49 protein-coding genes and 1 tRNA gene (1 of these 50 running past the window's edge) are annotated in these 56,867 nt (G+C 72.1%); 27 read left to right on the top strand and 23 right to left on the bottom strand.

The genetic code is table 11. The features are described 5' to 3' along the window. The 4 genes from ACWD0Y_RS01145 to ACWD0Y_RS01130 form a co-directional block, all read left to right on the top strand. On the top strand, positions 1-269 hold the 3' portion of the coding sequence (locus tag ACWD0Y_RS01145) for a sugar phosphate isomerase/epimerase family protein (RefSeq protein ID WP_450258484.1). The gene continues 562 nt to the left of window position 1, outside the view; 269 of the gene's 831 nt are visible here — the last part of the coding sequence; the start codon falls outside the window, past its left edge; the stop codon is at positions 267-269. A 294-nt stretch (positions 270-563) separates the two neighbouring features. Next, the gene (locus tag ACWD0Y_RS01140) at positions 564-1,742 is read left to right on the top strand and encodes a helix-turn-helix domain-containing protein (RefSeq protein WP_450258383.1); all 1,179 of its coding nucleotides are present in this window, start codon (positions 564-566) and stop codon (positions 1,740-1,742) included. Between the two features lie 186 nt (positions 1,743-1,928). Next, positions 1,929-2,261: a hypothetical protein gene (locus ACWD0Y_RS01135; RefSeq protein ID WP_450258382.1), complete on the top strand. Its 333-nt coding sequence runs from the start codon at positions 1,929-1,931 to the stop codon at positions 2,259-2,261. Beyond that, a complete protein-coding gene (locus tag ACWD0Y_RS01130; RefSeq protein WP_450258381.1) occupies positions 2,258-2,578 on the top strand; it encodes a hypothetical protein in 321 nt (106 codons plus the stop codon). Before ACWD0Y_RS01135 ends, ACWD0Y_RS01130 begins: the two co-directional genes overlap by 4 nt. 140 nt (positions 2,579-2,718) lie before the next feature. Here the strand turns inward: ACWD0Y_RS01130 and ACWD0Y_RS01125 are convergent, their stop codons facing one another. Beyond that, positions 2,719-2,940, bottom strand: coding sequence for a helix-turn-helix domain-containing protein (locus tag ACWD0Y_RS01125; RefSeq protein WP_093800775.1), 222 nt, complete (start codon positions 2,938-2,940; stop codon positions 2,719-2,721). Continuing rightward, positions 2,940-3,437 carry a DUF2975 domain-containing protein gene (locus tag ACWD0Y_RS01120; RefSeq protein WP_450258380.1) on the bottom strand — a complete coding sequence of 166 codons (498 nt, stop codon included), beginning with the start codon at positions 3,435-3,437 and terminating at the stop codon, positions 2,940-2,942. The genes ACWD0Y_RS01125 and ACWD0Y_RS01120 overlap by 1 nt, the downstream gene beginning before the upstream one ends. A 142-nt stretch (positions 3,438-3,579) precedes the next feature. On the opposite strand from ACWD0Y_RS01120, the gene recD2 reads away from it, so the two are divergent. After that, positions 3,580-5,829 carry an SF1B family DNA helicase RecD2 gene (gene recD2, locus ACWD0Y_RS01115; RefSeq protein WP_450258379.1) on the top strand — a complete coding sequence of 750 codons (2,250 nt, stop codon included), beginning with the start codon at positions 3,580-3,582 and terminating at the stop codon, positions 5,827-5,829. 208 nt (positions 5,830-6,037) lie between these two features. Further along, positions 6,038-7,327, top strand: coding sequence for a citrate synthase (locus ACWD0Y_RS01110; protein ID WP_093800778.1), 1,290 nt, complete (start codon positions 6,038-6,040; stop codon positions 7,325-7,327). Between the two features lie 336 nt (positions 7,328-7,663). Here the strand turns inward: ACWD0Y_RS01110 and ACWD0Y_RS01105 are convergent, their stop codons facing one another. The 4 genes from ACWD0Y_RS01105 to ACWD0Y_RS01090 all read right to left on the bottom strand — a co-directional run bounded on the left by ACWD0Y_RS01105 (position 7,664) and on the right by ACWD0Y_RS01090 (position 11,943). Then, a complete protein-coding gene (locus ACWD0Y_RS01105) occupies positions 7,664-9,994 on the bottom strand; it encodes a heavy metal translocating P-type ATPase (protein WP_450258378.1) in 2,331 nt (776 codons plus the stop codon). A gap of 88 nt (positions 9,995-10,082) precedes the next feature. Beyond that, on the bottom strand, positions 10,083-10,397 hold the full coding sequence (locus ACWD0Y_RS01100) for a heavy-metal-associated domain-containing protein (RefSeq protein WP_450258377.1): 315 nt from the start codon (positions 10,395-10,397) through the stop codon (positions 10,083-10,085). Positions 10,398-10,605: 208 nt separating this feature from the next. Continuing rightward, a complete protein-coding gene (locus ACWD0Y_RS01095; RefSeq protein ID WP_450258376.1) occupies positions 10,606-10,803 on the bottom strand; it encodes a MerR family DNA-binding transcriptional regulator in 198 nt (65 codons plus the stop codon). 228 nt (positions 10,804-11,031) lie between these two features. Further along, a complete protein-coding gene (locus tag ACWD0Y_RS01090; protein WP_450258375.1) occupies positions 11,032-11,943 on the bottom strand; it encodes a sugar phosphate isomerase/epimerase family protein in 912 nt (303 codons plus the stop codon). A 126-nt stretch (positions 11,944-12,069) separates the two neighbouring features. Between ACWD0Y_RS01090 and iolC the strand changes: the two genes are divergently transcribed. The 6 genes from iolC to ACWD0Y_RS01060 all read left to right on the top strand — a co-directional run bounded on the left by iolC (position 12,070) and on the right by ACWD0Y_RS01060 (position 18,992). Continuing rightward, complete coding sequence (gene iolC / locus ACWD0Y_RS01085; protein ID WP_450258374.1) at positions 12,070-13,071, top strand: 5-dehydro-2-deoxygluconokinase; 1,002 nt, start codon at positions 12,070-12,072, stop codon at positions 13,069-13,071. Between the two features lie 14 nt (positions 13,072-13,085). Then, entirely contained in the window at positions 13,086-13,952 is an 867-nt protein-coding gene (locus ACWD0Y_RS01080; RefSeq protein WP_450258483.1) for a Cgl0159 family (beta/alpha)8-fold protein, read from the top strand. A gap of 28 nt (positions 13,953-13,980) precedes the next feature. Continuing rightward, positions 13,981-14,865 (top strand): 5-deoxy-glucuronate isomerase, encoded by an 885-nt coding sequence (gene iolB, locus ACWD0Y_RS01075; RefSeq protein WP_450258373.1) that lies wholly within the window; start codon positions 13,981-13,983, stop codon positions 14,863-14,865. After that, the gene (gene iolD / locus ACWD0Y_RS01070; protein ID WP_450258372.1) at positions 14,862-16,739 is read left to right on the top strand and encodes a 3D-(3,5/4)-trihydroxycyclohexane-1,2-dione acylhydrolase (decyclizing); all 1,878 of its coding nucleotides are present in this window, start codon (positions 14,862-14,864) and stop codon (positions 16,737-16,739) included. The genes iolB and iolD overlap by 4 nt, the downstream gene beginning before the upstream one ends. Positions 16,740-16,771: 32 nt before the next feature. Beyond that, positions 16,772-18,271 (top strand): CoA-acylating methylmalonate-semialdehyde dehydrogenase, encoded by a 1,500-nt coding sequence (locus tag ACWD0Y_RS01065; RefSeq protein WP_450258371.1) that lies wholly within the window; start codon positions 16,772-16,774, stop codon positions 18,269-18,271. 118 nt (positions 18,272-18,389) lie between these two features. After that, positions 18,390-18,992 carry a DUF4291 domain-containing protein gene (locus ACWD0Y_RS01060; protein WP_450258370.1) on the top strand — a complete coding sequence of 201 codons (603 nt, stop codon included), beginning with the start codon at positions 18,390-18,392 and terminating at the stop codon, positions 18,990-18,992. A 132-nt stretch (positions 18,993-19,124) separates the two neighbouring features. Here the strand turns inward: ACWD0Y_RS01060 and ACWD0Y_RS01055 are convergent, their stop codons facing one another. Together ACWD0Y_RS01055 and ACWD0Y_RS01050 are read right to left on the bottom strand one after the other, a co-directional pair. After that, positions 19,125-19,421: a hypothetical protein gene (locus ACWD0Y_RS01055; protein ID WP_450258369.1), complete on the bottom strand. Its 297-nt coding sequence runs from the start codon at positions 19,419-19,421 to the stop codon at positions 19,125-19,127. After that, the gene (locus ACWD0Y_RS01050) at positions 19,408-20,094 is read right to left on the bottom strand and encodes an ATP-binding protein (protein WP_450258368.1); all 687 of its coding nucleotides are present in this window, start codon (positions 20,092-20,094) and stop codon (positions 19,408-19,410) included. Before ACWD0Y_RS01050 ends, ACWD0Y_RS01055 begins: the two co-directional genes overlap by 14 nt. Positions 20,095-20,620: 526 nt before the next feature. Between ACWD0Y_RS01050 and ACWD0Y_RS01045 the strand changes: the two genes are divergently transcribed. Both ACWD0Y_RS01045 and ACWD0Y_RS01040 read left to right on the top strand, forming a co-directional pair. Then, on the top strand, positions 20,621-21,919 hold the full coding sequence (locus ACWD0Y_RS01045) for a hypothetical protein (protein ID WP_450258367.1): 1,299 nt from the start codon (positions 20,621-20,623) through the stop codon (positions 21,917-21,919). A gap of 32 nt (positions 21,920-21,951) precedes the next feature. Then, a complete protein-coding gene (locus ACWD0Y_RS01040; protein WP_450258366.1) occupies positions 21,952-22,665 on the top strand; it encodes a creatininase family protein in 714 nt (237 codons plus the stop codon). A gap of 328 nt (positions 22,666-22,993) precedes the next feature. On the opposite strand, the gene ACWD0Y_RS01035 is transcribed toward ACWD0Y_RS01040, so the two are convergent. From ACWD0Y_RS01035 to ACWD0Y_RS01025, 3 genes are all read right to left on the bottom strand, one after another. Next, on the bottom strand, positions 22,994-24,172 hold the full coding sequence (locus ACWD0Y_RS01035; protein ID WP_450258365.1) for a S8 family peptidase: 1,179 nt from the start codon (positions 24,170-24,172) through the stop codon (positions 22,994-22,996). Positions 24,173-24,303: 131 nt separating this feature from the next. After that, complete coding sequence (locus ACWD0Y_RS01030; protein WP_450258364.1) at positions 24,304-25,545, bottom strand: threonine synthase; 1,242 nt, start codon at positions 25,543-25,545, stop codon at positions 24,304-24,306. A gap of 14 nt (positions 25,546-25,559) precedes the next feature. Then, positions 25,560-25,982: a GNAT family N-acetyltransferase gene (locus tag ACWD0Y_RS01025; protein ID WP_450258363.1), complete on the bottom strand. Its 423-nt coding sequence runs from the start codon at positions 25,980-25,982 to the stop codon at positions 25,560-25,562. 120 nt (positions 25,983-26,102) lie between these two features. On the opposite strand from ACWD0Y_RS01025, the gene ACWD0Y_RS01020 reads away from it, so the two are divergent. The 4 genes from ACWD0Y_RS01020 (at position 26,103) to ACWD0Y_RS01005 (ending at position 30,410) form a co-directional block, all read left to right on the top strand. Then, a complete protein-coding gene (locus tag ACWD0Y_RS01020; protein ID WP_450258362.1) occupies positions 26,103-28,757 on the top strand; it encodes an alpha/beta fold hydrolase in 2,655 nt (884 codons plus the stop codon). After that, the gene (locus ACWD0Y_RS01015) at positions 28,754-29,671 is read left to right on the top strand and encodes an ABC transporter permease (protein ID WP_450258361.1); all 918 of its coding nucleotides are present in this window, start codon (positions 28,754-28,756) and stop codon (positions 29,669-29,671) included. The genes ACWD0Y_RS01020 and ACWD0Y_RS01015 overlap by 4 nt, the downstream gene beginning before the upstream one ends. A gap of 23 nt (positions 29,672-29,694) precedes the next feature. Next, a complete protein-coding gene (locus ACWD0Y_RS01010; protein WP_450258360.1) occupies positions 29,695-30,165 on the top strand; it encodes an anthrone oxygenase family protein in 471 nt (156 codons plus the stop codon). 122 nt (positions 30,166-30,287) lie between these two features. After that, positions 30,288-30,410 carry a hypothetical protein gene (locus ACWD0Y_RS01005; protein WP_450258359.1) on the top strand — a complete coding sequence of 41 codons (123 nt, stop codon included), beginning with the start codon at positions 30,288-30,290 and terminating at the stop codon, positions 30,408-30,410. 282 nt (positions 30,411-30,692) lie between these two features. Here ACWD0Y_RS01005 and ACWD0Y_RS01000 read toward each other — a convergent pair whose 3' ends face one another. Together ACWD0Y_RS01000 and ACWD0Y_RS00995 are read right to left on the bottom strand one after the other, a co-directional pair. Further along, positions 30,693-30,947: a hypothetical protein gene (locus ACWD0Y_RS01000; RefSeq protein ID WP_450258358.1), complete on the bottom strand. Its 255-nt coding sequence runs from the start codon at positions 30,945-30,947 to the stop codon at positions 30,693-30,695. Positions 30,948-31,258: 311 nt separating this feature from the next. Beyond that, on the bottom strand, positions 31,259-31,513 hold the full coding sequence (locus tag ACWD0Y_RS00995; protein WP_450258357.1) for a hypothetical protein: 255 nt from the start codon (positions 31,511-31,513) through the stop codon (positions 31,259-31,261). A gap of 518 nt (positions 31,514-32,031) precedes the next feature. Between ACWD0Y_RS00995 and ACWD0Y_RS00990 the strand changes: the two genes are divergently transcribed. Continuing rightward, positions 32,032-33,444 carry an RtcB family protein gene (locus ACWD0Y_RS00990; protein WP_450258356.1) on the top strand — a complete coding sequence of 471 codons (1,413 nt, stop codon included), beginning with the start codon at positions 32,032-32,034 and terminating at the stop codon, positions 33,442-33,444. Between the two features lie 46 nt (positions 33,445-33,490). Here the strand turns inward: ACWD0Y_RS00990 and ACWD0Y_RS00985 are convergent, their stop codons facing one another. Together ACWD0Y_RS00985 and ACWD0Y_RS00980 are read right to left on the bottom strand one after the other, a co-directional pair. After that, entirely contained in the window at positions 33,491-33,946 is a 456-nt protein-coding gene (locus tag ACWD0Y_RS00985) for an archease (RefSeq protein ID WP_450258355.1), read from the bottom strand. 103 nt (positions 33,947-34,049) lie between these two features. Further along, a tRNA-Arg gene (locus ACWD0Y_RS00980) sits at positions 34,050-34,122 on the bottom strand. A gap of 319 nt (positions 34,123-34,441) precedes the next feature. Here ACWD0Y_RS00980 and ACWD0Y_RS00975 point away from each other — a divergent pair. The 7 genes from ACWD0Y_RS00975 (at position 34,442) to ACWD0Y_RS00945 (ending at position 43,048) form a co-directional block, all read left to right on the top strand. Then, positions 34,442-36,055: a dynamin family protein gene (locus tag ACWD0Y_RS00975; protein ID WP_450258354.1), complete on the top strand. Its 1,614-nt coding sequence runs from the start codon at positions 34,442-34,444 to the stop codon at positions 36,053-36,055. Positions 36,056-36,063: 8 nt separating this feature from the next. Then, a complete protein-coding gene (locus tag ACWD0Y_RS00970) occupies positions 36,064-37,893 on the top strand; it encodes a GTPase (RefSeq protein WP_450258353.1) in 1,830 nt (609 codons plus the stop codon). 87 nt (positions 37,894-37,980) lie between these two features. Continuing rightward, complete coding sequence (locus ACWD0Y_RS00965; RefSeq protein ID WP_450258352.1) at positions 37,981-38,442, top strand: single-stranded DNA-binding protein; 462 nt, start codon at positions 37,981-37,983, stop codon at positions 38,440-38,442. 175 nt (positions 38,443-38,617) lie between these two features. Continuing rightward, entirely contained in the window at positions 38,618-40,054 is a 1,437-nt protein-coding gene (locus ACWD0Y_RS00960) for a Cys-Gln thioester bond-forming surface protein (RefSeq protein WP_450258351.1), read from the top strand. A gap of 161 nt (positions 40,055-40,215) precedes the next feature. Continuing rightward, entirely contained in the window at positions 40,216-41,880 is a 1,665-nt protein-coding gene (gene ettA / locus ACWD0Y_RS00955; RefSeq protein ID WP_450258350.1) for an energy-dependent translational throttle protein EttA, read from the top strand. Between the two features lie 2 nt (positions 41,881-41,882). Beyond that, on the top strand, positions 41,883-42,338 hold the full coding sequence (locus ACWD0Y_RS00950; protein WP_093800801.1) for an acyl-CoA thioesterase: 456 nt from the start codon (positions 41,883-41,885) through the stop codon (positions 42,336-42,338). Next, positions 42,335-43,048 (top strand): hypothetical protein, encoded by a 714-nt coding sequence (locus ACWD0Y_RS00945; protein WP_450258349.1) that lies wholly within the window; start codon positions 42,335-42,337, stop codon positions 43,046-43,048. Before ACWD0Y_RS00950 ends, ACWD0Y_RS00945 begins: the two co-directional genes overlap by 4 nt. Positions 43,049-43,076: 28 nt before the next feature. On the opposite strand, the gene ACWD0Y_RS00940 is transcribed toward ACWD0Y_RS00945, so the two are convergent. From ACWD0Y_RS00940 to ACWD0Y_RS00925, 4 genes are all read right to left on the bottom strand, one after another. Continuing rightward, positions 43,077-44,069, bottom strand: coding sequence for an ABC transporter ATP-binding protein (locus ACWD0Y_RS00940; RefSeq protein ID WP_450258348.1), 993 nt, complete (start codon positions 44,067-44,069; stop codon positions 43,077-43,079). Next, positions 44,066-46,879, bottom strand: a complete 2,814-nt coding sequence (locus ACWD0Y_RS00935; protein WP_450258347.1) for an FtsX-like permease family protein — start codon at positions 46,877-46,879, stop codon at positions 44,066-44,068. Before ACWD0Y_RS00935 ends, ACWD0Y_RS00940 begins: the two co-directional genes overlap by 4 nt. A 1-nt stretch (position 46,880) precedes the next feature. Further along, positions 46,881-50,243, bottom strand: coding sequence for an FtsX-like permease family protein (locus ACWD0Y_RS00930; protein ID WP_450258346.1), 3,363 nt, complete (start codon positions 50,241-50,243; stop codon positions 46,881-46,883). Positions 50,244-50,420: 177 nt separating this feature from the next. Then, entirely contained in the window at positions 50,421-50,825 is a 405-nt protein-coding gene (locus ACWD0Y_RS00925; protein WP_093800806.1) for a globin, read from the bottom strand. Positions 50,826-50,933: 108 nt separating this feature from the next. Between ACWD0Y_RS00925 and ACWD0Y_RS00920 the strand changes: the two genes are divergently transcribed. Continuing rightward, positions 50,934-51,902, top strand: a complete 969-nt coding sequence (locus tag ACWD0Y_RS00920) for a methyltransferase domain-containing protein (RefSeq protein ID WP_450258345.1) — start codon at positions 50,934-50,936, stop codon at positions 51,900-51,902. A 45-nt stretch (positions 51,903-51,947) separates the two neighbouring features. Here ACWD0Y_RS00920 and ACWD0Y_RS00915 read toward each other — a convergent pair whose 3' ends face one another. The 4 genes from ACWD0Y_RS00915 to ACWD0Y_RS00900 form a co-directional block, all read right to left on the bottom strand. Next, on the bottom strand, positions 51,948-53,129 hold the full coding sequence (locus ACWD0Y_RS00915) for an FHA domain-containing protein (protein ID WP_450258344.1): 1,182 nt from the start codon (positions 53,127-53,129) through the stop codon (positions 51,948-51,950). A 66-nt stretch (positions 53,130-53,195) separates the two neighbouring features. Then, positions 53,196-54,554, bottom strand: a complete 1,359-nt coding sequence (locus ACWD0Y_RS00910) for a vWA domain-containing protein (protein WP_450258343.1) — start codon at positions 54,552-54,554, stop codon at positions 53,196-53,198. A 105-nt stretch (positions 54,555-54,659) separates the two neighbouring features. Beyond that, entirely contained in the window at positions 54,660-55,919 is a 1,260-nt protein-coding gene (locus tag ACWD0Y_RS00905) for a PP2C family protein-serine/threonine phosphatase (protein ID WP_450258342.1), read from the bottom strand. A gap of 3 nt (positions 55,920-55,922) precedes the next feature. Continuing rightward, on the bottom strand, positions 55,923-56,867 hold a 945-nt coding region (locus ACWD0Y_RS00900), incomplete at its 5' end, for a tetratricopeptide repeat protein (protein ID WP_450258341.1).

Genomic DNA, 56,867 nt, shown 5'->3' with positions numbered 1-56,867 from the left:
CGGACGGCATCGCCCGCGCGGGCGAGCGCATCGCCGCGTTCCAGCTGGCGGACTGGATCACTCCGCTGCCCGCCGGCGTCCTGCTGGGCCGGGGGCAGCTGGGCGACGGCGCGGTCGACTTCCGCCGCTTCCACGCCCTGGTGGACGCGGTCGGCTACACGGGGCCGGTCGAGGTGGAGATCTTCAACGAGACCCTCTGGGCCCGGGACGGCACGGAAGTCCTGGCAGAGGTGGCCGACCGCTACGTCACGCACGTCCTTCCTTCGTGACCGACGTGATCGAAGCGCTGCGGACGCGATCACTTCGCGGTCGCCTCGTGCCGTAATCAAATTTCTTCCATCCGCCGTGCAACCCTTCCGCCACCTAGCGTGTCGTACGTGGCATCAGGGCTTCCGGGGAGGGATCCGGGGGGATTCGGGGAGGCCTGACACGGAGGGGGATCCGAGGGGCCCGGTCGACGGACCGGGCCTTCTTGGTTTCCCCGCGTCGACGAGCGCGCCCCCGATGGGTGGTTACGGGAACTCCGACTCCCGTGATTCGTCTCCGGGCGTACGCTCAATTTCATGGGTGCCAATGTCGGGGAGCGGCTCCGCGAAGTCCGCAAACGCCGGGGCTTGTCACAGCGCGAGCTCGCGAACGAATCAGGTGTCTCGCTGTCCCTGATCCGCAAGCTGGAGCAGGGGGAGCGGGAGGACACGCGGCTGGAGACCGTGCGGCGGCTGGCGGCGGCGCTGCGGGTGCCGACCACTCAACTCGTGGTTGCTTCCCGTGCCGAGGACGATGTCGTCGATGCGGACGCCCAGTGGAAGCCCTTGCGCCGGGTGCTTCTGTCCTCGTCAGTGGTCGACACCGTGGACGAGCCACCGACCACCGCCGGGGTGCGCCAGGTACTGGACGCCGCGATGCCGTTGTTTTCGGGTGACCGTTTCGTGGAGCTGAGCACGATCCTGCCTTCGCTGTTGCGGGATGCCGAAGCCCTGGTGCGGAGTGATCCCGAGGGGCGTGCCGTCCGTGCGCGGATTTTGCAGCTCACCGGTTGGCTACTGACTCAGATGCGTCAGTTCGACGCGGCGGAAGCAGCACTGGAGCGGTCGATGGACGAGTCGTCCGACCGGCTCCACAGCGCAGCGACAGCCAGCATCATGTGCTGGCTCCTGCTCCGGCGTGGCCGACTGGGCGAAGCGCGTGACCTGGCGTCTCGGCGGGCTGACGAAGTGGAGCCTCGGCTCTCCCGCGCCACGCCCGCTGAGCTGAGCGCCTGGGGGTGGCTGCTGCTGAGGATGTCTGCCGCCGCGGTACGGGACAACCGGCCCGGCGAGGCGGAGGACGCCATCCGGCTGGCACACGCTGCGGCGGTTGCCCTGGGGCGGGAGTACACGCCCGAGGGGAACTTCCTGCAAGCGTTCGGCCCTGTGACCGTAGCGCTCAAGCGGGCTGAGAACGCGATGGTGGTGGACCGTCCCGACCTGGTGCTCAAGCTGGCGGCGAATGTACCGGTGCATGGTCTGCGCCCGACCTCGAACAATCGCAACCGGCACCTCTTGGACGTGGCGAATGCCCATGCCCGTACACGGCAGTACGCGGAGGCCGTCGACATCCTGACCGGCCTCCGGGCCACCGCGCCCCAGTGGTTTCCCAAGCAGCGCTATGCCCAGGACATCGTGAGCGGGATCCTTGCCCGGCGCCGGACGCTCACTCCTGAGATGCGCAGCCTTGCCGATGCCGTGGGCATGCCCGTGTGACGGTGTGTGGCACTTCCGCCTGGCCTCCGGCCGAAGTGCCATTGCTGCTGGTTACGGCTCTCCCTAGCGTTGCTCTCCTGGCGCAGTGCGAGCCCCGGTGACGGGACTCGCCCGCAGTGAGAAGACTCCCGCGACCGCGTTGGGCGCGGTCCGGGAGCGTGGCCGACCTGAGGAAAGCAGGCTGACATGACGGACTTTATCGCTCGCCTCTTCGAACCGCTGCTGCGGTTCCGGCGCCCCGGCAGAGAGAGGCACCGACCGGCGGATTCGCGTGCGTACGAGCGCGCGTACCCGAGCCCGTACTCCTGCGCCTACGTCGGAGGGCCGGCCGCCCACCGCACCGGCGAACGCCCTCCGCGCGAGGAGACCGGCCCGCTGGTCCGCCCGCACCTCGAAGTGCACGAGCGGCAACTGGCCGAAGTGCGGCGGCAGCGGACGCGGCGGCGCGCGCTGTGGCTCGCCGTGCACGGGGTGGGCGCCGGCCCCCGGTCCGTCCACGGGGTGGAGGTCGACGCGTGAACGGCGAGCAGTGCGATCGGCTCACGTTGCGGCTACTGCCCTGGACGGGGGAACAGGGCAAGCCGTGCTACGTCCTGGGTGACGGCACCGGCCATGTGTCACGGGTCGCGGACGGCATCGAGAGCATTCAGCTCGACATGGCGGACGGCCTTCTGGGCCATGCGGCCGACCTGCTCGCGGACCGCCGGGTGACCGGTGGCGAGCTGCACTTCCTCGCCAGCCGGCTGAGCGAGTCGCTGCGGGACGTCAAGCGGGTCGCGGAGAGCCGGGGAGCGCGGCTGGGCACGGCGGGGTCCGCTCCGGGCAAGGAGAAGTGACGTACCGTCAATTCTCCTGACCGGTCCCGTGCTGTCGCCGACACCGAACAAGCACTTCCAGGGAACGTGCGGCAGCGCGGGGCTTCCGCGACGCACCGGCCCCGGCCACCGGCCCCGACCACCGGCCCCGGCGGCCGGTGTCATCCGTCCGCAGGGTCCTCGGCCTCCCAGCGCAGCAGGTCTCCCGGCTGGCATTCGAGCGCTTCGCAGAGCGCGGCGAGCGTCGCGAAGCGCACCGCCTTGGCGCGGCCGTTCTTGAGCACCGCCAGGTTGGCGGGGGTGATCCCGACGCGGTCCGCGAGCTCGCCCACGGACATCTTCCGCCTGGCCAGCATCACGTCGATGTCGACGGCGATCGGCATCAGATCACCTCGTCCAGCTCGGCCCGCATCCGCGCCGCCTCGGCGTCGCGCGCGACGGCCTGGGCGAGCAGCATCCGCAGGACGAGCACGACGAGCGCGACCCCCAGGACCGCCACGACGACCCCGCACAGCAGGAGGACGACGCCCGGGGCGACGGCTTCGCCCGGCGCCAGGACGACCGCGAGCGCGAACACCAGGAGGGCGGCCGCCACGAACGCGCCGATCACGACGTGCACGTACCGGAAGGCGGCGTCGGAGAACACCGTTCCGCGTCGCACCATCGTCACCAGCCGCCACACGCAGGCCAGGACGACCTGGGCCGCCACGATGCCCAGGACCATGATCACGAGAATCGGGACGCGCCGGTCCGCGAGGGACCCGCCGCTCTCCTCCAGGTCGGCGGCCAGCAGCGCCACCATCACCGTCTGCACGAACACCGAGCCGGCGAGCAGTACCACGAGCACGACGCGCAGCGCGAGCACTGTCAGCTTTCCCATCATCTCTCCCTCGATCGAGCAACGATGGGAATCTATCGAAAATCGATAGATGTGGCAAAGGGGCGGACCACGGCCCCCGAGGGCCGCCGATGTTTTCCACAGTCCCTGCGGCGCTGTCGGTGCGGAGCGGTAGCGTCGGATCATGTCCAGTCCAGCAGCGTTCGTCCCGGCGGTCGTCGAAGGGGTCCTCGAGCGGATCACGTACGCCAACGAGGAGAGCGGCTACACGGTCGCCCGCGTCGACACCGGGCGCGGGTCCGACGACCTCCTCACGGTGGTCGGCTCGCTGCTCGGCGCGCAGCCGGGGGAGTCGCTGCGCATGGAGGGCCGCTGGGGCTCGCACCCCCAGTACGGCAGGCAGTTCACCGTCGAGAACTACACGACCGTCCTGCCCGCCACCATCCAGGGCATCCGCCGCTACCTCGGCTCCGGGCTGATCAAGGGCATCGGTCCCGTGATGGCCGACCGGATCACCACGCATTTCGGCGTCGACACCCTGGACGTGATCGAGACCGAGCCGAAGCGGCTGATCGAGGTGCCCGGCCTCGGCCCGAAGCGGACCAGGATGATCGCGGCCGCCTGGGAGGAGCAGAAGGCCATCAAGGAGGTCATGATCTTCCTCCAGGGTGTGGGGGTCTCGACCTCCATCGCGGTGCGCATCTACAAGAAGTACGGCGACGCCTCGATCTCCGTGGTGAAGAACGAGCCCTACCGGCTGGCCGCCGACGTCTGGGGCATCGGCTTCCTCACCGCCGACCGGATCGCCCAGTCCGTCGGCATCCCGCACGACAGTCCCGAGCGCGTGAAGGCCGGCCTCCAGTACGCGCTGTCGCAGTCCACGGACCAGGGCCACTGCTACCTCCCGGAGGAGCGGCTGATCAGCGACGCCGTGAAGCTGCTCCAGGTGGACACGGGCCTGGTCATCGACTGCCTGGCCGAACTGGCGGCGGACGAGGGCGTCGTACGGGAGAAGGTGCCGCCGCCGGAGGGCGGCGAAGGCGACCCCGTCACCGCCGTCTACCTCGTCCCCTTCCACCGGGCCGAGGTGTCCCTCGCCGCGCAGACCCAGCGCCTCCTGCGCACCCCCGAGGACCGGATGCCGGCGTTCCGGGACGTGGCCTGGGACAAGGCGCTGGAGTGGCTGGCGGGGCGTACCGGTGCCGAGCTGGCGCCCGAGCAGCAGGCGGCCGTCAAGCTCGCGCTGACCGAGAAGGTGGCCGTGCTCACCGGCGGTCCCGGCTGCGGCAAGTCCTTCACGGTCCGCTCCATCGTGGAGCTGGCCCGCGCCAAGAAGGCGAAGGTGGTGCTGGCCGCGCCCACCGGCCGGGCGGCCAAGCGGCTGTCCGAGCTCACCGGGGCCGACGCGTCCACCGTGCACCGCCTGCTGGAGCTCAAGCCGGGCGGCGACGCGGCGTACGACAAGGACCGTCCCCTCGACGCCGACCTGGTCGTCGTCGACGAGGCATCCATGCTCGACCTGCTCCTCGCCAACAAACTGGTGAAGGCCGTGGCCCCGGGCGCGCACCTGCTCCTGGTGGGCGACGTGGACCAGCTGCCCTCGGTGGGCGCGGGGGAGGTGCTGCGCGACCTCCTGGCCGACGGCGGACCGGTCCCCTCCGTCCGCCTGACCCGGATCTTCCGCCAGGCCCGGCAGTCGGGCGTGGTGACGAACGCGCACCGCATCAACTCCGGTGTCCAGCCCATCACTCAGGGCCTTCCGGACTTCTTCCTCTTCGTCGAGGACGAGACCGAGGACGCCGGACGGGTCACGGTGGACGTCGCCGCCCGCCGCATCCCCGCCAAGTTCGGTCTCGACCCGAGGCGCGACATCCAGGTACTGGCCCCGATGCACCGCGGCCCGGCCGGCGCGGGAGCGCTCAACGGCCTGCTCCAGCAGGCGATCACGCCCGCCAGGCCCGACCTCCCGGAGAAGAGGTTCGGCGGCAGGGTCTTCCGCGTCGGAGACAAAGTGACCCAGATCCGGAACAATTACGAGAAGGGGCAGAACGGGGTCTTCAACGGCACCGTGGGTGTGGTCACCGCGCTCAACCTCGACGACCAGCGCCTGACGGTGCTGACGGACGAGGACGAGGAGGTTCCGTACGACTTCGACGAGCTGGACGAGCTGGCGCACGCGTACGCCGTGACGATCCACCGCTCGCAGGGCAGCGAATATCCGGCGGTGGTGATTCCGGTCACCACCGGGGCCTGGATGATGCTCCAGCGCAATCTGCTCTACACCGCGGTCACCCGGGCCAAGAAGCTGGTCGTGCTGGTCGGCTCCCGCAAGGCGATCGGCCAGGCCGTCCGTACGGTTTCCGCAGGCCGGCGGTGTACGGCACTGGATCACCGGCTCGCCGGACGGGTGGAGAGGAACCGCGCGGTGGCGTAAAACGCACCATAGGGGGACTGTTCATGGCAAACGTCTCGCCGGACTTCCAGAACTGGGGCGAAGGGGGCAGGATGAGCAGGTTGGCGGCACTGAGTGCCGCGAATGGGCCTAATGGCCGACCCCGAGTGCACTCTGCTGAGCCAAATGGGGGATGGTAGAGACAGTCAGGGCACCTCGAAGAAGAGGCACTACGTCGGTGAGGGATGACGTGAGCGACAACTCTGTAGTACTGCGGTACGGCGATGGCGAGTACACCTACCCGGTGATCGACAGCACCGTCGGCGACAAGGGCTTCGACATCGGGAAGCTCCGGACTCAGACCGGTCTGGTGACTCTCGACAGCGGATACGGCAACACGGCCGCCTATAAATCCGCGATCACCTACCTCGACGGTGAGCAGGGCATTCTGCGCTACCGCGGATACCCCATCGAGCAGCTGGCCGACGGTTCCACCTTCGTCGAGGTGGCGTACCTGCTGATCAACGGTGAGCTCCCCAAGGTCGATGAGCTTTCGGCCTTCAAGAACGAGATCACCCAGCACACGCTGCTGCACGAGGACGTGAAGCGGTTCTTCGACGGCTTCCCGCGTGACGCGCACCCGATGGCCATGCTGTCGTCGGTGGTCAGCGCGCTGTCCACCTTCTACCAGGACAGCCACAACCCGTTCGACGAGAAGCAGCGTCACCTTTCGACGATCCGCCTCCTCGCCAAGCTTCCGACGATCGCGGCGTACGCGTACAAGAAGTCGATCGGCCACCCCTTCGTCTACCCGAGCAACGACCTCGGGTACGTCGAGAACTTCCTGCGCATGACCTTCTCGGTCCCGGCGCAGGAGTACGTGCCGGACCCGGTCGTGGTCGCGGCGCTGGAGAAGCTGCTGATCCTGCACGCGGACCACGAGCAGAACTGTTCGACGTCCACCGTGCGCCTGGTCGGCTCCTCGCAGGCGAACATGTTCGCCTCGATCTCCGCCGGCATCAGCGCCCTGTGGGGCCCGCTGCACGGCGGCGCCAACCAGTCCGTCCTGGAGATGCTGGAGGGCATCCAGGCTTCGGGCGGCGACGTCGACAGCTTCATCCGCAAGGTGAAGAACAAGGAAGACGGCGTGAAGCTCATGGGCTTCGGGCACCGCGTCTACAAGAACTTCGACCCCCGGGCGAAGATCATCAAGGCCGCGGCGCACGACGTCCTCTCCGCCCTGGGCAAGGACGACGAGCTGCTCGACATCGCGCTCAAGCTCGAAGAGCACGCGCTGGCCGACGACTACTTCGTGGAGCGCAAGCTCTACCCGAACGTCGACTTCTACACCGGCCTGATCTACCGGGCCATGGGCTTCCCGACCGAGATGTTCACGGTGCTCTTCGCGCTGGGCCGTCTCCCGGGCTGGATCGCCCAGTGGCACGAGATGATCAAGGAGCCGGGTTCCCGCATCGGCCGCCCGCGCCAGATCTACACCGGCGAGGTCCTGCGCGACTTCGTCCCGGTCGAGGGCCGCTGACGCAACCGGTTCCACCGCGTCACCCGCACCATCCGCTGAAAAGCAGAAAGCGCCCCGCTGCCGATCCCCCCACGGGTCGGCAGGTCGGGGCGCTTCCCTTTTCCCGGAGCGGATTCCCCCCACGGGATCCGGCCGGGTGTCGATGGGCGCACAAACTCCCTGCGCGGGCTGCCGGGACGCGTACGTACGGGAGGGCCGCTCAAAGCTCCCCGGTGCACGTGCCCCGGCCAACGCTTGCCCGGAACGTCCCCCAAGACATTCCGCGAACGTCCCCCAAGACGTTCTCGGCATCGCCTACTTAGACTCGCGGGTCGCCAGAATGGTTACCCTCAAACCTCAGTGACGTGCGTCACTTTGTGTGCGTCCTGTGAAGGTACGCAGCCTGAGGCTGTTTGTCACTACGAATACCGAGGAAAACGCCATCGCGAATCCGGCGATCATGGGGTTGAGCAGCCCGGTGGCCGCCAGGGGCAGGGCGGCGACGTTGTAGCCGAAGGCCCAGAAGAGATTTCCCTTGATGGTCCCCAGCGTCCTGCGGGACAGCAGGATCGCGTCCGCCGCCACCCTCAGGTCCCCCCGGACGAGCGTCAGGTCGCCCGCCTCGATCGCCGCGTCCGTACCCGTGCCCATCGCGAGCCCCAGATCCGCCGTGGCCAGCGCCGCCGCGTCGTTCACCCCGTCGCCGACCATCGCCACGCTGCGCCCCTCGGCCTGGAGCCGCTTCACGACGTCGGCCTTGTCCTGCGGCAGGACCTCGGCGTACACGTCGCCCGCCCCGATCCCGACCGCACGCGCCACCGACTCGGCGACGGCCCGGTTGTCACCGGTCAGCAGGACCGGGGTCAGGCCGAGCTCGCGCAGCCGCGCGACCGCCTCCGCGCTGGTCTCCTTCACGGCGTCCGCGACGGTCAGGACGCCGCGCGCCGACCCGTCCCAGGCCACGGCCACCGCCGTACGCCCCCGAGCCTCCGCCGCGGCCTTGGCGCCGGCCAGCTCGCGCCCCAGCTCCACGCCCGCTTCGGCGAGCAGCGCCTCGCGCCCCACGAGCACCTCGTGCCCGTCGACCAGACCGCGCACCCCGAGCCCCGCGACGTTCTCGAACTTCTCCACCCCCGGCAGCGGCCCGGTCCGGTCGGCGGCGCCGGACGCCACGGCCCGCGCGATCGGGTGCTCCGAGGCGTGCTCCAGCGCGCCGGCCAGGCGCAGCAGCAGGGCCTCGTCGGTGCCGGGCGCCGCGAAGACCTCCCTGAGCTCCATCCGCCCCGTCGTGACCGTCCCCGTCTTGTCGAGTACGACGGTGTCCACGCGCCGGGTCGACTCCAGCACCTCCGGCCCCTTGATCAGGATGCCGAGCTGGGCGCCGCGCCCCGTGCCGACCATGAGCGCGGTCGGCGTGGCCAGCCCCAGCGCGCACGGGCACGCGATGATCAGCACCGCCACGGCCGCCGTGAACGAGGCGGCCGGGTCGTCCGTGAGCAGCAGCCAGGTGACGAGCGTGCCCAGGGCGATGAGCAGGACGACCGGCACGAAGACCGCCGAGACGCGGTCGGCCAGGCGCTGCACCTGCGCCTTGCCGTTCTGGGCGTCCTCGACGAGGCGGGCCATGCGCGCGAGCCGGGTGTCGGCGCCGATCCTGGTCGCCTCGACGACGATCCGGCCCGAGGTGTTCACGGTGGCGCCGGTGACGGCGCTTCCGGCGGCCACGTCCACCGGCACGGACTCGCCGGTCAGCATGGAGGCGTCGACGGCGGAGATGCCTTCGGTGACCGTGCCGTCGGTGGCGATCTTCTCGCCGGGGCGTACGACGAAGCGGTCCCCGACGGCGAGCGTGCCGACCGGGACGCGTACCTCCGTACCGCCCCGGAGCACGGTCACGTCCTTCGAGCCGAGCTCCATCAGCGCGCGCAGCGCCGAGCCTGCCCTCCGCTTGGCCTTCGCCTCCAGGTAGCGGCCCAGGAGGATGAAGGTGACGACTCCGGCGGCGACCTCCAGGTAGACCGTCGAAGCCCCGTCGGTGCGCTGGGACGCCGTCAGCTCGAAACCGTGGCGCATGCCCGGCAGGCCCGCGTGCCCGAAGAACAGGGCCCACAGCGACCAGCCGAACGCGGCGAGCGTGCCGACCGAGACGAGGGTGTCCATGGTGGCGGCGCCGTGCCGGACGTTGGTCCAGGCGGCCCGGTGGAAGGGCAGCCCACCCCAGACGACGACCGGGGCGGCGAGGGTGAGCGAGAGCCACTGCCAGTTGTCGAACTGGAGCCGGGGGATCATCGCGAGCGCGACCACGGGGACGGAGAGGACCAGCGAGACGAGGAAGCGCTGCCGCAGCGGGGCGAGGGCGGGATCGTCCTGCTCGCGCCCGGCCGCCTGCTCCGGCGCGGTGGGGGCGGCCGGGGCGGTGGCGGCCGGGGCGGCGGGCGGCGGGGGCTCCTCGGCGGTGTAGCCGGTCTTCTCGACGGTGGCGATGAGGTCCGCGACGCCCACCCCGTCGGCGTAACTGACCCGCGCCTTCGCCGTCGCGTAGTTGACGGTGGCGTGGACGCCGTCCATGCGGTTGAGCTTCTTCTCGATGCGGGCGGCGCAGGAGGCGCAGGTCATCCCTCCGATGGAGAGCTCGACCCGGGACGTGTCCGCGGTGGTCGCCGGTGCCTCTTGCGCTGTGCTGGTCATGTGTTCTTGCTCCAGGAAAACGGACCGGGCCGTACGGGAGCCAGTATGAACTGGTCCGGTACGGCCCGGCGGGAGAAGGCGGTCCGGGTCAGGCCGGGCCGACGAGCTCGTAACCGGCCTCGTCGACGGCGGCGCGTACGGCTTCCAGGTCCAGCGGGGCGTCGGAGACGACCGTCACCCGGCCGGTGGAGGCGACGGCCTTCACCGAGGTGACGCCGGGGATCTCCGAGATCTCGCCGGCGACCGCGCCCTCGCAGTGCCCGCAGGTCATGCCGCTCACCTGGTACTCGGTGGTGACGGCGCCCAGCTGGACCTCGGCCGAGGCGTCGTGGCAGGAGCCGGACGGCGAGCAGCAGGAGCCGGTCGCGGTGGCCTCGGTCTTCGTCCCGGTCTCGGCGGTCATGTCGTTCTCCCTCTCTCAGGCTTACGCAGGCGTGGTGCCCCAGAAAGCCACGGGGATGCCGTGACTTCCTGACACGGTCCAGACTATACCCCTAGGGGGTATGAATGCGACTGCATCCGGCCGTGATTTCAGCCATGCGGGTGCCGGTGGCCGTGCGGTCGCCGATGACCGGATCCGGGTGGCGGAACGAGACCGCCCCCTTCCCTCCTCACTCCTTGCGGCCCCTGTTGCCCGGCCGGCGCGAGACCCAGAGGCGGATGGTGTCCGCGTACCAGTAGGGCTTGCCGTTCTCCGTGTGGTCGGGCGGGGGGAGCAGTCCGTGCTTGCGGTACGAACGCACGGTGTCCGGCTGGACCTGGATGTGCGCGGCGATCTCCTTGTACGACCAGAGCCTGCGGTCGGTCATCTGTGGCACCTCCCTGCGCGTGCCTCGGCGGTGGCCTGGGGGGCCGTCGGAGGAGCCGGGGCGCGGAACGCTGACGATCACTCAGCCTGTGTCCGTTGAACGACGCTGAGTGATGTACAGGGTGGGGCTGTCGAATACCTGTGACGGAATTTCCGTCCAACCGGGACATGTGTGACAGGAGTTCAACGAATGGGACGCCTGCGGCGGGTGTTCCGCCGCGGCCCCCGGCTAGGCGCCGCAGGAGCGGAGGAAGCGGCGGGTGCGCCGGGCGATCGGCAGGGGCCTGTCCGGCGGACACGGGTACATGTCCTGCTCGACGATCGCGAACAGGTCCACGTCCAGCCGTCCGGCCGCCGCCAGCACGGGTTCCAGCGCCGGCACCCCGGCCGGCGGTTCGCACATCACGCCCCGCCCGACGGCGGGCCCGAACGGCACCTCGCCCGCGACGACTTCGGCGAGGATCTCCGGGTCCACCTGCTTGAGGTGGAGGTAGCCGATCCGCTCCCCGTACGTCTCGATGAGCTCGACGCTGTCCCCGCCGCAGTACGCGTAGTGGCCGGTGTCCAGGCAGAGCGAGACCAGGGCGGAGTCGGTGGCGTCCAGGAAGCGGGCGACGTTCTCCTCGTTGTCGATGTGCGTGTCCGCGTGCGGATGGACGACGATCTTCAGCCCGTACCGCTCGCGCACCTCGCGCCCGAGCCGCTCGGTCTGCCGGGCGAGCGTCCGCCACTGGGCGGCCGTCAGCGTGCGCTCCTCCAGCACTTCCCCGGTCCTGTCGTCCCGCCAGAAGGACGGGATGACGACCAGGTGCTCCGCGCCCATGGCCCTGGTGAGCTCGGCGACGTCCGCGACATGGGCCCACGTGACGTCCCAGACCTCGGGCCCGCGGTGGAGGCCGGTGAAGACCGTGCCCGCCGAGACGGACAGCCCCCGGCGGCGCGTCTCGTCGGTGAGGCGGGCCGGATCGGTCGGGAGGTAGCCGTACGGGCCGAGTTCGATCCAGGGGTAACCGGCCTCCGCGACCTCGTCGAGGAAGCGTTCCCAGGGCACCTGGAGCGGGTCGTCGGGGAACCACACTCCCCAGGAATCGGGGGCGGAACCGACCCTGATGCGGGTCGGCGCGGGTACGGGAGAGGTCATGAGCGCCAGCTTTCCGGCCGTACGAGAAAGGTGTCAACCCTTCGTCCGAATGTAAGGACAAAACGTTGACAGGGTGCCGTGGCGCCCATTAGACCTGGGGACAGCCGCCGGACCGGAGGGACGCGCATGGAGTCCAATGCGTACGAGCCGCACCACCCGTACGACCTGATCGCGATGGGCCGGATCGGAGTGGACCTCTATCCGTTGCAGGCCGGGGTCGGGCTGGCGCAGGTCGAGACGTTCGGCAAGTTCCTCGGCGGCTCGGCCGCGAACGTGGCGGTCGCTGCGGCCAGGCTGGGCCGGCGCACGGCCCTCGTCACCCGCACCGGGACCGACCCCTTCGGCGACTACCTCCACGGGCAACTGCGGGAGTTCGGCGTCGACGACCGCTGGGTGACGGGGGTCGCGGACCTGCCGACCCCCGTGACGTTCTGCGAGATCTTCCCGCCGGACGACTTCCCGCTCTACTTCTACCGGCAGCCGAAGGCGCCCGACCTCGAACTGCGGGCCCGGGAACTGGACCTGGACGCGATCCGTTCGGCGCGGATCTTCTGGATGACGGGCACGGGCCTGTGCGCGGAGCCGAGCCGTTCGGCGACGCTCGCGGCGCTGGAGGCGCGGGACGCGGGGAGCACGACGGTCTTCGACCTGGACTGGCGGCCGATGTTCTGGGGCGACGGCGACCCCGGCCGGGCCCGCCCGTACTACACCGAGGCCCTCCGCCACGCCACCGTCGCCGTCGGCAACCTCGACGAGTGCGAAGTCGCCACCGGTGAGCGCGAACCGTACGCCGCCGCCCGCGCCCTGCTCGCCGCCGGCGTCGGGCTCGCCGTCGTCAAACAGGGGCCGAAGGGCGTGCTCGCCGCGCACCGCGACGGCACGACGGCCGAATGCCCGCCCGTACCCGTCGACGTGCTCAACGGGCTCGGCGCGGGCGACGCCTTCGGCGGGGCCCTCTGCCACGGGCTGCTGGCCGGCTGGGACCTGGAGCACACCATGCGGTACGCCAACGCGGCCGGTGCCATCGTCGCCGCCCGCCTCGCCTGTTCGTCCGCCATGCCCCGCCCGGCAGAGGTGGAACAGGTCCTCGCGGGCGGCCCCGTCCCCGCGCAGGAGCCCACAACGTGACCACCGGCCTGCGCATCCGCGACCTCGTACGGGTACGGACCCGCCACCCCGAAGCGATCGCCGAGGCCGCCGCCCGCCGCCCCCGCAGGCCCCTGATCGGCGCGAGCGGGCGGCTCATGATCATCGCGGCCGACCACCCGGCCCGCGGCGCCCTCGGCGTCGGCGGCCGCGAACTCGCCATGGCCGGCCGCCCCGACCTGCTGGAGCGGCTCTGCCTCGCCCTCTCCCGCCCCGGCGTCGACGGCGTCCTGGCCGCCGCCGACATCCTCGACGACCTGCTCCTCCTCGGCGCTCTCGACGGCAAGGTCGTCGTCGGCTCCATGAACCGCGGCGGCCTGGCCGGCGCCGCCTTCGAACTCGACGACCGCTTCACCGGACCCCGCGCCCAGGACCTGGAGCGCCGCGGCTTCGACGCCGGCAAGCTGCTCCTGCGCATCGACTACGACGACCCCGGATCGCTCGACACCCTCCACGCCGCCGCCCGCACCATCGACGCGATGGCCGAACGCCGCCTCCCGGTCTTCGTCGAGCCGTTCATATCCCGCCGCGTGGACGGGAAGGTCCGCAACGATCTGAGCGCCGATGCCGTCACGCGCTCCATCGCCATCGCCTCGGGCCTCGCCGGGACCTCCGCGTACACCTGGCTGAAGGTCCCCGTCACCGAGGACGCCGACGACATGGCGCGGGTCATGGAGACCTCGACGCTGCCCGCCGTGCTGCTGGGCGGCGAGGTCGGCGCCGACCAGGACGGCGCGTACGAGAAGTGGCGCAAGGCGCTGCGGCTGCCGACCGTCCAGGGCCTGGTCATCGGCCGGTCGCTGCTCTATCCGGCCGACGGGGACGTGGCGGGGGCGGTCGACACCGCCGTCGGACTGCTGTAGCGCACGGCCGACGGGTAGGGAGAGGGACATGACGGACAACGACACGCCGTACGTACTACGGGCGGGGGCCGCCGGACAGGGACCGTACGCCCTGGACATCGACCCGAAGCGGGCCGGCTGGCGCTATGCGGGCCTGCGCGTACTGGAACTGCCGCCCGGCGGCTCCCACACGCTCACGGCCGGCGACAGCGAGTGGATCGTGCTGCCGCTCGGCGGCGGCTGCACGGTGCGCGTGGAGGACGAGACCTTCGAACTGCTGGGCAGGAAGAGCGTGTTCAGCTCGGTCACCGACTTCGCGTACGTGCCCCGCGACGCCCACGCCCGGATCTCCTCCGGCGCGGGAGGCCGCTTCGCCCTGGCAGGAGCGAGGTGCGAGCGACGGCTCCCCGCCCGCTACGGCCCCGCGCCGGAGGTCCCCGTCGAGCTGCGCGGCGCCGGCGACTGCTCGCGCCAGGTCAACAACTTCGCGGCCGCGGACGCCTTCGCGTGCGACCGGCTGATCGCCGTCGAAGTCCTCACCCCCGGCGGCAACTGGTCCTCGTACCCGCCCCACAAACACGACGAGCACCACCCGGGCGTCGAGTCCGAGCTCGAAGAGATCTACTACTTCGAGACCGGCCGCGAAGGCGGTCTCGGCTACCACCGGGTCTCCCCGTCCCGCCCCGGAGGCACGGACCTCCTCGCCGAAGTCCGTACCGGCGACGCCGTCCTGATCCCCGACGGCTGGCACGGCCCGTCCGTCGCGGCGCCCGGCGACACCCTCTACTACCTCAATGTGATGGCGGGTCCGGGGGAGGAGCGGGAGTGGCTGATCCGCGACCACCCCGACCACGGCTGGATCCGCGACACCTGGCCTTCACAGCCGGTCGACCCCCGGCTGCCGCTGTACGGACCCGAGGAGCCGACGCAGTGACCACCCGCCGACTGACCACCGCCCAGGCCCTGGTGGCCTTCCTCGCCCGCCAGTACACCGAACGCGGCGGCATCCGCCACCGCTTCATCACCGGCACCTGGGGCATCTTCGGCCACGGAAACGTCGCCGGCATCGGCCAGGCGCTCCTGGAACCCGGCTCGGACGGCATGCCGTACTACCAGGGCCGCAACGAGCAGGCCATGGTGCACGCCGCCGTCGGCTACGCCCGCCAGTCCAACCGCCTCTCCGCGCACGCCGTCACCACCTCCATCGGCCCCGGCGCCACCAACCTCGTCACCGGCGCCGCCCTCGCCACCATCAATCACCTCCCGGTCCTCCTCCTGCCCGGCGACACCTTCGCGGCCCGCCCCGCCGACCCCGTCCTCCAGCAGCTGGAAGTCCCCTACGCCGGTGACGTGTCCGTCAACGACTGCCTGCGCCCCGTGTCCCGGTACTTCGACCGGATCACCCGCCCCGAGGCCCTGATCCCGGCGGCGCTCCAGGCGATGCGGGTCCTGGCCGACCCCGCCGAGACCGGCGCCGTGACCCTCGCGCTGCCGCAGGACGTGCAGGCGGAGGCGTACGACTGGCCGGAGGAGTTCTTCGCCGAACGCGTCTGGCGGGTACGGGCGCACGAGCCGGACCAGCGCGAACTCTTCGCTGCGGCAGAGGCCGTCCGCGCCGCCCGCCGCCCCCTCCTGATCGCGGGCGGCGGCGTCCACCACAGCGGCGCCGAGACGGCCCTGAAGGTCTTCGCCGAGGCGACCGGCATCCCCGTGGCCTCCACCCAGGCGGGCAAGGGCTCGCTCCCGTACGACCACCCGGCGGACGTCGGCGGCATCGGCCACACCGGCACCGCCACCGCCGACGAACTCGCCCGCACCGCCGACCTGGTGATCGGCGTCGGCACCCGCTACTCCGACTTCACCACGGCCTCCGCGACCCTCTTCCAGAACCCGGACGTCCGCTTCGTCAACCTCAACATCACCGGCTTCGACGCCCACAAGCTGGGCGCGCAGCAGGTGGTCGGCGACGCCCGCGTCGCCCTCCAGGCCCTCCTCCAGGCCCTGCGCGGCCACCGCGTCCCCGACGCCCACGTCACCGGGTACAGCGAGGCGAAGACGCGCTGGGAGGAGCGCGTCACCGCCGCCTACGCCGCCCCCGACGAGGACGCCCGCCCCACCCAGGTCCAGGTCCTCGGCGTACTCGACTCCCTCGTCACCCACCAGGACATCCTCATCAACGCGGCCGGCTCCCTCCCCGGCGACCTCCACAAGCTGTGGCGGGCCCGCTCCCGGGACCAGTACCACGTCGAGTACGGCTACTCCTGCATGGGCTACGAGATCCCGGCCGCCATCGGCGTGCAGCTCGCCGCGCCCGGCCGCCCGGTGTGGGCGCTGGTCGGCGACGGTACGTACCTGATGAATCCCACCGAGATCGTCACCGCCGTGCAGGAGCGCCTCCCGCTCAAGGTCGTCATCCTCCAGAACCACGGCTACGCCTCCATCGGCGGCCTCTCCGAGTCCGTGGGCGCCGAGCGCTTCGGCACGGCGTACCGCTTCCGGGAGCCCGACGGCTCGTACACCGGCGCGCCGCTCCCGGTCGACCTGGCGGCGAACGCCGGCTCCCTCGGTATGCGCGTCATCCGCGCCGATACCGTCCGTGACCTGCGGGAAGCTCTCACCGAGGCGCGTCGGTCCGACGGCCCCACATGTGTCTACGTCGAGACACGAACGCCCGACACAGTGTCGGGCGCGCCCGCCGCCCAGGCGTGGTGGGATGTTCCCGTGGCCGAGACCGCGACCCGCCCGTCGACGGTCAAGGCCCGGGAGGAGTACGACCGTCAAGCCGCTGCGCGACGCCGCCATCTCTGACCGCCCCCGCTGCAACACAAGGAGTTTCTGGGATGAAGACCGTCAACCACTTCATCGGCGGCAAGACCGTCGAGGGCGCGTCGGGCAACTGGGGCCCGGTCACCGACCCGGCCACCGGTGAGGTGACCACGCAGGTCGCGCTCGCCTCCGTCGAGGAGGTCGACGCCGCCGTCGCGTCGGCGAAGGCCGCGTACGCGACCTGGGGCACGTCCTCGCTGGCCGCGCGCACCACGGTCCTCTTCCGCTACCGCGCGCTGCTGGACGCCCACCGCGACGAGATCGCCGCGCTGATCACCGCCGAGCACGGCAAGGTCCACTCGGACGCGCTGGGCGAGGTGGCGCGCGGTCTGGAGATCGTCGAGCTGGCGTGCGGCATCACCACCCAGCTCAAGGGCGAGCTGTCCACGCAGGTGTCGAACCGCGTGGACGTCTCCTCGATCCGCCAGCCGCTCGGCGTCGTGGCCGGCATCACGCCGTTCAACTTCCCCGCCATGGTGCCGATGTGGATGTTCCCGCTGGCCATCGCGTGCGGCAACACGTTCGTGCTGAAGCCGAGCGAGAAGGACCCGTCCGCGTCGGTCCGGCTGGCCGAGCTGGCGTCCGAGGCCGGTCTGCCCGACGGCGTGCTGAACGTCCTGCACGGCGACAAGGTCGCGGTCGACGGCCTCATCACCCACCCGGACGTCGCGGCGGTCTCCTTCGTCGGCTCGACCCCGATCGCCCGCTACATCCACCGGACCGCCTCCGCCAACGGCAAGCGCGTCCAGGCCCTCGGCGGCGCGAAGAACCACATGCTGGTCCTGCCGGACGCCGACCTCGACGCGGCGGCGGACGCCGCTGTTTCCGCCGCCTACGGCTCGGCCGGCGAGCGCTGCATGGCGATCTCCGCGGTGGTCGCGGTCGGCGCGATCGGCGACGAGCTGGTCGACAGGATCCGCGAGCGCGCCGAGAAGATCAAGATCGGCCCCGGCAACGACCCGGCGTCCGAGATGGGCCCGCTGATCACCGCCGCCCACCGCGACAAGGTCGCCTCGTACGTCACGGGCGCGGCCGCGCAGGGCGCGAAGGTCGTCCTGGACGGCACGGGCCACACGGTCGAGGGCTTCGAGAACGGCCACTGGATCGGCCTGTCCCTGCTGGACGAGGTCTCCACGGACTCCGACGCGTACCGCGACGAGATCTTCGGCCCGGTGCTGTGCGTCCTGCGCGTCGACACGTACGAGGAGGGCGTGGCCCTCATGAACGCCTCGCCCTTCGGCAACGGCACCGCGATCTTCACCCGCGACGGCGGCGCGGCGCGCCGCTTCCAGCTGGAGATCGAGGCCGGCATGGTCGGCGTCAACGTGCCGATCCCGGTGCCGGTCGGCTACCACTCCTTCGGTGGCTGGAAGGACTCGCTCTTCGGCGACCACCACATCTACGGCAACGACGGCATCCACTTCTACACCCGCGGCAAGGTCACCACGACCCGCTGGCCGGACCCGGCGGACGCGCCCGCCGGCGTCGACCTGGGCTTCCCGCGCAACCACTGATCCACCGGATGCCTCCAGGGCCCGTACGGAGCAGGTTCCGTACGGGCCCTTCGGCGTGCCACCGCCCCGGCCCTGAAAAGGGCTGGCGGCCCGCGCTTCGGAGCGACATCCTGGCCCGATGCCGCACCACCCCCCGCGCGGGATACGCGCACTGCACACGGACACGACCGTCACCGTCTACCAGGCGTACGCCCCGGCCATCGGCCTCCCGGCCGCCCGCGACGGCCGTTTCCCCGCCGCCTGGAAGCGGGACCGGATGACGTGGATCAAGCCGTCGTTCCTGTGGATGATGTACCGCTGCGGCTGGGGTACGAAGCAGGACCAGGAGACCGTCCTGGCCGTCGAGATCACCCGCGACGGCTTCGACTGGGCGCTGCGCAACGCCTGCCTGTCGCACTACGCACCCGGCGTCCACGCCGACCAGGCCGACTGGAAGCGCCGGCTGAGGCAGGCGCCCGCCCGTGTGCAGTGGGACCCGGAGCGCGACGTACGGCTGAACCCGCTTCCGTACCGCTCGCTCCAGCTGGGGCTGGCGGGGGAGGCGGCGGGGCGGTACGCGGACGAGTGGACGGTGTCCGTCACCGACGTGACCCCGCTCGCCCACGCGATCCACGCGCTGGTGAAGAGCGGGGACGCGGCCGCCGCCGAGCGGCTGCTGCCGCGCGAGCGGGTCTACCCCGCGTCGGCGGAACTGCTCGCTCCGCTGGGCGGCGCGGCGTAACCGCCGCCGCGTCGTCCGGCAGGATCGGGCGGGGTGTCAAGACGTCCTTGAAGCAGGCAACTTGCATGAACCGGTGCTACGCCGTCCCCGCCCCGGCCGTCACCAGCTGACGGCCGGAGCGGAGTTGATGCCCTACGTCGGCCGGGGCCCGTCCCCCTCCCCGCCCGCGTCCTGAGTCAGCCGAGCCACGAGCGACTCCCATTCGGCCTTCTCGTTCTCACGCCGAATGAGCCGGTCCATGGCGTGCCCGGCGGACGAGGAACTCGGCGCAGGGCCGAGATCGCGGAGCGCCCGCTGACGGAACCAGTACCAGCGTTCGTCCAGGTGTCCCACAGCGGGTCGCAGGCTTCCGCGCGCCGAGTCCGCCAACCACCAGCGGCCCGCGTCCACGGCGAGCAGCAGCACGACCCACCACCTACGCGTCGCCATCAGCAGGCCCCGGCAGTGCTTCATGACACGTCACACGGAAGAACGACGTCGTGATGGCCCGGAATCCGGTGTGCCAAGTACGGCCTGCGTGCCGCAGGCACCATTCTTCCAAGACGCTCCGCCCGCTGGGCTTCGGAGCCTCATGGCACGTGGTGCACTCCACCTCGTTGATCGGCTCGCTGCCCGAGACATCCGGGCTCAGCGTCCAGTCCGCGAAGCGCAGCACCGTCCCGACCCGCGCGTGTCCGTCACCGCTCACCGCTTCACCGCCACCTTGTCCGGGCCGCTCGTCGTCCACAGCAGGCGCCGAAATCTCGGCCCACACGGCCTTGCCTAGCCCCGCGCGTTCGCCGACGTCCCATCGGTCGGCAAGCGCGTCGACCAGCCACAGCCCGCGCCCGCTGTCCCGGTCACCGTCGGGGGTGGACAGACTCGGCCGCTTGCAGGTGCCGTCGTGCACCTCGATGCGCAGCCCGCCGGGCATCCGGAGGTAGCGCGTCTCGATGTCCTGACCCGGCACGCGGGCATGACGGCCGGCATTGGTCAGCAGTTCCGACAGGATCACCACCGCCGAGTCCTCGATGGCCGAGAGCCCCCAGCCCGTCAGTACCTGACGCAGTGCGTCCCGCGCCTGCCCGACGCAACGGGGGTCGTCACTCCACCGCAGCACCACCGCGTCACCCGAGTTGAGTTCTTCACCAAGCGGTTCGTCTGCGACCGGCGGCCGTACTCTGCTCACGCTCACCGGAAGACCGCCATCCCGTGGATGACACGCGGTCCGATGTCCACTCCGTGCACGGCCAGCCACAGGGCCCGACGCCGCTGCCGTCGCAACCGCAGTTCCGCACGCTCGCACCGCCTGTGGGAAGCCTCCGAGCATGACCGAACGGGCGTGGTGCGCACTCCAGGGGATGTGGGGGGAGGGGCAGTGGTGAGAGGTGGGGCGGAGTGACGCCCCGTCGGTGGAGGCAAGAGCCGCATCAGCAGCTCGACGAGCCGGACGGTAGTTTGGTTCATGTCAGCGCTCCCAAAAGCGTTGGCCACGCCCCCGGATCGTTTGCGCGGTCGCGGGGGTCTTGGATGCCAACTCTTATGGGGGAAAGGGACGCTGACTTCCCCACACCGGGTATCCCCATCATGGGTAGCCTGAAGCCCAGGCCAACACGGCACACTCAGAAGCAGGCGTGACGGGCCAGCGTATGACCGCGTACAACCCGCCGACAGCGCTGTCGCGCGAGATCCTGGACCGGGCGGACGTGAGAACCGCGATCGCAGCTCACGACTTCGGCACCGTGTTCCGCATCGCGCGCAGCGAGGCCGGAATCAGCTATTCGAAGATCGCGGCTGAATGCGACATCAAGCCGGAGCGCGTCGGTTCGCTGGCGCGCGGCGAGGGCAGCGTCACCACATTCGACAAGATTGTGAAGATTTCCGATGCCTTACGGATTCCGGGGTACATGCTCGGCCTCACACGCCGGGAGTGGGAGGAGGGCAAGGGCTCTCCACGGTCCACCGCGCTGCTGACCGCCACACTGCCCAGCCACGATCCGGTGGCTGATGATCTGTGGGTCACGCCCCCCGGCGGTGATCTCACTGACCCCGAGTTCACCGCAGCCCTCATCGAGAGCCAGTTGCCTCAGCACTACAGAAGTGCGAACTACTTCGGTGCACGGCAGCCGCTCACCACGGTTATCCATCACACAAAGACCATCGGCCACCTGCTGGAGGATGCCAACGGCTCAACCCGGTGCGAATTGCTGCGCATCGGCAACCGAGCCGCGGAATTCCTCGGCTGGCTCTACCAGGATCTCGGGGACTTCCGAGCCGCTGGCTACTGGTCCGACCGTTCGATGGAATGGGCCCAAGAGGCCGCTGACGATCACATGCAGTCGTACGTGCTCTTCCGTAAGAGCCATCAGGCCGCCTCACAGGTGAATGCGGAGCGGACCATCGGCCTTGCTCGCGCCGCACAGCGGGTACCCAACCTCACACCGACGATCAGCGCATTGGCCGCCCAACAGGAGGCAGCTGGTTATGCGTTGCAGCGTAATCCCAAGGCCGCACTCGCAAAGTTCGACGAGGCGCGCGAGCTGGCATCGCAGCCCAGGGCGAACGACCCCGCGAGCACACTCGACACCTCGTACTGCACGCCCGCCTACATCGAGCTCCAGCGAGCGAACTGCTGGATTGATCTCGGTGACCCGCTGCGCGCCGTCCAGCTCTTCGAGGACGAGATCGCCGTGCTGCCTCAGATCTACCGCAACGACCGGGGCGTTTACCTCGCACGGCTGGCCCGTGCCTACAGCAAGGCCGGGGAGCCCGAGCAGGGATCCGAAGCCGCCACGAAGGCTCTTGCGATCGCTGCCCAGACCGGCTCAGCCAGGACACTCGGCGAGTTGGCGGCAGTGAGCCGCGCTGTAGAGTCGCGACGGAGCGTGCCCGCTGTGGCGACGTTTATCGAGCGCTTTCGGATCGTTCGTGATCGGTTTGCTGCCTAGTCGGGCCGGACGCGATGAGGGAGGCTGAGGGCATGGACGATCTGATCACGCAGGCCACGTCCGGAGATGAGCGCCGCAGAGGACCGGCCGTTGCCGTCCTGCCGGTCGGGAGCTTCGAGCAGCACGGTGACCATCTGCCCCTCATCACTGACACCGCGATCGCCTGCCTGATCGCGAAGCGGATTGCAGGCGATCACGGTCTGTTTCTCCTGCCGCCCATCACGGTTTCCTGCTCGCACGAACACGCGCCCATGGCCGGCACCGTCAGCATCAGCGCCGCCACCCTCTATGCCGTGGTCAACGACATATGGCGCTCGCTCCAAGCGTCCGGCATTCCGGGTCTGGTCATTGTCAACGGACACGGTGGCAACTACGTCCTGTCCAATGTCGTCCAAGAGATCAACGTCAACGGTCCGCGCGTCGCTCTTTTCCCGGTGCACGAAGACCGGACCCAGGCCCGAGCGGAGGCCGGGTTGGAGAGCAGCGGAGCCGAGGACATGCACGGCGGAGAGTTCGAGGTATCGCTCCTTCTGCACGGTGCGCCTCACCTTGTCCGTGAGGGCATCGAGCAAGACGATCACTCGGCCCCCAGCCGTCCGCATCTGCTCACCATGGGCATGGCCGAGTACACCACGAACGGGATCATCGGCCGGCCGTCGTTGGCCACTGCAGCCAAGGGCAAGGCCCTCTTGGACAGCTTTTCGGAGTTGGCCCGCGCTCACGTGGCTGTGATCACCAAGGACTGATGGCCGCCGCCCGTTCAATGAATGACCGGCCGCTGCTGAAGTGCTGGAAATGGTCAGTTCCTGACGCGTCAGTCTGCCGAGCCGGGCGCTGTGGTTTTCCCAATCCAACGCAGATGGGCGTCGGACCCGGCGACGATCGGCACGGCCGGGGCCTCAGGGTTCTTCCATGGGTGATGTCGCAGCAAGTGCGTCCGATCTCGGCGTACCGGTCGGCTCGCGCCTTGAACAAGAGCTGCCACTCCTCATAGGGATCGGGCCGCCCGCACCGATGTCTCCCTCCCCCCGGTACGGCGGCGCCCGCCACCCCGGGGGGAGGGAGACCGGGCCGCTAGAACAGGGAGTACAGGAGCCTGTTCGGGGAGCCGGTGCGCGGGTCCTGGACCTTGTTGGGGGTCGCGTTGCCCACCAGGGCGTCGCGGACCTGGGCCGGGGTCGCGGTGGGGTTGGCGGAGACGTAGAGGGCGGCCGCGCCCGCGGTGTGGGGCGCGGCCATCGACGTGCCGGAGATGGTGCTGGTGGCCGTGTCGCTGTCCTTCCAGGCCGAGGTGATGTTCACTCCCGGCGCGAACAGGTCCAGGCAGGTGCCGTAGTTGGAGAACGACGCGCGGCGGTCGCCGCTGTCGGTCGCGCCGACGGTGATGGCCTCGGGGACGCGGGCGGGGGAGTAGTTGCAGGCGTTGGCGGGCCAGCCGAGGAAGTTGCCGTTACCGGCCGCGACGGCGTAGCTGACACCTGACGCGATGGACTTCTTCACCGCGTCGTCGAGGGAGGTGTTCGCGCCGCCGCCCAGGCTCATGTTGGCCACGGCCGGCTTCTGCGCGTTCGCGGTCACCCAGTCGACGCCGGCGATGACGCCCGCCGTCGTGCCGGAGCCCGCGCAGTCCAGGACGCGCACCGCGACCAGCTTGACGGCCTTGGCGACGCCGTACGTCTTCCCGCCGACCGTGCCCGCGACGTGCGTGCCGTGGCCCTGGCAGTCCTGGCCGTTCTGGCCGCCGCCCACCGTGTCGGTGCCGACCGTGGCGCGGCCGCCGAACTCGCTGTGGGAGGTGCGGATTCCGGTGTCGATGATGTACGCCGAGACGTTCGACGCGGTGGTGCCGTAGGTGTACGTCGTGGAGAGCGGGAGGTCCCGCTGGTCCACGCGGTCGATGCCCCAAGTGGCACCGGTCTGCGTCTCGTTGAGCTGTACGCGGGAGTCCTGCTCGACGTACGCGACCTTCGGGTCCGAGGCCAGCCTCGCCGCCCGCGCCTTGGACATCGTGGCGGAGAAGCCCTTGAGGGCGCTGCGGTAGACGTGCTTCGGTGTGACGCCCAGATCGGCCGCGCGCGTCGTGCCGTCCTTCAGGACGACGATCCAGCTGTTCTCGACCGCCGTCGAGGCCGGGGCCGGGCGGAGGTCTCCGGCGGGCGCGCTCTGTGCTGTGGGAGGGCCTGCGAGCTGGAGGCCGGCTGCGAGGGCCATGGCGGGTATCAGGGTCCCTGCGCGGCGGAAAGCGGTTCTCATTGTGTCGTGCACCTGACCTTTCGTTGACCGGATCGCGGGCAATTACGGGCTGCGTGGTGCGCTGTGGCGCGAATGCGCAGCACAGCATCTCGTGCGGCGCACAAGTGCACAAGGTGGTGTTGCGGGCGGGATTACGCCAAAGAGATGCCTGCGGCGCGGAGCCGCCCGGCCACGGCCGTCCAGTCGGGCGGGGAGAGGGGTTCGAGCGGAACCGTGCCTGTGCTCATGTCCTTGAAGCCGCTGGAGGTCGAGACGCAGACCACCACCCCCTCGTCGGACGGCGGCAGTTGGCGCATCCCCGCCAGGGACACGGCCGACGAGAACTCCGCCCACAGCCCGCCGGCCGCCAGCTCCGCCCGTGCCGCCGCCATCTGGGCATCCGTCACCCGCAGCGCCCGGCCGCCGCTCTCCTGTACCGCGACCACGCCCCGGTAGCCGCTCACCGCGCAGTGGATCGCATACGCCGAAGTGGGGCCCACCTGGACCGTGGCCGCCGGAACGCCCCGGTCCAGTGCCGCCGCCAGCGGGGCGCCGGCGGCCGGCTCGCAGGCGTACATCCTGGGTGTACGGGCGGCGAGTCCCAGGCGGACCAGCTCCGCGAAGCCCTTCCAGACGCCGAAGAGCAGCTCGCCGTACCCCGTCGGGACGAACACCGCGGCCGGGACGCCGAGTTCGGCGTGGATCTCGTACGCGACGGTCTTGTAGCCCTCCGGACCGAAGGCGTGGCCGGTGTGCGCGGCGGCGGTGAGATTGCTGACGGGGTGGTAGCCGAGACGGTCGGCGATCTGCCGCAGCAGAGGCCACCGCTCTTTCTGCGGCACGGGCAGGACGACCGCGCCGTACGCGTCGAGGAACGACTGGACGGCGGGCGGAGCGCCGGCCGACGCCAGCACCACGCACCGCAGACCGGCGCGGGCCGCGTACGCGGCGGCCGAAGCACCGTGGTTGCCGGAGGAGGCCACCACGACGCCCTGCGCGCCCGATCCCACCGCCGCGCTCACCGTGCAGCGGTTCAGCCGGTCCTTGTGGCTCCAGGTGGGGTTGCGGGACTCGTCCTTGATCCAGACGCCGTCGGCGAGTTCGACGAGCGGGGTACGGCCCTCACCCAGGCCCGGGGCGTGGAGCGGTGGCAGCAGGGGAGCCCAGCGGTCGATTCCGCCCCTGTCCGGTGCGGGATCGAAGAGGGTGCCCGGTACGCCGTCGTACGCGTAGTCCACCTCGACGGGGTACGCCATGGCGGCAGTGCTGGTGACGGGGCAGCCGGCGGTGAGCGGCGGCCACAGCGGATAGCGGACCCGGGGGTCGCCCAGCGAGCGCTGCCCCTCGGCCAGCGAAAGCCCGGCACTCCCGCTTCCATTTCCACTTCCGCTCACGTTCCCACTCCCGCTCACTCGAAGGTCCAGGTCAGCATCGCGAAATCGCCGTCGTCCCCGGCACCCGCCGAGCGGTACGTCGCCAGCGCCGCGTCGTTGTCGCGCTCCACGCCCACCCACATGCCGTAGCAGCCGCGCTCCTCGGCCACCTCCGCCAGCGCCCGCGTCAGGGCGCGGCCGATGCCGCGCCGCCGGTGCGGCTCGTCGACGGACAGTTCGTACAGGCACATCTCGGTGCCCTTGTCCGGGTGGATCATCTCGATGCCCGAGACCATCCCGGCCGGCTCCCCGCCGACGTACGCGACGAGCATCAGGTGGCCGGGCGCGGCCAGGAACCGTTCGGCCCATTCCGGGCGCGCCGGGCCGTCGTAGAGGTGCTCGGCGGAGGTCAGTTCGGCGACCGTCGTCGCGCGCCGGACGACCGGGCGGATGTCCATGGGGCTCCCTCTGCTACTCCGGCTGCGGTACGGGGCGACGGCACCGTACTCCTTGCGTACCCCGACGAGGTCCACCCGGGGGCCTCATCGGTTGTCGTACCGGGGACCTAGGGTTCAGGTATGAAGCTACGCATTCCCCGCAGCCGGGCGCTCGCCGGTGCGGCCGCCGCGTTCGCCGTCCTCGTCGGGGGCGGTACGTGGACGGCCGTCGCCTCCGACGGCGACGCGCCCGCCGTGCACCGCGAGGAACGGATCATGAACATGGACGGGGTGAGAATCGACACCTCGTTCTTCACGGCGGACGGCGCGGGCGGTGAGCGCCGTCCCGCCGTCCTCCTCGGCCACGGCTTCGGCGGCAGCAAGCGCGACGTGCGGGCGCAGGCCGAGCAGCTGGCCCGGGACGGGTACGCCGTGCTGACCTGGTCCGCGCGCGGCTTCGGGAAGTCCACCGGGAAGATCGGACTGAACGATCCGGACGGCGAGGTCGAGGACGTGTCGCGGCTGATCGACTGGCTGGCCGAGCGCCCCGAGGTGCGGCTCGACGCGGACGGCGATCCGCGCGTGGGCGTCAGCGGTTCCTCGTACGGCGGCGCCGTCTCGCTCCTCGCCGCGGGCCACGACAAGCGCGTCGACGCGGTCGCCCCGCAGATCACCTACTGGAACCTGGCCGACGCACTCTTCCCCCACGGCGTCTTCAAGAAGCTCTGGGCCGGGCTCTTCATCAACACGGGCGGCGGCTGCGACAGGTTCGAGAAGCACCTGTGCGAGATGTACGAACGGGTCGCGGTCGCCGGAGAGCCGGACGCCGCCGCCCGCGACCTGCTGGAGTCGCACAGCCCGTCCGCGGTCGGCGACCGCATCGAGGTGCCCGCGCTCATCGTGCAGGGACAGAACGACTCGCTCTTCCCGCTCGACCACGCCGACACCATGGCGAAGGCGATCGAAGCCAACGGCGCGCCCGTGGCCGTCGACTGGATCGCGGGCGGGCACGACGGCGGGGACCGCGAGACGGCCCGCGTGGAGGGCCGGATCACCGACTGGTTCGACCGCTACCTGAAGGACGAGAAGGGCACGGACACCGGACCGGCCTTCCGCGTCACCCGCACCGGGGGCGTGGACTCCACGAACGGCGGAGCCCAGTTGCGCGGCGCCACCGGCGACCGCTACCCCGGCCTCGAAGCCGGGCAGCGGCGGCTGAAGCTGGTGGCGGGCGAGCGCGAGCAGCGCTTCGCCGGTCCGGCCGGGGCGAACCCGCCCGCCATCTCCTCCGTACCGGGCGTCGCCGGCGTCGGGGCGCTGTCCCAGCTCTCCGGGCTCGGCGTCGGGCTCTCCCTCGACTTCCCCGGCCAGAACGCGCGCTTCGAGACCGCGAAGCTCACCTCGGACCTGCGCGTCACCGGCTCGCCGACCGTCCGGGTCACGGTGAAGTCGGACCGCGAGGACGCCGTCCTGTTCGGCAAGGTGTACGACGTGAGCGCGGACGGACGCCGGCAGGTGCTGCCCTCCCAGCTCGTCTCGCCCGTCCGCGTCACCGGGGCCGGCGCGAAGGACGGCGCCACCGTCGAGCTGCGGCTCCCGGCGATCGACCACGAGGTCAGGGCCGGGCACCGGCTGCGCGTCGTCCTCGCCGCCACCGACCTCGGGTACGCCTCCCCGGCCGACCCGACGGCGTACACCGTGACCCTCGGAGGGGGCGGGGCGCTCACCGTGCCCACCGCGTCCGGTGTGAAGACCCAGGCGGCCCCGCTGCCCTGGTGGGTCTGGGGGCTGCCGGCGGCCGGCGCCGCCCTGGCCGCGGTGCTGCTGCTCACCGCCCGGCGGCGGGCCGCCGCGCCCGCGCCGGACCCGGCGCTCGCCGGGGTGCCGCTGCAGATCACCGGCCTGACGAAGAAGTACGCCAAGTCCGTCGACCGCTACGCGGTACGGGACCTCTCGTTCCGCGTCGAGAAGGGCCAGGTGCTCGGGCTCCTGGGCCCGAACGGCGCGGGCAAGACCACCACCCTGCGCATGCTCATGGGCCTCATCACGCCGGACAGCGGCGAGATCCGGGTCTTCGGGCACGCCATCAGGCCCGGCTCACCCGTCCTGTCGCGCGTCGGTGCGTTCGTCGAGGGCGCCGGCTTCCTGCCGCACCTCACCGGGCGCGCCAACCTCGACCTGTACTGGCAGGCGACCGGCCGGCCCGCCGAGGACTCCCGCATGGAGGAGGCCCTGGAGATCGCGGGGCTCGGCGACGCGCTGGAGCGGGCCGTGCGGACGTACTCGCAGGGCATGCGACAGCGGCTCGCCATCGCCCAGGCCATGCTCGGCATGCCGGACCTGCTCATCCTCGACGAGCCGACGAACGGCCTGGACCCGCCGCAGATCCGTGAGATGCGCGACGTGATGATCCGGTACGCGGCGGCGGGGCGCACCGTCATCGTCTCCAGCCACCTCCTCTCGGAGGTCGAGCAGTCCTGCACGCACCTCGTCGTCATGGACCGGGGCCGGCTCATGCAGGCCGGACCCGTCGCGGAGATCACCGGCGGGACGGACACGCTGCTCGTGACGGTGGAGGGCGAGGTGAGCGAGGCGCTGGCCGAGAAGGTGGGCGCGCTGCCGGGCATCGGGTCCGCCGTACGGACCGACGAAGGCCTGCTGGTACGGCTGGACGGGGCATCGCCCAGCACGCTCATCGGCGAACTGGTCCGCCTGGACGTCCAGCTGACGGGCGTCGGGCCGAACCGCCGCCTGGAGGACGCGTTCCTCACCCTGATCGGAGGCTCCTCCGCATGAGCACCAACACCACCGAGCCGGTCGCCGGGACGGCCACCGGTCCGGCCACCCGGCCGGCCGCTGAACCGGTGGCCGAACCGGCCCCCGGCTACCGTCCCGGCCACACGCTCCCGCTGCGTGTCGAGGCGATGCGGCAGTGGCGCAGGCGGCGCACCATGGTCATGGCCGTGGTGCTGGGCGCCCTGCCGCTCATCCTGATCGCCGCGTTCGCGATCGGCGGCACCCCCGGCAGGGAGGGCGGCCGGGTGACCCTGATGGACACCGCCACCGCCTCCGGCGCCAACTTCGCCGCGACCTGCCTGTTCGTCTCCGCGGGCTTCCTGCTGGTGGTGCCGGTCGCGCTGTTCTGCGGCGACACGGTGGCCTCCGAGGCCAACTGGTCCTCGCTGCGCTACCTGCTCGCGGCGCCGGTGCCACGGGCCCGGCTGCTGTGGAGCAAGCTCGCGGTGGCTCTGGGCTTCAGCCTGGCGGCGATGGTGCTGCTGCCGGTCGTGGCACTGGTGACGGGTTCGATCGCGTACGGCTGGGGCCCGCTGGAGCTGCCGACGGGTGGTTCCCTGCCCGCGGGAGACGCCGTACCGCGCCTCGCGCTCGTCGTGGCCTTCATCTTCGTCTCCCAGCTGGTCACCGCGGCCCTGGCGTTCTGGCTGTCGACGAAGACCGACGCCCCCCTGGGCGCGGTCGGCGGCGCGGTGGGCCTGACGATCGTCGGCAACGTCCTGGACGCGGTGACGGCGCTGGGGACCTGGCGCGAATTCCTGCCCGCGCACTGGCAGTTCGCGTGGGCGGACGCGCTTCAGCCGCAGCTGGAGTGGGGCGGAATGCTCAAGGGGGCGGCGGTGTCGGTGACGTACGCCCTGGTGCTCTTCGCCCTGGCCTTCCGGGGATTCGGCCGGAAGGACATCGTTTCCTGAGCCGGTCGGCCATGATGTGCGCCATGGCCACTCTCCTGATCGCCCTCGCCGTAGTCGCCACGGGGCTGTACGCCGGGTTCATGCTGATCTTCCTGACCGGCATCATGCCCGCCCTGGGGCGGCTGACCGACGAGCAGTTCGTGGCGGCGATGCGGCGCGTCAACGAGGACGTACCGCGCGGGGTGTTCGTGTCGGTCATGCTCGCCTCGGTGGCCTTCCCGGCGGCCGCGCTCGCGGTCCCGGGCGACGACGGCCGGCCGGCCGCGCAGTGGATCCTCCTGGCGGCCGGTCTCGGGCTCGTGGTCCTCAACCACCTGGTCACGATCGCCGGGAACATCCCCCTCAACAACGCCCTCGCCGCATCCGAGCGGACGGGCGCCGCCGACCGGGAGGTCCGTGCGGCCTTCGAGACGCGGTGGAACAGGCTGCACCTGGTGCGCACCCTGCTGGCCACAGCCGGTTTCGTCCTGGTGGTCGGCGGATCCCTGTCGTAACGACGGGACGGCCGGCGTGAGCCGGCCCCAGGGCAATCCTCCGCGGGGTCCGGGTGTCTGGTGAGGCGTGTGCAAGGCCGTCCGCTCCCCACCACAGCCTGTCCCGCACCGAAGGAGTCAGCGTGCCTGTCAAAGCACTCCGCGCCAGCGCTGCCCTGGCCGCCACCGGTTCCTTCACCTTCGGCGCGGGCACACTGGGCACCGTCGCCACCGGAGCCGCCCTCGGCTCCTCGTTCAATCGCTGACTCTCCACGGGAAAGCGGCGCCCCGCCGCAGGGAATGTGCGGCGGGGCGTCGTCAGTAAAAGGATACGTACCACATAACCCATTTGCAGTAATGGCCGTTGGTCGAATAGTCGGAGTGTTTCCCGGCGCCAGGGAGCGGACAGAGAAAAAGGCCCCGGATCTCGTGGAAAAATCATGAGATCCGGGACCCTCGGAGGAAAGCATCGTCGCTGCAGCGCTGGCGGCTCAGCGCTTCAGTTGGCTTTAGGGAACGACGTCGAGGACGCCCGCCACTGGGGCTTCTTAGTTGTTGCCCACGACGGCGGAGTGGTCCTCGGCCTCGTTGCACTGGGTGGAGTTTGCGTCGGCGACTCCGAGGACGCCGAGGACGAGCACCTGGTTGAGCGCGCAGATGTCGTCGATGATCTGGATCTCCTGCGAGAACGACGGGTCGTCGTTGTTGTGGCCCGAGCCGCCGTAGGCCACGGCCGGAGAAGCGGCGAGGCCGGTGGCGGCGAGCGTGAGCAGAGAGCCGGTGAGGACCTTCTTGGCGTTCATGCGATTAGCCTTTCGTGATGGAGGGGGAAGTTTCGGTACCGCGGAGGTGCCGATGCAATACCTAACGCAGAAAACGCGAGAGGGTTGCGGCTGTGATGCGGGAATTCCCTCATTCGCCATTCGTTCTCACGCCGGAGCGGGCCCGTCGGCAAAAGTGGTTCTCCCGGTCGGTCGCGCGCTGCGAGCATGGCGAACGCCGGGCCTCGTGGAAGAGTCCACGAGGCCCGGCGTCATTCCTGATGCCCCAGGAAACAGCGCTGCGGCTGAGCGCCTTGGCTAATGACGTCTAGGATGCCCGCCGCCAGAGCTTCTTAGTTGTTGCCCACGATGGCGGAGTGGTCCTCGGCGTCGTTGCACTGGGTGGAGCTGGAGTCGGCGAGTCCGAGGAGGCCGAGGGTGACCACCTGGTTGAGCAGGCAGACGTCGTCGATGACCTGGATCTCCTGCGAGAACGACGGGTCGTCGTTGTTGTGGCCCGAGCCGCCGTAGGCCACGGCCGGAGAGGCAGCGAGACCGGTGGCGGCGAGCGTGAGCAGAGAGCCGGCGAAGACCTTCTTGGCGTTCATGCGATTAGCCTTTCAAAAGGAGGGGAAGTCCCGGCGCCGCGGAGGCGCCGATGAAATACCTAACGCATTCATCGCGAACTGGTCGCGGTGGGAGGCGAGATTCACTCCCTCGCAGGATTGTTTGCACCCGCCGCTGGCGCGGGGGTATTCCGCCGAAAGAGGGAAGGAGAATTCGCCCATCTGCGGGTAATGCCTGTTCAGGGCGCCGCTGTCGGCACCGCGGGAGGCGGGGAGGGATGTCTGGAGGTGCTCGGCCGTGAATCTCCCGGGTGTCCGAGGATTTCGTCCGTGGCCCTGTGCTGCTGTATGGCCTCATCGCATCCGGGCGGAGTGGAAGCCGGTGGTTCACGATTCTGATCCGCTTGTATGGAAAGTGCCGTTGAAAAGGGCCGTCGAAAAGGACGGGGCGGCGGTGGACGAGCACCGCCTGTGCGGGTGCGCGGGCCGTGCGGTTTCTGCGTGAGTCATCCTGGAAGCAGGGGGAACCCGCCGGATGCCGGCGGACTCAGGAGGCTGCGATGGAACTCGTGGAGGAGTGTCCTTACCGCTTCCGTATCGACCCGCGGCGGGAGATGCGGGTGCCGGGAGTGGTGTTCGCGTCCCGGGAACTGCTGCGGGATGCCGAGAAGTCGCTGGAGCAGGTCGTCAACGTGGCGACGCTGCCGGGCATCGTGGGCGCCTCGTACGCCATGCCGGACGTCCACTGGGGTTACGGCTTCCCCATCGGCGGAGTGGCCGCCACCGACATCGGCGCGGGCGGTGTGGTCTCGCCCGGCGGTGTCGGCTTCGACATCTCCTGCGGGGTGCGGCTGCTGGCCGCCGACTGTGACCGGCGGGCGCTCGATCCGGTGCTGCCCGCGCTCATGGACGGCCTGGGCCGGGTGACCCCGCGCGGCGCCGGACCGGGCGGGGTCTGGCGGCTGAGCGGCCACCGGGAGCTGGAACGGGTCCTGGAGGGCGGTTCCCGGTACGCCGTGGAGCAGGGCCACGGCGACGAGCGCGACCTGCGGCGCTGCGAGGACGGCGGGGCGGTCGCCGGCGCCGACCCCGGCCAGGTGAACGAGCGGGCGCGCGAGCGCGGACTCGGCCAGGTCGGCAGCCTCGGCTCCGGTAACCACTTCCTGGAGGTCCAGCAGGTCGCCGAGGTCTACGACGAACCGGTCGCCGCCGCGTTCGGGCTCGCCGCCGACCAGGTGTGCGTGATGATCCACTGCGGTTCGCGCGGGCTCGGGCACCAGATCTGTTCCGACCACGTACGGGCGATGGACCGGGCCATGGCGCGGTACGGGATCGACGTGCCGGACCGGCAGCTGGCCTGCACCCCGGTCGATTCACCGGAGGGCCGCGCCTACCTCGGGGCGATGGCCGCGGCCGCCAACTACGGCCGCGCGAACCGTCAGCTGCTGGCCGAGGCGGCCCGCCGGGTCTTCCGCCGCGAGACGGGCAGCCGGCTCACGCTGGTGTACGACGTGTCCCACAACCTCGCCAAGACCGAGACCCACCGGGTGGACGGCCAGGCGCGCCGGCTGTGCGTGCACCGCAAGGGCGCCACCCGGGCCTTCCCGCCCGGCCACCCCGATCTGCCCGAGGACCTGCGCGGCGCCGGCCAGCCGGTGCTCATCCCCGGCACCATGGGCACCGCCTCGTACGTCCTCACCGGTGTCCCCGGCGGCGGCGCCTTCCACTCCACCTGCCACGGCGCCGGCCGCGTGATGAGCCGGCACCAGGCCGCGCGCACCGTCGGCGGCAAGGAGCTGCGGGCCCGGCTGGAGGCGGACGGCATCGCGGTGCGTCCGCTGTCCTGGCGGGGCCTGGCCGAGGAGACCCCGGAGGCGTACAAGGACGTCACCGCGGTGGTGGAGGCGAGCGAGGGCGCGGGGCTGTGCCGCAAGGTGGCCCGCCTGGTCCCGCTCGGCGTGGTCAAGGGATGAGCGGCGCCGCGCCGGGCCGTCCGGCTCACGCCGGGCCCTCGCCGCCTCAGACGTCGACCGTCACCGCGCACGACCATCCGCACGGGGCCGGGGCCAGGTGCAGCTCGTTCCAGGACACGGCCTTCGGTACGGCACCGATGATCGGCACCGACCGCACGTCGGTCACCGCCATCCGGACATCCAGCCCGCCGTCGACCGGCTCCGCCTCGACGTCGACCGGCACTTCGCCGTGCACCTCCAGCCGGAACACCACCTCGTCCAGCAGCGAGGCCAGCAGGTCGTCGTCACTGCCTTCGGCCACCCGCACCTGCCGCACGGCGCTCGCCCGCACGCCGGAGAGGTCGGCGAAGCTCTCCACCATCCCCAGCACCGCTTCCACCAGGCACTGCTCGCGGCTCGCCCCCCACGCCTCGACGCGCAGGTCGGCCGTGTGCGGCACCGCCCGGTGTCCGCTCTCTCCCGGGCGCCGGTCCTGCCCGTCCCTGTCCGTGTCACCGGCCATGACGGGTGCGTGCCCGCTCGTGGCGTACCCATGCGTGATGAAGGTGTCCCGAGCACTGGAAAAGCCCTCCGCGAAGGGAGGGCCGGGCACCGCGCGGACTGTGCGCCCCCGGCAGGACTCGAACCTGCGGCCAAGCGCTTAGAAGGCGCCTGCTCTATCCACTGAGCTACGGGGGCCGGATCGTGGCCTGGTCGGCCTGGAGCCCCGGGCTGGGAGAGTCCTGGGCCTTGCCGGGGACAAGGATAGGGCTCCGACCGCCTTGGGCCGGTTGCTTCAGCTGCGTGGCACGATGTGGAGGTTCAGTGAAGCGAACCTGATAATCGCAGGCGAGTGCGAATCGCGCACCGCTTTTGGCGTCTCCCGCCCCGGGTGTTGTGCACTCGTTATGCCTGAGCCTCACTCGTACCGCCTGTCCCTGGCCGCCAATCGGCGCGCAGAGAGGCCTTTAAGCTTCTAAAAGACTCTAAAATTGGGCATTCTTCGCATGTGGTGACCTTGGACGCACGGCCTCAGCTGATCGACGCACTCTCCGCCCTGCGCGACCGTGTCGCTGCCGTGGGCCTTCCGCTCCCCCTGACAGGGGCTCCGCGGGCGCGACAGGCACGGCTCGAGTTGCTGGCACAGCTCGACGACTACTTGCTGCCCCGGCTGAAACAGCCCGAGGCACCCCTGCTCGCCGTCGTCGGCGGCTCCACCGGAGCCGGCAAGTCCACGCTCGTCAACTCACTGGTCGGCAGGCGTGTCAGCGAGGCCGGCGTGCTGCGGCCCACCACCCGGACGCCCGTGCTCGTGTGCCACCCGGACGATCACCACTGGTTCGCGAACCTCCGCGTACTGCCGCAGCTCACGCGCGTATGGCTGCCGCGACAGGAGGAGGAGCAGGAGGAGACGGGGAGAGGGCCGGCGGCGGGGGACCGGGGCGAAGAGGCCGGGGGTTCGCTGCGGGTGGAGACCGTGGGGTCGCTGCCGCGCGGACTCGCGCTGCTCGACGCCCCCGACATCGACTCGCTGGTCGCCGGGAACCGGGTGCTCGCCGCCGAGCTGATCTGCGCGGCGGACGTCTGGGTGATGGTGACGACCGCTTCCCGGTACGCCGACGCGGTGCCGTGGCACCTGCTGCGTACCGCGAAGGAGTACGACGCCACCCTCGTCATCGTCCTCGACCGGGTGCCCCACCAGGTCGTCGGCGAGGTGTCGCACCAGTACGGGGCGCTGCTCACCAAGGCCGGGCTCGGCGACGTGCCCCGGTTCACCATCCCCGAACTGCCCGAATCGGCGGGCGGCGGCACCGGTCTGCTGCCCGACACCGCCGTCGAGCCGCTGCGCGCCTGGCTGGCGCACCGGGTGCACGACCCGGCGGCCCGGCAGCAGGCCATCAGCCGTACCGCGGCCGGCGTCATCGAGTCGCTCAACGCCCGGATGCCCGAACTCGCCGGGGCCGTCGCCGCGCAGTACGCCGCGTCCGTACGGCTGATCACGGATGTCGAGGAGGCGTACGAGAAGGAGGGCGAACGGGTGCGCCGGCAGCTCCGGCGCGGCGCGGTCCTGGCCGGGGACGCCCTCACCCGCTGGCGCGGTTATCCGCTGGACAGTTCGGCGGGTGAACTCCTCGACTCGCTCGTCGAGAGCCTCACCGCGCTGTTGCAGTGCGCGGTCGCCGCCGCCGACGAGCACGTTCACGAGGCATGGCGGCGCGAACCCGCCGCGGGCGAGATGGTGTTCGCCGTCCCGGACCGGGAGGCGGGCGAGCGGATCGGGGTGGCCGCCCGGCGCTGGCGCCGGGTGCTCGAAGAGCTCGCCGAGGAGGAGGTACGGGAACTGGAGAGGCCCCCCGCGCCCGACTCCGAGACCGTCGCCGCCCTGCTCGCCGCCGCGCTGCTGGGCGGGCGCCGGGCGCGCAACGCGGGGGAGCGGCTCGCCGAGCGGATCGGCGCGGTCGCCGCGACCCGGCTGTGCGACAAGGGCGGGGAGCTGCTCACGGCGTACATCGACCACGTACTGAACGCCGAAAGGGACCGGCGGCTCGCGCCGGTCGACGCCCTCGAAGTGACTCCGGAGCCGCAGGCCGCGCTGATCGCCGCACTCTCCGTACTGCAGAAGGAAAAGTGACCGGAAACGTGACTGCTGTGACTGATGACACGGACGACACCACTGAGGGACGCAGGTCCCGCCGCAGCGAGGGGCGGTGGGACGACGGGCTGATCGCCCGGCGCGCCGCCGCCCGCGCGGCGAAGGGCAAGCCGTCCGCGCGGCCCCGGTCCGAAGAGCCACAGGAGCCCCAGGAGCCGCAGGAGCCCGACGAGTACGACGGCCTGCCGCGCGGTGGTGCCTACGACGACGCCTACGGCGGCGGGCTGCGCGGACGCCTCGACGCCCTGCGCGAGCTGGTCGGGCTCTCCCGCACCCGCATCGACGCGGCCACGCTCGCCGAGGCCGGCCGCGTGCTCGACGAGGCCGCCGCCCGCCAGCGGCTCTCCGCCCGGCACACCGTCGTCGCCGTCGCGGGCGCCACCGGCAGCGGCAAATCGATGCTCTTCAACGCCCTCGCGGGCGCCCAGATCTCCGACACGGGACTTCGCAGGCCGACCACGTCCGCGCCCATCGCCTGCAGCTGGACCGACGGCGCCGCCGGGCTGCTGGACCGGATCGGCATCCCCGGGCGGCTGCGCCGCAGGCCGCTGCACGGCGGCCTGCGCGACGAGGCGTTGAGCGGGCTCGTGCTCATCGACCTGCCCGACCACGACTCGGCCGTCACCGCCCACCGGGACCAGGTGGACCGGGTGCTCACGCTCGTCGACGCGGTGATCTGGGTCGTCGACCCGGAGAAGTACGCCGACGCCGTACTGCACGAGCGCTATCTGCGGCCGCTCGCCGGACACGCGGAGGTCACCTTCGTGGTGCTCAACCAGGTGGACCGGCTGCCGGGCGACGCCGCCGACCTGGTCCTCGACGACCTGCGCAGGCTGCTCGACGAGGACGGCATGGCGCTCGGCGAACACGGCGAACCCGGTGCCACGGTGCTGGCCCTGTCCGCCATGACCGGGGAGGGCGTCGGCGAACTGCGCGAGCTGCTGGGCCAGTTCGTGCAGGAGCGAGGCGCCGCCGCGCGCCGGCTGTCCGCCGACGTGGACGGCACCGCGGTCCGGCTGCGTCCGGTCTACGTCGCCGACGGGCGGCGGCCCGAGCTCGACGAGCGGGCCCGGGCCGAGTTCACCGACCGGCTGGCGGAGGCGGTGGGCGCGACGGCGGTGGGCGAGGCGGCGGAGCGCGAGTGGCGCAGGAACGCGGGGAAGGCGTGCGGGAACCCGTGGCTGAGACTGTGGCGCCTGTACGAGGAGAGCCGTACGCCGGGGGCCGGGATCGAGCCGGTGGACAGGCGGACCGAGGACGACGTGGACGAGGGGGAGATCACCGCCAGGCAGCGCGTGGAGCAGGCCGTGCGCACGGTGGCGGACGAGGCCGCCGCAGGGCTGCCCACTCCCTGGGCGCAGGCGGTGCGGGAGGCCGCGGTGCGCGGCGCCGCCAGGCTTCCGGAGGAGCTGGACGTACTGGCGGTACGGGCCGGAGTGCCCCTGGGCAGGCCCCCGAGGCCCGCGTGGTGGCCTGCGGCGGTGCTGGCCCAGGCCTCGATGACACTGCTCCAGGTCTTCGGCGGGCTGTGGCTGGTGGGCCAGATCGTGGGCGTACTGGACCCGGACCTGCTGCCGCCCGTACTGGTGATGCTCACCGGGATCATCGGCGGCCCGCTGGTGGAGTGGGCGTGCTCGGCTGCGGCCAAGGGGCCCGCGCGGCGGTACGGGCAGGACGCCGAACGCCGGCTGCGGGAGGCGGCCGCCGGATGCGGCCGGGCGCGCGTACTGGATCCGGTGTCGGCGGAGCTGCTGCGGTACCGGGAGGTGCGGGAGCAGTACGTGGCGGTGACGGGAGTGTCCACAACCGGCCGGTAGTCCACAGGCCCCGGCGGGCTCGCCGCGCCCGGTCCAGCATGGGACCAGCCGGACGGCCGGACGGCCGGGGGCGGAGGGGGTGCTGGGATGAGCGACACCTGGGTGACGCTGGTGGGCAATGCCGCGACCGGCGTGGACTACCGGGACTCGGCGGCGGGCGGCGTGGCCCGCTTCCGGTTCGCGGTGACGGCGCGGTACTGGGACCGCCAGAAGGAGAGCTGGGCGGACGGGCACTCCAGCTTCTACACGGTATGGGCGCGGAGATCGCTGGCGGCCAACCTGGCGGGTTCGCTCTCCGTCGGCGAACCACTGCTCGTGCACGGGCGGTTGAGGATCCGGGACGAGGAGAAGGGCGGGCAGCGCAGATTTTCCGCGGACATCGAGGCGCTGACGGTGGGACACGACATGACGCGCGGGACATCCGCGTTCAGGCGGGTGGTGAAGGGAGATCCGTCCCTGACGCGGCGTTCGGTGACGGAAGACCACAACTCGGCCGATTCGTACGGTGATTTGTCGACAGCGTCGGTTCAAGGAAGCGAGGAGCGATAACGATTCCGATTCGGAATGACTGTCTGACGGCTTGACAGGGCGCTGTCGTTCCACGCGTATCTAGGATTTCTGGATACTCACGGGGCACTTGAGTCTGCCGGCGAGGCCCTCCCCACACTCGCGTCACGCGAGAGAGCCTCGCCCGAAGGGGAATTCTGTGTTTGCTTCGCTCTCTGTGTTTTCTGCGTTCTCCGCGTATCCCGCGTTCTCCGTACGGAGACGGGGCTCCGCCCGTCTCGTCGCCGCGGCCGTGGCCTCGGGCCTCCTCACCGCGGGGGCGATAGCCGCCGCGGGCCCCGCCGCCGCGGAGGAGGCGCCGCAGCACCAGGGCGGCGCGGCAGCCACGCTCGACGGGCTGAAGACCTATGACAGGGCCGTCATCCACACGGCCAGCGGCGACCAGCGGATCCCCGCCGGCCTGTTCGAGATGACCGTCGACGGCGGCGGCACCCTCAAGACGTACTGCATCGACGTCCACCGCCCGACGCAGGAGCAGGCGAAGTACCTGGAGACCTCCTGGGACCAGACGTCGCTCGGCACGAACGGCGACGCCGGCAGGATCCGCTGGATCCTGGAGCACTCCTACCCCCAGGTCGACGACCTGAGCGCGCTGGCCGAGCGGGCCGGGGTCGACTCGCTCACCGAGCAGACGGCCGCGGCCGGCACGCAGGTCGCGATCTGGCGGTACTCCGACCACGTCAAGGTCGACGCGCTCGACGCGAAGGCGGAGAAGCTCGCCGACTACCTCGAGAAGAACGCGCGCGACGCCGCCGAGCCCAGGCCGTCCCTGACCCTGGAGCCGGGCGCGGTCTCCGGCAGGGCCGGCGAGAAGCTCGGCCCGGTCACCGTCCGCACCAACGCGGACCGCGTCACCGTGGCCCCGCCCGCCGACGCCGCCGCCAGCGGCATCAAGGTCGTCGGCAAGGACGGCGAGCCCGTCACCGCCGCCGCCGACGGCAGCGAGCTGTACTTCGACGTCCCCGCCACCGCGGCCGACGGCTCGTCCGGGCTGACCGTGCAGGCCACCACCTCGGTGCCGGTCGGCCGGGCCTTCGCCGGTGTCACGCAGAGCCAGACCCAGATCCTGGCCGGCTCCAGCGAGTCCACCGTCTCCGCCGGCGCCACCGCCACCTGGGCGAAGGAGGGAGCCGTTCCGGCGCTCTCCGCCAGGAAGAACTGCGCGAAGGGCGGTGTGGACATCACCGCCACCAACAAGGGCGACGAGCCGTTCAGCTTCGAGCTCATGGGCTTGGAGCACACCGTCGCGGCCGGCCGGTCGCAGACCGTCACCGTCCCGGTCCAGGAGGACCAGGCGTACGACTTCACGATCAAGGGCCCCGGCGGCCTGAAGAAGAACTTCAAGGGCATCCTCGACTGCAAGACCTCCGCCGCCACGGGCGTCGGCACCATGGAGGAGCCCCAGAACCAGCCCAGTCCCGCCACCGCCGGTGACGCCCCCGTCGTCCACGACGGCCCGGACCTCGCCGAGACCGGCAGCTCCAACGCCACACCGATGATCCTGGGCATCGCGGCCGTCTTCGTCGTCCTCGGCGGCGCCGCGGTCTTCTTCGTCCGCAAGAAGGAGCCCGCACAGGGCCCGGGCGAGGAGTAAAGACAGAAGCAGACACGGCGACGCCCGGTCGCCGGGCGGTCACTGCGGCCCCGGTACGCGTCGGCGTACCGGGGCCGTCGGCATACCCGTTTCCGTACCGGGGTGGACGTCAGGCAAGATGGGGTGTATCTGCCCACACATCGATTGCCGGACGGTTTCTCTTGGCTGAGTACATCTACACGATGCGCAAGACGCGCAAGGCGCACGGCGACAAGGTGATCCTTGACGACGTCACGCTGAGCTTCCTGCCGGGCGCGAAGATCGGTGTGGTGGGGCCCAACGGTGCCGGTAAGTCCACGGTGCTGAAGATCATGGCGGGCCTGGAGCAGCCCTCCAACGGTGACGCCTTCCTGTCGCCCGGTTTCAGCGTCGGCATCCTCATGCAGGAGCCGAAGCTCGACGAGTCCAAGACCGTCCTGGAGAACGTCCAGGACGGCGCCGCCGAGATCATGGGCAAGCTCAAGCGCTTCAACGAGGTCGCCGAGCTCATGGCCACCGACTACTCCGACGAGCTGCTCGAAGAGATGGGCAAGCTCCAGGAGGACCTCGACCACGCCAACGCCTGGGACCTCGACGCCCAGCTGGAGCAGGCCATGGACGCGCTGGGCTGCCCGCCCGGCGACTGGCCGGTGAACAACCTCTCCGGTGGCGAGAAGCGCCGTGTCGCGCTCTGCAAGCTGCTGATCGAGGCGCCCGACCTGCTCCTCCTCGACGAGCCCACCAACCACCTCGACGCCGAGTCGGTGAACTGGCTGGAGCAGCACCTCTCGAAGTACGCGGGCGCCGTTGTCGCCGTCACCCACGACCGGTACTTCCTGAACAACGTCGCCGAGTGGATCCTCGAGCTCGACCGCGGCCGCGCGATCCCCTACGAGGGCAACTACTCCACGTACCTCGACAAGAAGGCGGCCCGCCTCAAGGTCGAGGGCCGCAAGGACGAGAAGCGCGCCAAGCGGCTCAAGGAAGAGCTGGAGTGGGTCCGCTCCAACGCCAAGGGCCGCCAGACCAAGTCGAAGGCGCGTCTCGCCCGGTACGAGGAGATGGCCGCCGAGGCGGACAAGATGCGGAAGCTGGACTTCGAGGAGATCCAGATCCCGCCGGGCCCGCGTCTGGGCTCGATCGTCGTCGAGGTCGAGAAGCTGTCGAAGGCCTTCGGCGACAAGGTCCTGATCGACGACCTGTCCTTCACGCTGCCGCGCAACGGCATCGTGGGCGTCATCGGTCCGAACGGCGCCGGCAAGACCACGCTGTTCAAGATGATCCAGGGCCTGGAGAAGCCGGACTCCGGCGCGATCCGGGTCGGCGAGACCGTCAAGATCTCGTACGTCGACCAGAACCGCTCCAACATCGACCCGAAGAAGTCGCTGTGGGCGGTCGTGTCGGACGAGCTGGACTACATCAACGTCGGCCAGGTCGAGATGCCCTCGCGGGCGTACGTCTCCGCGTTCGGCTTCAAGGGCCCGGACCAGCAGAAGCCGGCCGGTGTCCTGTCCGGTGGTGAGCGCAACCGCCTCAACCTGGCGCTGACGCTCAAGGAGGGCGGCAACCTGCTGCTCCTCGACGAGCCGACGAACGACCTGGACGTCGAGACCCTGTCCTCGCTGGAGAACGCGCTGCTGGAGTTCCCGGGCGCGGCCGTGGTGATCTCCCACGACCGCTGGTTCCTGGACCGGGTCGCGACGCACATCCTCGCGTACGAGGGCGACTCCAAGTGGTACTGGTTCGAGGGCAACTTCGAGTCGTACGAGAAGAACAAGATCGAGCGCCTCGGCGCGGACGCGGCGCGGCCGCACCGCGCGACGTACAAGAAGCTGACGCGAGGCTGATCTTGTCCCGCCATATTTACCGCTGTCCCCTGCGCTGGTCGGACATGGACGCCTTCGGGCACGTCAACAACGTCGTCTTCCTCCGTTACCTGGAGGAAGCGCGGATCGACTTCATGTTCCGGCTGGCGCCGGGGGACGGCTCGCCGTCGTTCGCCGGCGGGTCCGTCGTGGCCCGGCACGAGATCGACTACAAGCTGCCGCTGGTCCACCGGCACGAGCCGGTGATCATCGAGTCGTGGGTGACGAAGATCGGCGCGGCGTCGCTGACGATCGCGTACGAGGTGAAGGACGCCGAGGGCTCCGAGCGGGTGTACGTCCGGGCCTCGACCGTCGTCGTGCCGTACGACCTCGAAGCGGCGCGGCCGCGGCGGATCTCGGCCGAGGAGAAGGCGTTCCTCCAGGAGTACCTGGACGAGGACCGCGACCGCGGCGGCCAGCGGGGGGCTGTCGCCGCATGACGGCGCTCGGGCGGCTGGCGCTCGCCGACGCGGGGGAGGCGGCGGATCTCGCCGCGTTCCTCGGGCGGCTGATCCGTTACGACCGGGCCGCGGCGGTCCGTCTTCAGGTGGGCGACGGGGCCGTGGCCGTCTTCGGGCGGCCACCGGCGTTCGAGGTGCTGGCCGTGCGGACTTCGCGGCTCGCGGGCGTCGGCGCGGGCCCGGGCCCGGGCGTGAGCGCGGACGAGCTGGACGTCACCGTGTCCGCCGGGGAGCTCCTCGAAGGCATCGAGGAGTCCACGGGGACCGTGGCGGTGCCCGGCGCGGTCACGGGGCCCCCGTGGGCCGGCGTGCTGCCGCCGCGTGGCGGCTGGCGGCAGGTCCCGGGGCTCCCGGAGCCCGAAGCGATGCGTGCGGCGCTCGCGGCGGCGGTCGCGGAGTTCCGGGCGCGGGACGAGGCGCTGGCACCGGCGGAGCGGACGCGGGCCGCGCGGGACCGTATCGGCCGGGAGATCTGGTCGCGGACGCTGGGCGAAACGGAGTTGCCGCTGCGGGCGGTGCACGCGGCGCAGTCGCTGGGGTTCCTGCGGGCCGGGCCGGTGGGCGCGGACGCGGCTTCGGGCGCGGTGGCGCTGCTGGCCGCGGGGGGCTGGCTCCGGCTGCGTACCCCGTACGGGTCGATCGCGGTGCGACGGGCGGGGCTCGGAGTGCTTTCGGTGGCCCCGGTGTAGGTGCGGCCGGGGCGGCCCCCCGGCCGGTTCAGCCGGGGGTGCTGTCGGGGTGGATCTCTATGTGGTCCTGCTCCAGTCCCAGCATGACCCGGTGCTCCATGCCCAGGGCCTGGATGTACTCGGCGGGGAGCTGCAGGCGGCCCGCCCGGTCCAGCATCGCGTACTCCCTCGCCACCACCGACTCCTGGCCCGTCGTCGCGTCGACCTCCGTGCGGCGCAGGACCTCGGACGACGTGCGGCCGTCGCGGATGGCCACCGTGCGGCGGACCTCGCCCGCCACCTGCTGGTCGTGCGTGACGATCACGATGGTCGTGCCGAGTTCCTCGTTCGCCGTGCGGAACGCCTCGAAGATCTGCTCCGCGGTCGAGGAGTCCAGTTCGCCGGTCGGCTCGTCGGCCAGAAGGACCGAGGGGCTGTTGGCGAGGGCCACCGCGATCGCCACGCGCTGCTGCTCGCCGCCGGACATCTGGTGCGGCCGGCGGTCGCGGCAGTGGGCGGCCTTCAGCATCGTGAGGAGCGCGTCGGCGCGTGCCGTACGGTCGCGACCCCGGCCCCGGCCCCGGCCGCGCAGCTGCATCGGCAGCGCCACGTTCTGTGCCGCCGTCAGGTAGGGGAGAAGGTTGCGGGCCGTCTGCTGCCAGACGAACCCCACCACGTCCCGCCGGTAGCGCAGCCGTTCCTTCGCGCCCATCGTCAGCAGGTCGCACCCCGCCACCTTCGCCGCGCCCGCCGTCGGCTCGTCGAGGCCCGCCAGGATGTTCATCAGGGTTGACTTGCCGCTGCCCGACGCGCCCACCAGGGCCATCAGCTCGCCCTCCTCGACCAGGAGGTCCAGACCCTGGAGTGCCTGGACCTCCACCCCGTCCGTCGTGAAGATGCGCACCAGGCGGTCGCAGGAGATCAGCGCTTCGTGACCGTACGCCGGACGGCCGCGGCGGGCCGCCGCCCGCTGTTCGAGCTCTGCCAGGGAGGCCGGAGAGGCCGGGGAAGTGGGGGAAGTGGGGGAGGTCCCGGTCGTCATCGTGCGTCTCCTGCCCTGAGTTCTGTCGTCGTCCTGAGCCGCGTCGTCCACCACGCCTGCGCCACCGCCACCGCGGCCGCGATCGCCACCACGCCCAGCGCGGGCAGCAGCAACGACCACGGATCCGTGCGCAGTGGTACGGCGCCGAGCATGTCCAGCCGGTGCGGCGCCGCCACCGCCAGCTCCGCCAGGCCGATCCCCGGACCCAGCAGCCGGATCGCCGCCCAGCCCACCAGCGCCCCGCCGAACGCCGCCGGCAGCGCCTGCGGCAGGGATTCGAGGACGAGCAGGCGCCTGCCCTGGGCGCGGGTGAGGCCCATGGTGCGCAGCCGGGCGAGGAGCGCCCGGCGTTCGGGGACGGTCTGGAGCAGGGAGAGCAGTACGGCCAGCACCGCGTACCCGGCGCCCGCCACCACGGCCGCCGTGTAGACGCGGCCGGCGCCCGCCTGGACCGGTGAGTCGGCGAGCGCGGCCCGCTCCTCGGAGCGGAACTGGGCCACGACGTCCTTGCCCGCGCCCCGTACCGCCGCCGACACGGCCGCCGTGTCCATGCCGTCGCCCGTGACCAGCAGCGTGTTCGGCTGCGGACGGTCCAGGTCGGCGGCGTTGACGAGCAGGAAGCCCTCGTCGGGCAGCGCGGGTGTGGTGGGGCGCTGGGCCGTGACCCGTACGTCGAACTGTCCGGCCAGGGACGAGAGCCGCGTCGTGCCGGGACCGAGCCGCGCGGCGACGGACGGGGACGCGACGGCCCGGACCGGGCCGGTGGCGGAGGAGCCGGGCCTCTTCAGGATCTCGGCGGGGAAAGCGCCCAGGCCCGTGTGGCGGGCCAGCCGGGCGTACGACTCGGGCTCCACGGCCACCATCGACACCGAGCCTTTGCGGTCGTGCAGGTCCAGGTCGTAGTCGATGAGCACGGGTGTCACCTCGCGCACGCCGTCCACCTCGCGCACCGTGTCCGCCAGCGACGGTGGCAGGGCCTTCAGCCCCGCGATCCGCACGTCCGCGCCGACCGCCAGCGTCGACACCCGCTCCCGCGCGTCCGCGATCCCGGCGAGTACGGAGCCGCCGAAGGCCGCCGTGGTCAGCGCGGTCAGCAGGGCGAGCAGCGGCAGCGCGGCGGTGGCGGGGGAGCGGCCCGCGCGGGCCAGCGACAGGAAGCCGATCGCCCCGCGCCGCCGTGCCAGGGCCCGGACCGCGAGCCGCAGGGGCAGCGGGTAGAGGCGTACGAGCACGAGCGCCGCGATGACCGCGACCAGCACCGGGGCCGCGCTGACCAGTTCGTCGGCCCGGCCCGTGCCCGTGCCCCGGCGGCGCAACGCGGCGACCGCTCCGGCGGCGAGGACCAGCAGGGTGAGTTCGGCGACCGTACGCCGCCTGGAGGGCCTCGCGCGGACCAGGTCGTCGCGTCCGCCGTGCGCCCGGGGCCTGCGGTGGACGTACACGGCGCGCAGCGGCAGCGCGCAGCAGGCGATCAGGGCGACGGCGCCGGAGGCCAGTGCGGCCGGCAGCGGGCGGCCCTCCGGGAGCAGCAGCACGGCCGACGCCCAGCCCGCGGCGGCCGCGGGCACGGTCAGGACGGCGGTCTCGGCGAACAGCCGCCCGCCGATGCCGCGCAGGGAGCCGCCGCGTGAGCGCAGCAGGCCGAGCTCGGCGGCGCGGCGCGCGGCGGCCAGGCCACCGGCCATCAGCAGCACCACGGACGCGACGGTACCGACGCCGGTCGCCGCCACGGCGACGACGGAGCCGATGGCGCCGAGGGTGCCGGAGAAGGAGGCCAGGATGTCGTCGAGCCGGGAGTCGACCCTCACGCCGGGTACGGCCTCGGCGCTCATCCGGGCCAGGTCCGGTCCGTGTTCGAGGGAGGCGATACGTGTTCTGAGCGTGGGCAGCTCACCGGCCGTCAACCCGTCGGCCCGGGGGGCGAAGCGCCAGTACAGTTCGGGTCTCGGGTCGATGCCGAAGACCGCGGGGCCGGCGTCGGGGGCCAGCAGCAGCGCCGCGACCCAGTACCGCTCCGGGTCGCCCCCGCCGGGCTTCACCTTCAGGCCGGGGGTGCGCAGCAGCGGTTCGACGGACCAGTAGCTCAGCTCGGGCAGGCGCGGTTCGACGATCCCGGTGACGGTCACCGCGAGGTCCTCGCTCTGCACGGGCGAGTCGATGTGGACCGTCGAGCCGACCTCGAGCCTCAGCGCCTCGGCGGTCGCGGCGGTGACCGCCGCCTCCACCGCGCGCGTCCGCCAGGTGACCGCGCCGGCCTCGGCCCGGGGCAGCCGCCCCTCGCGCAGCCGGGAGTGCTCGGGCAGCGCCGACTGGGTGCTCAGCGAGAACATGGGCGGCAGGCCGTCCGGGCGGGGCAGCCAGGGGTCGTCCGCGACGAACGGCTCGATGGTGCGCACGCCGTACGCCGACTGCCGGGCATCGGCCCGCAGCCCGTCCGGGAGCAGCGCCGCCGCCCTGCGGTACTGCTCGGCCATGAGCGCGGGCCGGGCGTACGCGTCGCGCCGCGCCGGATCGACCGAGGGGTCCGACAGGTCGCTGGTCAGCTCGACGACGCTCTGGCCGGCCGACGCTTCGGTGACCGCGTGGCGCAGGCCCCGGTCCTCGTACGTGTCGACCGCGCGCGGGAACGCCGCCGCGAGGGCCGAGGTGAGCAGTACGAGCAGCGTGAGCGCGATCGCCGGACCGGGCGCGGCACGCAGCCGGGTGCGGACCCAGGGGGCGGCGGCCTTCTTCCCGGCGCCGCCCGTGCCGCCCACGCCGCCCGTGCCGCCCACGCCGCCCGTGCCGCCCACGTCACCCACACCGCCCATGTCAGTTGCCTCCTCGGGTGCGCGGCGCGGTCGCCGGATCGCCGCGGCGCAGCGCGAGCGCCGCCACGACCAGCAGGGGTACGGCGGCCACGCCGGCCAGCAGCGCCGCCACCTGCCCAGCGGGCAGCTCGACCAGGACGTGCGGGACGGGCTGGGCGGCCTGCTCGGTGAGCACGATGAGCGGGATCACGGCGCGCGTCAGCACGGTGCCCAGGGCCAGACCGACGAGCAGCGCCAGGCCGATCAGCAGGCCCTGTTCGGCGGCGTGCAGGCGCGCGAGCCGGCGCCGGGGCGTGCCCAGGGCGCGCAGTACGGCGAACTCGGCGGAACGTTCCCGCAGCGACCCCGCCACGCTGACCGAGAACCCGACGGCGGCCAGCGCCGCCGCGACGACGGCGGCCGCGAGCAGCGCCGCCTGCGGACCCGCGCCCAGCGGGTCGTCGTGCAGCTCCCGGGCGATCTCCTCGCGCACCTGGACCTGCGCGGGGTCCAGGTCGCGCCGCTCGCGCAGCGCGGACGCCACGTCGCCGGACGCGCCGGGTTCGGTGAACAGCCACCATTCGGTGGGCGGGAGCGAGGCGTCGGGCAGCGCGGCGAGCACCCGGTTGACGGCGCGCAGGTCGAGCAGGACCGCGCCGCCCTCGGTCCTGGGGTCCTTGGCCTGCGCGAGGGTGCGGGTGCTCGGCCCCGTGGTCGGCAGTTCCCGTACGACCGCGGCGATCCTCACCTTCACGGACTCGCCCGCCAGCGGGATCTCCAGGAGGGAACCGGCCTCGGCGCCGCTGGAGTCCAGGAACCGGTCGGTCACGACGGCGGCGGGCAGCGGCGGCTTCGCGGCGCCGGTGCCGGTGCCGGTGGTGATCCGGACGTTGACGGCCGGCGGGCCGGCGAACGGGCCGCCGGGGTTCTTCGGCCTGCCCGTGGTGTACGTGAGGTCCAGCGGTTCGGCCGCGGAGGAGTCCAGCCGTCCGACATTCGGCATGACGTCGACGGCCGCGCGGCTCGTCGAGCCGATGGACGCCTTGGCGTGCCACTCCAGCCCCTCGGGCAGCGGCACCTCACGGGAGGCGCCGTCCGCGCCGAGGGACCGTACGGCGCCGACGGTCAGCCGCTCGCGGGAACCGGTGACGTCCAGCAGCTCCTGGTCGATGTCGACCGCGGTGAGCGCCAGCGGGCCGGCCGGCTTCCCCTCGGGGGCGTCCGCCGCGCCGGCGATGTCCACGCTGTAGGTGTGCGGACGGCCATCGGGCCGCAGCTGTCCCGCCGACAGCTGGTACGGCACGCCGTAGCGGTCCTCCAGCGTGAGCCGCAGGGCCGGCCCCGGGCCGTCGCCGGGGGCCGGCCCCGTCGAGCGGAACGTCGCGTCGAGGGCGAGCCGGGCGGTGTCCCCGGGCAGCAGCAGCCCGTCGCGCGCGGCAGAGCGCTGCCCCGGCTCCCGCAGGGCGCCGATCACGCGGTCCGGGTCCTCGCCGCCGGCCAGGTCCTCGTGCAGCCGCAGCCCCTCGGCGGCGAGCGCGGTGTCCAGGGCGAGGACGGTCGCGGAGCGGCCGTCGGACAGCTCCAGGCCGGTACGGGTGGCGGGCGCCGCCGAGCGCACGCCCGGCATCCCGTCGTACACCCCGCCCTGCCCCAACTGCGCGGTGCGGCTGCCCAGTACGCGTACCGGCGCACCCGCTCGGAAGTCCGCCTGGTCGCCCTGCGAACGGTCCCAGGTCGCCCCCTGGCCGATCGCCAGCATGCCCGTCGCCACGGCCAGCACGAGCAGCAGCACCGGGCCCGCGCCGCGCATCGGACGGCGGCCGAGCTGCCAGCCCGCCAGCGCGACGGACAGGCCCCTGCCCCGGGCGGCGCGGCGCTCGGCGAGGCGGGCGACGGGCGGCAGCAGCCGCAGGGTGAGCAGCGTGCCGGCCAGCAGCGCCAGCGCGGGGGCCGCGACCAGCAGCGGATCGATGCCGAGCCGGCCCTCGCGGTCGCCGCTGAGGGCGCCGCTGCCCGAGGTCTGCCGGTCGAGCTGCCAGTACGCGACACCGGCGATCACCACGAGGCCGAGGTCCGCGCCCGCCCGCAACGGGCCGGGCAGCGCACGGGCACGGCCGCTTTCCCCGCCGCCCGCGCCCAGCGCCGGGGCCACCACGGCCGCGGCGCAGCCGGCCGCCACCGCCGCGCCGACCAGCCAGACCTGCCCGGTCAGGGCGGTGTCCAGGCGCAGCCCGATCCGGGACAGCGGCCCCTGGCCCGCGATCAGCCGGGTCAGCGGCCCCGCGAGCAGCGGCGCGCACAGCCCGGCGGGCACGGCCAGCAGCACGGCCTCGACGGCGGCGAGCACGGTGACGCGCCGCCGGGAGCCGCCGCGGGCCCGCAACAGGGCGGTCTCGCCGGTCCGTTCGGCGCTGAGCAGGCGGGCGACGAGCAGGAGCGCGTAACCGGCGAGCAACACCAGCTGGAGCGAGACGATCAGCAGCGTCGAACGCGATACCAGGAGCGAGCGCTCCGACCGGTCGAGCACCTCGGGCAGCGCGGTACGGACGGAGACCTTGCCCTTGAGCGGCTCCCGCGCGCCGAGGTGCGCCAGGCCGCCCTTCGCGGCCTCGCGCAGCGGACCGATCCGGTCGGTGGTGACGGTACGGAAGTCGGCGGTCGCCAGCCAGCCGGTCTGGCCCGCGCTGACCCGGCCCGAGTCCATGAGCGCGGAGCCGGCGAGCAGCGGGCCGTATGTCGTGAAGGCGAGCTTGCTGACGCCCCGGCCGCCCTGCTCGTCCAGCTGCCAGTACGGATCGGTCCGGTCGACGGGCCGGTAGAGACCGGTGACGCGGACCTTGAGGGCCGGGCCGCCGAGCCGGTCGGTGAGCGGGAACACCTTCCCGCCCGGCCGCACCCTCAGCTCCTCGGCGACCGCTTCGGGCAGCGCCACGTCGTGGACGGGTCCCGGCTGTTCCCGGGGCCAGGCGCCCGCCGTCAGCCGTACCCGCGAGCGGTCGAGGGCGGCGAGGTGCGTGAGGTCGGGGTCGTCCGCGCCCGCGCCGGACGGCCGGAGGGCGGCGGGCAGGGCGTACGGTCCGGAGCGGGCGAGCCTGCGCAGTTCCACCGGCAGCCCGTCGAACGCCTCGCGCGCCCCGGCCAGCGCGGCTTCGTCCGCCGCCCCGCCGGCCGCCCCGGTCCGCCCGGTCAGCGAGTCGGCCTTGATCAGCAGCGCTGCCGACGCGGCGTTCCTGACCCGCAGGGAGTGGCGGAGCCCGGCGTCACCGATGGAGGCGGAGAAGGCGGCGAGGGTCGCGAGCACGGCCGTGGTCAGGAGGACGCAGAGCAGTGCGGCGGCGAGCAGCAGCCGATGCGCGCGCACGCGCAGAAATATGAACCCCGCCACCCGTTCCCCCCGAACCCGGACCCGGACCCGCACTCGAACTCGCCGCGCCGGGGTGCCTCGCGCCCCGCTGGCCTGTGGGGGATGCTGTCAGAGTCGGGTGGTGGGGGAAACCGCTTGCACGGTGGACTTGACACGATCGTGACCGGATTCCGGGCGCCGGTCACCGCAATGTGCGGGTCAGCCGGGGGTGTTCAGCATCGAGGCGGCGGCGTACGTCAGGTAGTTCCACAGCTGCCGCTCGTGCTCCTCGGACAGCCCCAGCTCGTCGACGGCCACCCGCATGTGCTTCAGCCAGGCGTCGTGCGCGGCCTTGTCGACGGTGAACGGCGCGTGCCGCATCCGCAGGCGCGGGTGGCCGCGCTCGTCGCTGTACGTGCGGGGGCCGCCCCAGTACTGCATCAGGAAGAGCGCGAGCCGCTCCTCGGCGGGGCCCAGGTCCTCCTCCGGGTACATCGGCTTCAGCAGGGGGTCTTCCGCGACCCCCTGGTAGAAGCGGTGGACCAGGCGCCGGAAAGTCTCCTCGCCGCCGACCTGTTCGTAAAAAGTCTGCTCCTGAAGCGTGCCGCGCGGAATCTCGTTCACCCGTCCATCGTCTCAGACCGGGCGGCCGAGGACCCGGGGCCCAGGACCACCGCCCGCCCGGGGCCCGGGCCACTCGCCTCCGGGCGCGCGCCGCGGGACAGTGGGCGTATGGGCGCAGACGCGGATGTGTACGCCGGGGCCCGCGCGGCACTGGTGCGGGAGATGACGGCGGCCGGGGCCCTGGACGACCCGGCCTGGCGCGCGGCCTTCGCCGAGGTCCCGCGCCACCTCTTCGTGCCGTACTACTTCGCGGGCGGGGCGGCGGGCTACCGGCGGCTGTGGGGCGAGGACCCCGATCCGGCACGGCGGGCGCGCTGGCTCCACGGCGTCTACGAGGACACCCCGCTGGCCACCCGCATACGCAACGGCGAGCTGGTCTCCTCCAGCAGCCAGCCGTCGCTGATGGCGGGGATGCTGGAGGAGCTGGAGGTACGGGACGGGGACGCCGTACTGGAGATCGGCACGGGCACCGGCTACAACGCGGCCCTGCTCGCGCACCGCCTCGGCGACGGCCTGGTGACCACGGTCGACCTCGACCCGGAGATCACGGAGTCGGCGCGCAGGCACCTGGACGCGGCCGGGTACCACCCGGCGGTGATCACCGGCGACGGGGCGCGCGGCTGCCCGTCCCGCGCTCCCTTCGACCGGATCATCGCGACCTGCGCCCTGCCGTCCGTACCGCGTGCCTGGCTCGCCCAGTGCCGGCCCGGGGCGCGGATCCTGGCGCCGCTGGCCACCGGCCTCATCGCGCTGGACGTCCGGGACGCCTCGCACGCGGAGGGGCGCTTCCTGCACACCCCCGCGTACTTCGTCCCGCTGCGCGGCGGCCCGGCGGGGCCCTCGCCCCGGAACCTGGGGGGCCTGCCGCGCCGCGCGCTGGAGAACGATCTGTTCCGGTTCCTGCTCGCCCTCACCGCGGGCAGCCTGGACCCGCACGACGCGCTCACGCTGTGGCACCGCGAGAAGCGGCCCCGGCGCGAGCGCTTCGGCGTCACGGTCACCGAGCACGGCGCGTGGGCGTGGCTGGACGACCCGCGGGGGCCGTACGCGTGGCCGCTGGCGGCGGCCGGGGGCTGACCGGAGCCCGCGACCGGGGCACGGAGGCCCCGGCCCCGGAGCCGCTCAGTCCCGGCGGACCGTGATCGTCGTCCAGGCGCCCACGTGGACGCGGTCGCCGTCCTGGAGCGGGACCGGGACGTAGGGCTGGATCGGGTCCTCGGCGCCGTTCACCGTGGTGCCGTTGGTCGAGTTCTGGTCGACCACGGCCCAGGAGCCGTCGGGCTGCTGGACCAGGACCGCGTGCTGGTGCGATACGCCCGGGTCCTCCGGCGGTACGGACAGGTCGATGTCGGGGGCCTCGCCCGTGCTGTGGCGGCGGCGGCCGATGGTGACCTGGTTGCCGGTGAGCGGGCGGCGCTGTTCGGGCGAGTACGCCGGCAGGTTGAGGCCCGCCGCGTCGGGGCCGCTGCGCTGCATCATCGCCATGAAGTACTCGCGGTCGGGCCCCACGGTCGCCGTCCAGCCGGCGGGCGCGGATGCCTGGTACTGCTGCTGGGGCTGCTGCTGGGGTGCCTGCGGCTGCTGTTGCTGCTGCGACGGCGGGGGCAGTGTCCAGTCGTCGTCCCCGTTGTTGTCCCGCCGCGGGGGCGCGGGCGGCGGCTGCTGGAACGGCGGGGGCGGCGGCGGGCCCGGCTGCTGCTGCGGCTGGAAGGGTGCCTGCGGCTGGAAGGGTGCCTGCGGCGGGAAGGGCTGCGGCGGGGCCTGGCGCCCGGACTGCTCGGGTGCCAGCGGCTCGGCGGGCCGGTTCACCTGCGACGGCCGTGAGCTCTGGTACTCGTACGGATCAGGGGCCTGCGGGGGCCGCTGCGTCTGCGCCTGGAACCCGGGCGGCAGGTTGAGGCCGGAGCCCGGACCGGGAGCGGGGCCGGGGCCCGGACCGGGACCACGGCCGGAGTTCTGCGGGGCGACCGGCGTGTACGAGGTCGCCGTGTTCGTCAGGAAGTTCCAGCGGCACTCCTCGCAGAACGGGGCCATGGCCTCGCGCGGGGTGCGGCACTGCGGGCAGAGCTCCGCCTGGGCGGTGGCGTCCGGACCCGGCGGCGGGAAGCCGTACCCCGAACCGGGGCCGGGGCCGGGGCCGGGGCCGGGGCCCGCGGGACCGGGACCGGGGCCCTGCGGGTATCCGTAACCGGGAGCGGGCGGCGGGGGCGGAGGGGGCGGCGGCACGGCGCCGGCCATGCGGTGGCCGCAGACCTCGCACCAGTCGTCGGAACCCGACTGGTGTCCGTTCGGGCAGGTCGGCATGTCGGCGCTTCCCCCTCTCTCGTTCGGCCCGAAGGCCGTAAATCGTTACTTCACGCAGCTGTTTGGTTACTTCTTGACGCGAACTGTCTTGGTCGAGCGCGTTTCGAGGGTCATCTCGTCCGCCTCTGCGACCTTCGCTTTGAGTCGCACAGTACCCGTCGCCGCGTCGACGACGTCCACCACCTTCGAAAGCAGTTTTGCGGTGTCCGCGTTGCCCGAAGCGGCGGCCAGTTGGACCGCGCGGCCGAGTTTCGCGGTCGCCCCGTCGAAATTGCCGGACTTGCGAGCATCCAGCCCCTGTTGGATGACTTGTGCCAGTTCGGCCTGCCCCGTGTAGTGCGCCACCTGCGGGTTGATGGAGGTGGACGCCACCATGTCGTCCGTCCACACCGCCCGTACGAGCCCCTGGGAGAGCGTGTGCGGCGTACCGCCCGACGGGTCGGGGAGGACGAGGGAGACGCGGGCCGCCAGCATCTCCCGGCCGATGCCGGCCTCCGGCACCTGTACGCACACGTGGTAGTCGCGGGACTCGTCGCCCCAGGAGCCCGTCGGGTAGTCCCCGGCGCGCGGGCCCGCCCCGGTGCGCCGGCCGGTCAGGTCCTCGACGGCGGGTGCCACCTGCTTGACGAACCTGATCTCCGTGCCGACGGGCGTCCACAGCCGCAGCGCCACGTCCGCGACCTCCTTGCCCATCGCGTTCTCCATCATCCGCGTGAAGTCCGCCGCCAGGCCGCCGGGGTCGGCGACGATGTCGGCCGTGCCGAGCAGTGCCGAGGCGATGCCGGTGACCTCCTTCACCTCCCAGTCCGTACCGACGCCACGCGCGTCGCAGGTGAAGCGGCCCGCACAGGCTTCGAGCGCGGCCTGCAGGTCCTTGGGGGACTCGTGCTCGTTGCGCCCGTCGGTCAGCAGGATGCCGTGTCTGATGGGGACTTCGGCCGTGCCGAGCAGCCGGTCGGCCAGCCGCAGCCAGGTGCCGATCGCCGTGCCGCCGCCGGCGCTCAGCCCGTACAGGGCCTCCTTGGCCTGGGCCCTGGTCAGCTCGCTCGCGGTCGCGAGGCGGCCGTTGCCCGGGTAGACCTCCTTGGCGAAGTGCGTGCCGCCGACCACCGCGAAGGCGACGCCGTCGCGCAAGGTGTCGACGGCGGCTGCCGTGGCCTCGCGCGCGTTGCGCATCTTGGCCGGCGGGTACTCCATCGAGCCCGAACAGTCGACCATGATCACGACGGCGGCGCTCGGCCCCTGCCCCGGTATGCGCGCGGGTGGGGCGCCGGTCCCCGCCAGGGGCGCGCCGCCGCTCGTGCCGCCCCCGGTGGAGGTCACGGTGACGATCGCGTTGACCTCGCGGCCGCCCTCCGGCAGGTACTCGTTCTGGTACACGTCGACGGAGAACTGGGGCACGTTCGACTTGGAGAAGTTGGCCATGGTCAATCGGCTCCTCGGGACTCGACTCCACGAAGCGGACGGTGGAGGCGGTGAAGGCGGTGAAGGCGTGGAAAGCGTGACGTGTGCGGTCGGAATACAGGGGTCCTACGCCGTGCCGTAGGCCGATCCTGCCCCTTGCTCCGGCGTGGCGAACGGCAGTACGGCCACTGTTACGTTGTCGTGGCCCCCGCCGTCGAGCGCGTGCCCCACCAGCACCTGGGCGCAGTGCAGCGGCCGGGCGGCGGCATCGGCCGGTGCGGCCTGCGCCATCTCCTGCGCCGCTTCCGCGTAGTTCCACAGGCCGTCGGTGCACACCACCACCACACCCGGCCGGTCCGGCTTGAACGACGCGGTGTGCGGCTCCAGTTCGTACGCGTCGGCGCCGAGCCAGCCCGTGATGGCGTGGGCGCGCTCGTCGGCGTACGCCTCCGCCTCGTTCATCAGGCCCGCGGCCACCATCTGGGCCGCCCACGAGTCGTCCTCGGTGAGCCGGGCGGGCGGCGCGGTGCGGTCGTCGGGCACCCAGTAGACGCGGCTGTCGCCGACCCAGCCGACGACGAGCAGACCGCTCGCCACGATCGCGCCGACCAGGGTGCAGGCGGGTGCGTTCGTGTGACGGCCCGGGTCGTGCTCCACGGTGTGAGCGGAGTCGCCGGCCAGGGAGTTGACCGACTCGGCCGCCGCGACGATCGCCTCGTGCATGGCCTGCTGCGGGTGCGTGCCGCGCGGCAGTGACTCCAGGAGGGCCTCGTTGGCGGCGCTCGCGGCGGCCGCCGACGCCTCGTCGGGCCGGGTCGCCGAGGACACGCCGTCGCAGACGATCGCGACGACGGCGGGCGAACCGTCGGGCAGGGCCGCCGCCGAGACCGCGAACGCGTCCTCGTTGCGGTGGTGGCGCAGCCCGCGGTCGCTGACCGCGGCGACCGCGTCCAGCTCCTGCTCCATGTGGTCGCGCTCGCGCGGCTGTGCGTGGCCGCAGTTCTCGCAGTAGCCGTCCGCGTCGATCCGGCCGGCGCGGCAGGCGACGCACACCTTGGCGGGCGGGCCGGCCGGCGGCGCGGGCTCGGGCGCGGCGGAGCGGGGGTCGGCGGATGGTGCGGGTGGCGGTGCCGACGCGGGCGCGGGCGCGGGCGCCGCGAGCGTGAAATCGTCGCTCCCCGGCTCGTCGTGCCGGGCGCCGACCGGGGGCAGGTCCGCGCCCGGCCCCGTACGGTCCGCCGCGGCGGGGCCGGGCGGCTCCGGCGACCCCTGCGGCGGGGCCGACAGGTCGTACCCGCACGCCCCGCAGTACAAGTCGCCCGGCTCCAGCGGCTCGTGGCAGCCGGGACAGGTCGGCTCAGCAGGCAGCTGGCGCATCTGCGACATCTTTCACACCCAGGTCCGGGGGCGGAAACGGTTGGCCCGTTCCACCAGGTCGATCCTCTCCTCGCCGCGCTGGGCGAGCCGGGCAAGTACCCGGTACGAGCGTTCCAGACCGAAGCGCAGGCCGCGCTCGTCCAGTTGGCTGCCGAGCAGCGCGGTCTGCGCGGGGCCGGCCCCGCGCCCACCGGAGAGTACCCAGTCCAGGGCGGTGCCCAGCACCTCGGTGGACAGCTGCTCCCGGCGTACGGCGTCGAGTCCGAAGTCCCGCAGGGCCTCCACCTGGGCGGCGGCGGCCGTCAGGTCGTCGATCAGCGGGTCCTGCGCGGCGCGCCGGCGAAGGCGCGCCCGCACGGCCGCCACGCGCGCCGCCGTGTAGTGGATCGACACCTCGGACACGGACTCCAGCGTATGGACGGCGCCGGGCCGGTCGCCCGCCGCGAGCTGGACGCGGGCGAGTCCGAAAGCGGCGCTCACGTAACCCGGGTCGGTCACCCAGACGAGACGGTAGTACTCGGTGGCGTTGTCCAGCTGGCCGAGGAGCTCGGCGCAGACGGCGAGGGCGAGCTTCGGCGCGACCTCGCCGGGGAACGCGTCGTAGACCGCGTCGAAGGACAGTGCGGCGTTCTCGTTGTCCCCCGAGACCAGGGAGGCGATGCCCCGGTACCAGACGACCCGCCAGTCGTCCGGGTGCCGGAGCTCCAGGGCGTGCAGCACCTCGGCGGCGGCGTCCTGTTCGTCCGTCTCCAGCCGGGCGCGCAGCTCGCGCAGCCGGAGCTCCACGGAGTCGCCCGGCGCGGACCGGAGCGCGGTGATGAGCTCCGCGGGCGTGGAGGCGAGCAGGCCGGCGAGGAACCCGGTCACCCAGGCGTCCGTCGTGCTCTCGGTGATGGTCTTCGCGATGGGCATCGGCTCGCTGCTCGCCAAGCGGCTGCGGTGCCGTGCCGCGGTCGG

The sequence above is a fragment of the Streptomyces altiplanensis genome (genome assembly GCF_053591575.1).
This window is presented reverse-complemented; position numbering and strand designations above follow the sequence as displayed.

Bases quoted from the DNA above. Each gene is read 5' to 3' on its own strand.
- ACWD0Y_RS01140 (WP_450258383.1), top strand. From the start codon at position 564: ATGGGTGCCAATGTCGGGGAGCGGCTCCGCGAAGTCCGCAAACGCCGG.
- ACWD0Y_RS00940 (WP_450258348.1), bottom strand. From the start codon at position 44,069: ATGACGACCGGGACCTCCCCCACTTCCCCCACTTCCCCGGCCTCTCCG.
- ACWD0Y_RS01020 (WP_450258362.1), top strand. From the start codon at position 26,103: ATGAAGCTACGCATTCCCCGCAGCCGGGCGCTCGCCGGTGCGGCCGCC.
- recD2 (WP_450258379.1), top strand. From the start codon at position 3,580: ATGTCCAGTCCAGCAGCGTTCGTCCCGGCGGTCGTCGAAGGGGTCCTC.
- ACWD0Y_RS01045 (WP_450258367.1), top strand. From the start codon at position 20,621: ATGACCGCGTACAACCCGCCGACAGCGCTGTCGCGCGAGATCCTGGAC.
- ACWD0Y_RS01000 (WP_450258358.1), bottom strand. From the start codon at position 30,947: ATGAACGCCAAGAAGGTCCTCACCGGCTCTCTGCTCACGCTCGCCGCC.
- ACWD0Y_RS00990 (WP_450258356.1), top strand. From the start codon at position 32,032: ATGGAACTCGTGGAGGAGTGTCCTTACCGCTTCCGTATCGACCCGCGG.
- ACWD0Y_RS00920 (WP_450258345.1), top strand. From the start codon at position 50,934: ATGGGCGCAGACGCGGATGTGTACGCCGGGGCCCGCGCGGCACTGGTG.
- ACWD0Y_RS01040 (WP_450258366.1), top strand. From the start codon at position 21,952: ATGGACGATCTGATCACGCAGGCCACGTCCGGAGATGAGCGCCGCAGA.
- ACWD0Y_RS00935 (WP_450258347.1), bottom strand. From the start codon at position 46,879: ATGGGCGGTGTGGGTGACGTGGGCGGCACGGGCGGCGTGGGCGGCACG.
- ACWD0Y_RS00995 (WP_450258357.1), bottom strand. From the start codon at position 31,513: ATGAACGCCAAGAAGGTCTTCGCCGGCTCTCTGCTCACGCTCGCCGCC.
- ACWD0Y_RS01025 (WP_450258363.1), bottom strand. From the start codon at position 25,982: ATGGACATCCGCCCGGTCGTCCGGCGCGCGACGACGGTCGCCGAACTG.
- ACWD0Y_RS00905 (WP_450258342.1), bottom strand. From the start codon at position 55,919: ATGTCGCAGATGCGCCAGCTGCCTGCTGAGCCGACCTGTCCCGGCTGC.
- ACWD0Y_RS01090 (WP_450258375.1), bottom strand. From the start codon at position 11,943: ATGACCTCTCCCGTACCCGCGCCGACCCGCATCAGGGTCGGTTCCGCC.
- ACWD0Y_RS01010 (WP_450258360.1), top strand. From the start codon at position 29,695: ATGGCCACTCTCCTGATCGCCCTCGCCGTAGTCGCCACGGGGCTGTAC.
- ACWD0Y_RS00965 (WP_450258352.1), top strand. From the start codon at position 37,981: ATGAGCGACACCTGGGTGACGCTGGTGGGCAATGCCGCGACCGGCGTG.
- iolC (WP_450258374.1), top strand. From the start codon at position 12,070: ATGGAGTCCAATGCGTACGAGCCGCACCACCCGTACGACCTGATCGCG.
- ACWD0Y_RS01120 (WP_450258380.1), bottom strand. From the start codon at position 3,437: ATGGGAAAGCTGACAGTGCTCGCGCTGCGCGTCGTGCTCGTGGTACTG.
- ACWD0Y_RS01095 (WP_450258376.1), bottom strand. From the start codon at position 10,803: ATGACCGACCGCAGGCTCTGGTCGTACAAGGAGATCGCCGCGCACATC.
- ACWD0Y_RS01100 (WP_450258377.1), bottom strand. From the start codon at position 10,397: ATGACCGCCGAGACCGGGACGAAGACCGAGGCCACCGCGACCGGCTCC.
- ACWD0Y_RS00985 (WP_450258355.1), bottom strand. From the start codon at position 33,946: ATGGCCGGTGACACGGACAGGGACGGGCAGGACCGGCGCCCGGGAGAG.
- ACWD0Y_RS01060 (WP_450258370.1), top strand. From the start codon at position 18,390: ATGCCGCACCACCCCCCGCGCGGGATACGCGCACTGCACACGGACACG.
- ACWD0Y_RS00915 (WP_450258344.1), bottom strand. From the start codon at position 53,129: ATGCCGACCTGCCCGAACGGACACCAGTCGGGTTCCGACGACTGGTGC.
- ACWD0Y_RS00910 (WP_450258343.1), bottom strand. From the start codon at position 54,554: ATGGCCAACTTCTCCAAGTCGAACGTGCCCCAGTTCTCCGTCGACGTG.
- ACWD0Y_RS01135 (WP_450258382.1), top strand. From the start codon at position 1,929: ATGACGGACTTTATCGCTCGCCTCTTCGAACCGCTGCTGCGGTTCCGG.
- iolB (WP_450258373.1), top strand. From the start codon at position 13,981: ATGACGGACAACGACACGCCGTACGTACTACGGGCGGGGGCCGCCGGA.
- ACWD0Y_RS01065 (WP_450258371.1), top strand. From the start codon at position 16,772: ATGAAGACCGTCAACCACTTCATCGGCGGCAAGACCGTCGAGGGCGCG.
- ACWD0Y_RS01105 (WP_450258378.1), bottom strand. From the start codon at position 9,994: ATGACCAGCACAGCGCAAGAGGCACCGGCGACCACCGCGGACACGTCC.
- ACWD0Y_RS01125 (WP_093800775.1), bottom strand. From the start codon at position 2,940: ATGCCGATCGCCGTCGACATCGACGTGATGCTGGCCAGGCGGAAGATG.
- ACWD0Y_RS01035 (WP_450258365.1), bottom strand. From the start codon at position 24,172: ATGAGAACCGCTTTCCGCCGCGCAGGGACCCTGATACCCGCCATGGCC.
- ACWD0Y_RS01015 (WP_450258361.1), top strand. From the start codon at position 28,754: ATGAGCACCAACACCACCGAGCCGGTCGCCGGGACGGCCACCGGTCCG.
- ACWD0Y_RS01055 (WP_450258369.1), bottom strand. From the start codon at position 19,421: ATGGCGACGCGTAGGTGGTGGGTCGTGCTGCTGCTCGCCGTGGACGCG.
- ACWD0Y_RS00945 (WP_450258349.1), top strand. From the start codon at position 42,335: ATGACGGCGCTCGGGCGGCTGGCGCTCGCCGACGCGGGGGAGGCGGCG.